Source organism: Halomonas sp. IOP_31 (assembly GCF_021151495.1).
Classification (GTDB): Bacteria; Pseudomonadota; Gammaproteobacteria; order Pseudomonadales; family Halomonadaceae; genus Modicisalibacter; species Modicisalibacter zincidurans.
Genome location: NZ_JAIRBP010000004.1, coordinates 1 through 56709 on the forward strand (window position 1 = coordinate 1; position 56709 = coordinate 56709).

Consider the following 56709-nt stretch of genomic DNA (forward strand, 5'->3'; position numbering starts at 1 on the left):
TTCATTGGTCGGACTGGCGACGAAAGCACCAGTACCGGGCTTGGCAGTGCCACTGTCGGCAGCAGCAAGCCCGGATGGCAATGCATGAACGATCACGGCTGTAGTTACGACTGTAGTACTAAGGAGCCAACCATGCGAGTCCTGAGCCTGCTGCTACTGCTGTGGAGCGTCCCGGCGCTGGCCTTCGAGCTGGAGGACTTGCAGGCGCGACTGGCGGCGACCCCCGACATCGCCGGACGTTTCGAGCAGACGCGCTATCTGGCCGATCTCGACACCGAGCTGGTCAGCCGCGGGCGCTTTCGCTACGAACGCGCTACGCGGGTGATATGGATCTTGGAAACCCCGGTCGACAAGCGCCTGGTGTTCACGCCGCAGGATGCCACGCACCTCGATGGGACGGGCAAGGATCGTCGCCGCCAGCAGGCCGCCGAGCTGCTGCTGAGCCTGCTCGACGGCGACTGGCGCGCGCTCGAGCAGCGCTTTCAGATCACCCTTGCCGGCGACGCTAAAGCCTGGCGCGTCGACCTGGTACCGCGCCAGCAGGCCGTTCGCCAACGTCTGGACAGCATTCAGCTCGCCGGCGGCCGCTATCTTCAAACGCTCCGCCTGCGCGCCGCCAACGACGACACGCTCAACGTGACCTTCAGCGACCAGCGCCCGCTCGACGCGGACAGGCCCCAGGACGGCGAGAGCGCGGATGGCGAGTGAGCCGCATCGCCGCCTGGCCTGGCTTTCTTCGCGCCGCCTGGCCTGGCTTTGGGCAGCCATCCTCGTCGGTTGCACGCTGCTGCTGGCCTGGCAGTTGCGCGACGGGCTGCCCAGCGACACCCGGCTCACCGCACTGCTGCCCGAGGATCGCCAGGCGCCGCTGATCGAGCGCGCCTCGGCGCAGCTCGGCCAGCCTTTCGAGAATCGCTTCGTGGTGCTGCTCGCCGCCGACGATCTGCCCAAGGCCAGCGCCGCGCTGGCCGAACGCTTGAGCCAGCTCCCCGATCTCGCCCGCCTCGACTGGCGGGACGTCGACCTCGCCGACGCCGACCCCGGCGAGACGTTGGGTGACTATCGCTATCGGTTGCTGACCCCGGCGCTCAAGGCGGCGATCGATGCCGACGGCGGCGCCACGCTGGTCGAGCCGGCCCTCGAGCGGCTGTTCTCGCCGCTCGGCTCGCCGCAGCCGATACGCGATCCGTTCGGCCTGCTCGCGCGCTGGCTGAACGTTCAGGACGACGCGCGCATCGAGGCCTGGCAGGGCCTGTTGACGGTGCGCGACGGCGCCGGCACGCGCCGCGCCCTGCTGGTCGGCCAACTGGCGGGCAGCCCCTACGCGCTGCCGACCCAGCAGGCCCTCGTCGCGCAGTTGGCGGCGTTCGAGCGCGCCCACCCCAAGGCCGAGCTGCTGCAATCGGGGCTGATCTTTCACGCCGCCGCCGGCGCCCGTCAGGCACGCAGCGAGATCTCGACCATCGGCCTTGGCGCCTTCGCCGGACTGATCGTGATCCTGCTGACGGTCTTTCGCTCGCCGCGCACGCTGGTGGCGCTGTTGCTGCCGCTGATCGGGGGACTGCTGTTCGCCCTGCCGCTGACCCTGGCGCTGTTCGGCCGGCTGCATCTGCTCACCCTGGCGTTCGGCGCCAGCCTGATCGGCGTGGCCATCGACTACGCCCTGCATCTGCAGAGCGACCGCGCAATCCGGGGAGCGAGCTTTCGGCTGCGTCCGCTGTTGCCGGGGCTCGCGCTGGGACTCGCCTCGAGCCTGGCGGCCTATCTTGCCCAGGCGCTGACGCCGCTGCCCGGGCTGCGCCAGATGGCGATTTTCGCGGCGCTCGGGCTGATCGGCGCCTGGCTGTGCGTGGTGCTGTGGCTGCCGCGGCTGCGCTTGCCGGCGCACCCCGCCACCGCGCGGCTGGCCGAGCGATTGTGGCGCGCCACCACGCCGCGCCAGCGGCTGTCGCCGTGGGTGGCGCTGATCGGCGTGGCATTGATGCTGGCGATCGTCGCCGGGCGCCTCGAATTCGACGACAGCCTGCGCCTGCTCAACCCCTCGTCGCCGCAGCGACTCGCCGAGGAGCGCCAGGTGCAAACGCTGCTGGGCAGCGATACCGGCAGCCACTACCTGCTGGTGCGCGCCGATGACGAGGCCGCCCTGCTCGAACGTCTGGCCGCGCTTGGCGACGCACTGGATGCGCGGATCGACGCCGGCCTGGCGATCGGCTACGACAACCTCGCCGAGCGCGTGCCCCCGCCGGCCGAGCAACAGGCCAACCTCGCGCGGGTACGCCGGCTCTACGGCGAACCGCTGGCCACGCTGGTCGAACGCGCCGGGCTGCCGCCGCAGACGCTGACCCGCGCCCGGGCCACCCTCGACGACGTGCCGGTGCTGCGCGTCGCCGACTGGCTGGCGATGCCCGCCGGCGAACGCGACCGCCGGCTGTGGCTGGGTCGCGTGGACGCTGCTGGTGGCGAACAAGCCGGCATGCTGGCGGCGACGTTGCTGCTGACCGGCGTCGACGCCCCCGACGAGGTCGCCGCGCTGCAGCAGTTAGCCGTCGGCGACGACGCGGTCAGCTACGTCGACCGTGTCGCCCGGCTGTCGGCGCTGCTCGGCGAGCTGCGTCGGCACATCGCCGGCTGGGTGGTCGCCGCGCTGGCGGGGCTCATGCTGGTGCTGGCCTGGCGCTATCGCCGCCGCGCCTGGCGGGTCGCCGCGCCGGCGCTGGGTGCGCTGCTCGGTGTGCTCACGTTGTTCGCGATCGCCGGCATACCGCTGAATCTGTTCAGCCAACTGGGTATGCTACTGGTATTGGGGATCGGCCTCGACGCCGGCATCTTCAGCGCCGAGCATGGCCGCCATCCGGCCACCTGGCTGGCGATCACGCTGTCGACGTTGACCAGCGTGCTGGCCTTCGGCCTGCTGGCCTTCAGCGCCACCCCGGCGCTGCATAACCTGGGCCTGACCTGCCTGATCGGCCTGACGCTGGTCTGGCTGCTGGTGCCCTGGGTCCGTTCGCCAGACATGACGACGCGACAGGAGAACGCATGACTAGTCAGCAAGCATTCGACGCTGATGTGATCGTGATCGGCGCCACGTCCGCGGCGGTGCGCTGAGATGCGCTATTCGCGACCGCTCGTCATTGCTGCGCTGCTGGCGCTGCTCGCTGGCTGTTCGCTGGCCCCGCCGCTGCCGCCCGCGCCCAGCCAGCCGGCGCTCGCCGAGCCGGCGACGCTCAAGCGCCAGCTGACCTTCGAGCGCGACGACGACCCCGAGCCGCAGACGCTGATCGCGCTGATCCGCCTCGACGGCAGCGAACTGCGCGCGGCGCTGCTGACCCCCTACGGCCAGCGCCTGGTGACGCTGGTCCAGGATGCCGACGGCAGTCGCTACGTCGCCGGCGACGTGCCGCTCGCCGAGATCGAGCAGCGCCTGCCGCCGGCCGACTGGCTGGCGGCGCGGCTGCAATGGTGCCTGTGGCCCGCCGCGGCGCTGCGCGAGGCGTTCGCCGGCACGCCATGGCGCTTGACGCTGAGCGAGCGCTCGCGGGAGATTCGCTACCGCGATCAGTTGATCGCCCGCATCAGCCCTGCCGACAGTCACGCCGGCACTCGCCAGCCGGTATTGCTCGACGATCGTCAGGGCCACTACCGTTTACGTATCATCCCGCTGAAGGATTCCCCATGAGCGACGCCGCGTTCCGCCGCGTACCCTGCCGACTCTCGCCGCCCGGCGTGGTGTGCAGTCTCGGCGATACCAATGAGCGCATCGCCGAGGCGCTGTTCAATGGCCGCCGCGGGCTCGCGGTCAGCGACGCCTTCACCCCGGGAAGACCGCTGCCGCTGGGCCGGGTCGCGACGCCACTGGCCGATACCCGCGCCTGGCCCGCCGAACATGTCAGTCGCAACAACCGGCTGCTGGCGCTGGCGCTGGAACGGCTCGGGGAACAGCTAGACGCAAGCCTCGAGGCGGGGCTGGCGCGCCATCCCCGCGAACGTATCGGCGTGGTGATCGGCACCAGCACCTCGGGGATCGGCGAGACCGAGGCGGCGCTGGCCACCGCCGGACGCTCGGCGCCGCTGCCCGACGACTTTCGCTACGCCCGCCAGGAGCTCGGCGCGCCGGCGCGCTTCGTCGCCGAACGGCTGGGAATCACCGGCCCGGTGTATGCGCTGTCCACCGCCTGCAGCTCGAGCGCCCGGGCGCTGGCCAGCGCCCGGCGGTTGCTGCTTTCCGGCGAGTGCGACGCGGTGATCGCCGGCGGCGCCGACAGCCTGTGCCGGCTGACCGTCAACGGCTTCGCCAGCCTCGAGGCGGTCAGCGAACGCCCCTGCCTGCCGTTTTCCGCGCATCGCGACGGCATCAATCTCGGCGAGGCGGCGGCGCTGTTCATGGTCACCGCCGAGCCCGGCGGCATCCAGCTCGCCGGCGTCGGCGAGAGCGCCGACGCCTACCATATCTCGGCGCCGCGCCCCGACGGCAGCGGCGCACTGGCGGCCATGCGCGGCGCGCTCGAACAGGCCGGCATCACGCCGCAGCAGGTCGATTATCTCAATCTGCACGGCACCGGCACGCTGCATAACGATCGCATGGAGGCGCTGGCGGTCAGCGCGCTGTTCGCCGCTTCGCCGCCGGCGAGTTCGACCAAGGCGCTGACCGGCCATACCCTGGGCGCCGCCGGCGCGCTGGAAGCGGCGTTCTGCTGGCTGGCGCTGGCGCATGGCCGATTGCCGCGCCACGTCTACGACGGCGTCTACGATCCCCAGCTGGCGCCGCTGGCGCTGGTCGATGACCCCATGCCCGCCCGGGCGCCGCGCCATGCACTGAGCAATTCCTTCGCCTTCGGCGGCAACAACGCCAGCCTGCTGTTGAGCCGGGAGGACTGAATGACTTACGCCTCGCCCCCCGACATCGCCCTCGCCCTGCCCCGACCCATCGCCGAGTATGTCCCCCACGCTGCGGGCATGTGCCTGCTCGACACGCTAATCGCTGCCGATGAACACGGCCTGACCGCCCGGCTCGCGCCGCGCGCCGACGATCTGTTCGCCGAGGCTGCAGGGGCGCCTGCCGCAGGAATGCCTGCCCAGGGCATCCCCGGCTGGGTGGGCATCGAGTGGCTGGCCCAGGCGGTCGCGGCCTGGGCCGGCTGGCAGGCCGCGCAACGCGGCGAGTCGTCGGCGATGGGTGTTCTGGTGGGCAGTCGGCATTACACCAGTTGCAGACCGCACTTTTCGATTGGCGTGACGTTCGAGGTGCGCATTGGCTGCGATTTCGTCGCCGCCAACGGCCTCGGTCAGTTCAGCGGCGAGATCCTGGCAGTGGATACTCCCGGCGCCGCGCCGCTGGCCGAGGGCCGGTTGACCATCTATCAGCCGCCCCAGGACGCCGCCCATGACCCGTGACAACGCCTCGCTCTCCACGACCGCCCGCGTCTCCGGCACGATCCTGGTGACCGGCTCGAGCCGTGGCATCGGCAGGGCGATCGCCCTGCGCCTGGCCCGCGACGGCTTCGACGTGGTGCTGCACTGCCGCAGCCGGATCGCGGAGGCTCAGGCGGTCGCCGAGGAGATTCGCGGGCTGGGCCGTCGAGCCCGCGTGCTGTGCTTCGACGTCACCGAGCGCGCCCAGGCGCGCGCCACTCTCGAAGCCGACATCGCCGAACACGGCGCCTACTACGGCGTGGTCTGCAACGCCGGCATCACCGCCGACGGCGCCTTCCCGGCGCTGACCGACGAGGCCTGGGACAGCGTGATCGACACCAGCCTCGACGGTTTCTACAACGTGGTGAAGCCGCTGGTGATGCCGATGATCCGCCGCCGCGCGCCGGGGCGCATCGTGGTGATGTCGTCGGTCTCGGGGCTGATCGGCAATCGCGGCCAGGTCAACTACAGCGCCGCCAAGGCCGGCCTGATCGGCGCGGTCAAAGCGCTCGCCGTGGAGCTCGCCAAGCGCCGCATCACCGTCAACTGCGTGGCGCCGGGGCTGATCGACAGCGACATGACCGCCGACGGCGACTTCGCCGAGGCGCGCCGGGCGATCCCCATGCAGCGCCTGGGCAGCGCCGACGAAGTGGCCGGCGCGGTGAGCTTCCTGTGCGGCCCCGATGCCGGTTACATCACCCGCCAGACGCTGGCCGTCAATGGCGGGCTGTGCTGACGCAGCTGTCCAGCGACGAGCGACATCGTCAAGTTATCGTCCGTGCAGCCGATAACAGCCAGAGATGAGGTGGGTTCCGCCTCGCCGGAGCCGGGAGCCGGGTGTGACAACACTGATCGTTTTCGTGGTAGTCGCCACGTTATTGCTGGGCGGGCTGGGCATCGTCGCCAGTGCGCCGAGCTGGCCGCTGGCGCCGGACACCCTGGCGCTATTCGGGGTCTATGGCCTGGCGCTGGTCGCCGCCATGGGCCTGGTCGTGCTGCTGGTGGTGATCGTCGCCCAGCAGCGTCACCAGCAGCAGACGCTGATCGAGAGTCTGGCCGGCCAGCAACGCCAGCAGCGCAGTCTCGAGACCGCCCAGTTGATGGAGCGCTTCGTCCATCAGGCCGAAATGCTGCTTGCCAAGGACAGCCTCGATCCCAACAAGCGCAGCGTGCAGCGTTGCCTGGGACTCGATGCGCTGCGTGGCAATAGCGGGCGCGGCGATCCCAACTACCACCGCCTGGCACGGCTCTTCGAATGGCTCGCCGATACCGCCGACGAAGCCCGCAACGACCCTGCGCAGTATCGCTTGATCGAGCCGATCCTGCGCCAGTACGCCGAGATCGCCGACCAGTTGTGCCGGGTCGGCGAAGTCCAGGCGGAACGCCTGGCACCCCTGCTGCAGTTCCAACCCTCGCCGCCGGCGATCGCCGACGAGAGCGCGCTGTAGACCCTGGCGCTCGCCCGGCGGCTCAGTACAGCCGGGTCTGCGGGGTCGGCTGGGTGTGTTCGGCCTTGATCGCCGACCTCGCCAAGCAATGCGTCGACGCCGTTATGGATGACCGCCCGGCTCATGCGGGTCTGGATATCGTGACGCTGAATCATGCTGTTGGCTCCTTGAATAGCGCGGGTACCGTCGGTTGGGCGTTCAACGTAGCAGCAGCAGCGGAATGTCGGCATTGCGCAGCATCGCCGTGGTGGTGCTGCCGACCAGCAACTGGCGGATTCGCGAATGACCGTAGGCGCCCATCACCAGCAGGTCGATGGCGTGCTCGTGCTGGTATTCGTGCAGGCTGGCTTCCACTTCGCCGGCGCGAATCGCCCCGTGGGCCTTGATCCCCGTGTCGTTGAGGATATCGAGCGCCCAGTCGAGCTGGGCCTGGATATCGGCGATATCCGCGCCGATCATCACCACATGGCAGGCCAGGCCCTTGAACAGCGGGCTATCGGCGATCATCTGCACGCCCTTGCGGGTGGTCTTGCTGCCATCGAAGGCGATCATCACCCGCTCGGGCGCGCGATAGCGCTCGGGCACCATCAGGATCGGCCGATGCATCGCCCGCACCACGCGCTCAAGATTCGAGCCCAGATGCTCACTGGCCCGGTGCGCCGACTCGCCGCGCTTGCCCAACACCAGCAGCCGGATGTCGCCGCTGAGTTCGCTCAGCGTCTCGACCAGCTCGCCGTTGCGCTGGCGGGTCTGGGGCTCGGCGACGCCTTCCTGCTGGGCGCGCTGACGGGCCTCGTCAAGCATCAGCCGGCCCTGCTGCTGGGCGACCTTGGCGCGCCGCTCGTCGAGCTGGGCAAGCTCGTCGAGCAGGTGTTCGCGACTGCCCAGGCCGATATTGCCGGACAGGTCGCCGGCCTGCGGTGGCGGATGGTTGTCCAGCACGTGCATGAACACCAATGGCGCAGCCAACCGCTGGCTGGCCCATACCGCGTAGTCGCAGACCGCCGGCGCATAGCCGGAACCGTCGATACAGGCCATGACTTGCTCGCTCATCGCGCGCGTCCTTCCTCTCTGTCCATTTACCTCGTTTCTAACTCATCCGGTGCGCCGTGAACAGCACCCGATACATCCCCGGGACGATCGGAGTCGGCTCACCAGCCTCTCGAGGGCATCCGTCCATGGCTATCCTGCGAAGCCCGGTCGCCTGTGGATCATGCATCGGCCCGGGGCAATCGCTACACAGCCGGATCTGGATCTCCTAGAATTTCGCCATGGCTTACCGTTTAGCCGTGGTCCTGTCGCGAGCGTACTGGAGAGTTCGATGAATCACCCCGAGATTGATGTCGAAAGCATCATTGCGAAGCTGCACAGCACCCGCGACAAGCTGCTCGAAGAGAGTGCCGATAGCACCGACTCGCGTGCCACGGTCATGCTCGACCAGACATCGGTGGGTCGTCTTTCGCGGATGGACGCCATGCAGGCCCAGGCAATGGCCAAGGCCGAAGAGCAAAGACGCCAAGTCACGTTGCGTAAAATCCAGTCTGCACTGGCGAGACTCGAGTCAGGCGAATTCGGCGAGTGCATCGACTGTGGCGAATGGATTTCATTGGCAAGATTGCAATGGGACCCGACCGTACTCAAGTGCATCGACTGCGCAGATTAAGGCCACGCACAGACGTGATTACGGCAAGCCGCTCTATTGCCGGCTGATGCCACGAGCAGCTTCCTGCAGGGGCTTCCAGGCCAGCAACCATCCGATAGCGACCATGGCGACCATCAACAACAATATCGTCGTGAACGCTATGCCGGCATCCAGCAGAAGGCCGAACACCGCAGGCGCCAGGCCTGACGAGAACACCATCCCCGCTGCAAAGACCGAGCGCAGCGTCGCCAGGTTCCTGCTTCCCCATATTTGAATGAGCAGGCTCGTTATAGTCGGCTCCTGCATGCCGGTGACCAGGCCCGACAAGAGCATGTAGGCAAAAATTCCATAGGCATTTTGAAGGCCGACGGCGATCAATAGACCCGCCATCAGCGGGAACAGATATAAACGCGCCATCATTGCCGCACCCAGCCTATCGACCAGACGCCCCGCGATCAGGGCGCCGCATACGCGCCCCGTTGCTGCCAGCGCAAAGCCCACGGCAAAGGCCGAGGGCGTCGCATCGAACTCTCCGACCAGGTCCGCTTGAAATACGAAAATTCCGGTGTTGACTATCCCGATCGACATCATCATCAAGCTGAGCCGCCAGAAGCGCATGTCACTCAAAGGCCGGGGAGACGAGTCGGTGTCGCTTTTATCTGTTTTAGGATGATGCTGATGGGATGGCGTTGGCCAAGTGTCAGTCAAGGTCAATACAGGCAGCCAGATAACCAGCAGTGTCGCCAGCATTACCCACCACACTTCCCTCCAGCCCATGACAAGCAAGGCCCCCGCAATGGCGGAGGGCAGTATCGCCTCGCCGATCGGCATCGCCAGGGTGACCAGTGCAAGCGCGCGGCCACGGGCCTGAGCGACCTGTTTGGCGACAACCGTCGTACCCAGGTGAGTGAACAAGCCCTGGCCACAAAACCGGACCAACCCGAGCCCGATAAGCGCCGTAATGGGCCATGACGTCAGCGTAAGAAGTAGAACCCCCAGCGTCATGGCCAGTACGATAAATGCTGCAAACAGGCGGGCGGGGACCCAGTCCAACGTAGGCCCGATAAAGAAGATCAAGAAACCGGAGATCAGCGTTACCGCTGAGTAGGCCATGCCGAACTGCCCGTTGGTCAGTGCAAAGGTTTCGGAAATGGCCGGTTGGAAGAATCCGACGACGAAGGTCTGTCCCAGGTTTCCCGAAAAGACCGCTATGAAGCAAAGCGCGAGAACTCCCGGATACTGCTTGACGACATCCTTGTAACTCATGATCGAAGCTCCCTGTTAGCGCGCTGCCTGCAGCCTGCTCCCAGAGCAGGCGCTTAGGGCCTTTCCGGACCGCCATCCGGTATTGCACCGCGAGAAGCCCCTTTCGATGGCGCCAGGTCCGATCAGCCGGAACCCCAGCGCCTGTCGAAGCCAGGCCAGGCGATCAACGGATGATCAGGACGGGGACGCTGGCATGGCGGATCATGTCGGTGGTGGTGCTACCCACCAGGCTGGCCCAGGCTGCGGCATCGCATACGGCAGGCGAGAAGCTGGAGCCATCGATACATGCCATTATCTCTCGCATTAGTAGTCGCTCCTTATTATCAGTGGCCGCTCATCAGCTTCTCGACGGCGTCCGGCTTGTCGTGGATGGCGAAGCGATCGACGATGGTCGCGCTGGCCTCGTTGAGGCCGATCACCTCGACGTCGGTGCCCTCGCGGCGGAACTTGATCACCACCTTGTCGAGCGCGCCGACCGCGGTGATATCCCAGAAGTGCGCATGGGTCAGATCGATGCTCACCCGCTCGACGGTTTCCTTGAAATCGAAGGCGTCGGTGAAACGATCCGCCGAGGTGAAGAACACCTGGCCGACCACGCGGTATTCACGGGTACGCCCGTCTTCGCTCATGGCATTGCCGATATACAGCACTCGGCCGACCTTGTTGGCGAAGAACAGCGAGGCCAGCAACACGCCGACGAACACTCCTATCGCCAGGTTATGGGTGACGACCACGACGATGACCGTGGCCACCATGACGATATTGGTGCTCATGGGGTGCTTCTTCAGATCGCGCAGCGATTCCCAGCTGAAGGTACCGATCGAGACCATGATCATCACCGCCACCAACGCGGCCATGGGAATCTGCGACACCCAGTCGCTGAGGAATACCACCAGCAGCAACAGGCCGACGCCGGCGATCAGCGTCGACAGCCGGGTGCGCCCGCCGGATTTGATGTTGATCACCGACTGGCCGATCATCGCGCAGCCGGCCATGCCGCCGAACAGCCCGGCGCCGATGTTGGCGATGCCCTGCCCCTTGCACTCGCGGTTCTTGTCGCTGGGCGTATCGGTCAGATCGTCGACGATGGTCGCGGTCATCATCGATTCGAGCAGGCCGACCACGGTCAGCATCACCGCGTAGGGGAAGATGATCGCCAACGTCTCGACGTTCAACGGCACGTCGGGCCACAGGAATATCGGCAACGTGTCGGGCAGCTCGCCCATGTCGCCGACGGTGCGAATGTCCATGCCGCTGACCAAGTAGACGAGGGTCAGCACCACGATGCAGATCAGCGGCGAGGGCACGGCCTTGCCGATCTTCGGCAGCAGCGGGAACAGGTAGATGATGCCCAGTCCGGCCGCGGTCATCGCATAGACATGCCAGGTGACGCCGGTCAGCTCGGGAATCTGAGCCAGAAAGATCAGGATCGCCAGGGCGTTGACGAAGCCGGTGACCACCGAGCGCGAGACGAAGCGCATCAGCTCGCCCAGATGCAGGTAGCCGGCGACGATCTGCAGCACGCCGGTGAGCAGCGTGGCGGCGAGCAGGTACTCGAGGCCATATTCGCGGACCAGGGTGACCATCAACAGCGCCATGGCGCCGGTGGCCGCCGAGATCATCCCCGGCCGGCCGCCGGCAAAGGCGGTGATCACGGCAATCGAGAAAGATGCATAGAGGCCGACCTTGGGGTCGACACCGGCAATGATTGAGAAGGCGATCGCCTCGGGGATCAGCGCCAGGGCGACGACGATGCCGGCCAGCGAGTCGTTCTTGATGTTGGAAAACCAGGTCTGTCGAAGGGAGCGAATCATTCTCGGTTCCGTTGTTGTCGGAGACGCAGCGCGCAGTCAACGCGGCCCTGAGCCGGCCGCTCCATGAATGGCGATGATCTCTGCACTGAGTGTCGGGCACAGCAAGACGGCGGCGAGCGGAGAATGCCCAAGGCACGCTCACGTCGCGGCGTGCCGGGCACGCGGGGAGGCAGGCGGTTCGCTAGGGTGGACTGCTCGCGGCACTCGAGGGCATGGCCGTGTCGATCCCGTGGTTGGTAGCCGGGTGTGTGCGTCAGCCGTCGAAAGGTTGCGACCTTGGTCTAAAGGCTATCGACGACAAGTGGCGGAGTCTAGCAGCTATCGCCAGCGGCTTCACCCCGCGCGGGGCCGCTTGCCGCGCGTTCGCGACGCCGGTCGAGCAGGCCCTTGGTCATCAGCGTGCCCACTACCAACGCGCCGCCGACGAAGGCCAGCGGCGCAGGCGTCTCACCGAGTAGCCACCACACCCATAGCGTGCCGGTGACGGTTTCCAGCAGCATCAGCAGGCTGACATCGGCCGCCGTCAGATACAGCGGCCCGCGCTGAATCAGCGTGAAGCCCAGCGGCAGCAGCACCAGGCAGAGCAGCGCCAGGTAGCCGGCCTGGGCCGCCGTGGGCACGACCACGGCGTCTCCGGCGGCCAGCCCTGCCAGCCACGCCGCAGCGGCGACCAGCAGCCCCGAGAGCACCAGCATCGGCGTCATGTCGACGCCGGGACGGGTGCGGCACAGCGTGAAGTTCGAGGCCATCGCCAACGCCGCCATCACCGCGAAGGCGTTGCCCAGCCAGGAGCCCGGCCCAGCGTTGGCCAGCACATCCGGAAGGACGGTAACGCCGCGCTCCTCGAGCGTGGCGTCGGCATTCGCGGTGATCGGCCCATTGGCGATTTCAAGAATGCTTTTGGCCCGCACCTGACCGACATTGGCGTCATCGATCTGGTTTTCCAGGGCGGCGAGCGAGCACCAGCACATCGACATCCAGCGCCAGCAGGTCGGCGTTGCTCATGCGCTCGACCCCGGATTCCTCGCACAGCGACGACTCGCAATAGACCATGCCCTTGAGCTCGCGGGTCGCGTGCTTGTGGCGGTAGATCCGCTCCAGCTCGAGCCGCGACAAGGCCTTGGGGTCGACGCACACGCCCCCTTTCGCCCCGCCAAAGGGCAGATCGAGGACGCTGCACTTGATCGCCATCCAGAAGCCGAGCGCGGTCACCTCGTCCGCGGTAACGTCTGGATGAAAGCGGACCCCCCCTTCGCCGGTCCCCGCGTATCGTCGTACTGCACACGCCAGCCCTGGAAGACCTGTAACGAGCCGTTGTCCATGCGTACGGGGATACTTACCTGCAGGGTCAGCGCAGGTTGCGCCAGCCGACGCCGCGTCTCCTCGGCAATATCGAGATCGCTGTAGATCGCCTCCAGGCGAGACTGTGCATCGCCCAGGGTCGTCCGTTCATCGCTCATCACTCGCTCCTTCGAGAGTGTCCGCCGCATCATGCACAGCGGCTGTCCTACCCAATCCTTGCTCTGTCTGCACAGGGTAGGCATATGCCCCTCTTCTCTCCAACGCAATGAATTACGGACCCGCACAAGAACCGGTCCGGCCCGATGGGTTTTGCTCCAGAGAAGAGCGACGCCTATCGTTGTTGTAAACACCTCGATGCCTTGGATGGAATGCCCATGAACGAAGCAGATCAGCAGCGCCTGGCCGCTGGCGAAGCCCTTCTCCCTTCCCTGACCGACATCACGCCGGACAAGGCCGATGCCCAGATTCGCGAGACCTATGAGTCTATACAGACGATACTGCGCGTGCCGTTCAACAATTTTCTCTTCCGTGCACTTGCCAATTGGCCGGATTATTTCGATGGCGCATGGCGCGCATTGGCGCCTGGCGTCGGCACGTACGCATTCGAAGAAGTCGCCGATGAGCTCAGGGCGGCAGCCATACTCGATCCACTCCCCACCGACACGGATTGGTCGGCGCTCGGGGCGCTGGAGGATATCCAACCGTTTACCGACAGCATCCACTACGTCCTGCCCAAGCTCGTACTGCTCGCGACCTGTCTCGACCTTGGGCTCGTTCCCGCTCCGCGTGATAGCGCCATCCTGCCACGCGCCGTAGCGCCCGGCACGCGGGCGCTCGCCATGCTGAGCGAGCAGGAGGCGCCGGCCGATGTAAAAGCGATCTTCGAGGATATAAAGGCTACTCATGCCCACCCGGGGGTCGCCAGTTATTATCGGGGGATCGCCCATTGGCCGGCGTTTCTTTCCACGGTCTGGCAGCAAGTGAAAGCACGCGTCGAATCGGACGATTACCGCGCGCGCAAGAAAGAGATCCTCACGCTTGCTCAACAAGCCGTCGAGCAGCGCCTCGATGCCCAACCGCTGGAAACCGTCACCGGCCTGCCCCGGCCCGATGAGGTCGGCAACATCGCCGCCGTGTTCCGCTATCGGTTCACGACAGACCTGCTACTCGACGTCGGCCTGATCCAGGGCATGCTGGGTGGCCGCCAGGCCGCCATGCGATCTCGCTTCAGTGTCCATCGCTGACCGGCCTCATTCATCTGCAGTGCGAGTTGACGGGTTCGGCTCTTCGACGCGCGTGAGCGACTGCGTCTCGATCGACTTGCGGTGCGAAAATCCTAGGCTTGGCGAGCGAGGATCTTCTCGACGACCTCTCGCATGTCGTCTCCCTTTATGTCCGGCTGGATCCCCACCGGGTTGAGCACCTTGCCCGGCCGCGCGACGAACGCCGTCTGGCAGCCGGCACTCGCCGCACCGGCGATGTCCCACGCGTGTGCCGCAACCATCGTCATCTCGGCCGTGGTGATGCCCAGGCGCTCCGCGACCATCCGGTAGGGTTCGGGGGCTGGCTTGTAGCGCTTTACCTCTTCCACCGCCATGATGGCGTCGAAGCAGTCCGTCAATCCGGCCGATGCCAGTTGCTGCTTCGCCGTGTCCAGGCTGCCGTTGGTCAAGGCGGTGAGGTGCAGGCCATGGTCGCGCAGCGATTGCAATGCCTGCAGCACGTCCGCATGGGGCGGCAGCGTCTTGAGTCCCTCCACCAGTTCCTGTCGCTGAGCGTCGGTCACGTGGATTCCCCGTCGCCGACCGGTCATGGTCAAGGCGCCTTGGACCAGCTCACCGAAGGGCTGGTAGCGGTCGATGACGGTTGCCGTAAGCCAGCTCTCTTCCAGGGTCAGAAACCACTCGACACGCGTACGAGCATCGCCGAACAGCCGCTCGAAGAAAGGATCGAGCGCCGCAACGTCGAGCAGCGTCTCGTTCACGTCGAATATGATATGCCGGGGCATGATGCCTCCTTTCCGCCCATGCGGTGTTGGCATGCGTTTGGCGAACCACTCACCGCAACGCAAATGGAACCACTGGTACAACTAGATCATTCGCCGCGTCCTGGCCAACCGGAATCGTCGTCACTGCTTCGAAGTGAGCGTCTGCGATCGGTGGCAAAAAGAGTTAAATTCATGCAAGAAACCGCCTCCAATGACAACTAGAGTGGAGGAACAGTTGAAGGAACAGCCAAGGAAAAAACGCATGGATGGAGCAACTTCAATCATCAATACCTACACGTCGGCGGCCATCGCATCGCGTACCTCGAGCAGGGCGCGGGCCCGCCGGTGCTTCTGCTGCATGGCATTCCGACGTCCAGCCTGCTCTGGCGCAACGTCATCCCGCCCCTGGCACGCACGCATCGCGTGATCGCGCCGGACCTGCTCAACTACGGCAAGTCCGACAAGCCCGACGATGCCAACGTCTCCATCGAAGCGCAGAGCCGGATGTGCTCTGGGGCGTCACGATCCCTTTCAGAAACCCGAGTACGCGGAGAAGCTCAAAGCGACGCTACCAATACACGCCTCGAATGGGTAGACGCCGCGCACTGGATTACCGAAGAACGCCCGGATGAGGTCGCGGAAATTCTGGGTCGTTTCCTGAAAGCGCGATAACGCCAGCATCCCCGGCCGTATGGCCCAAATGACGAAAAAAGTTACGGAAGAACAGGAAGGCAAGGATGTCGATCAACCAGACGCTGCGCAAAGCGGCAGGATGCGCCCTCGTCGGCGGAGTACCGCCGACTGTTCAATACCAATTTCTGGGGTGTCGTTTTCGGCTCGCCCGCCGCCCGCAAACATTTGCGGCAATACGGGGGCGCGATCATCGCGGTGGGTAGCGCCGCTTCCGAGTTCGCGCTTCCGGTTCAGGGCATGTACTCGGCGTCCAAGCATGCGATCAAAGGGTTCATCGATGCCTTTCGGCTCGAAACCGAGCAGGAGCGGGCACCCATCGCGGTGACGCTGATCAAGCCCGCCTCGATCGACACGCAGCTTCCCGATCATGCCGTCAACTATTAGGTCCTCAAGCCGGACACCTCTCACATGCTGCGATGGCGCGCAGCGCGCTGTTCGAGACTGGCTTTCTTTTCCTCGATCAGGCTGTCGGCCTTGCGCGGATTGTCGTGATTGGTTTTAACCAGATCAATGAAGTCATCCCCGCCACGGATCACATCGATAGCGTCGTTTTCGAGACCGGCCACCAGCGCGTCGGCGACCGCTTCGGGCGTCTCGTAGCCCGCTTTATCGCCGGAGTCGGCCGTCTCCATCATCGGCGTATCCGTGGCACTGGGGTAGACGGTCATGACGTGTACGCGCTCATCGGAGAGTTCCCGCCGCAGGGCCTCGCCAAACCGCGCAAGCCCGCCCTTGGTCGCGGCATAAGGCGCATAGAAAGGCATCCCGACCAGACCGATGGAAGACGAAACATTGACGATAACGGCCGCTTCACTCTGGCGCAGGCTGGGCAAGGCGGCGCGAATGAGCAGTATCGGTGCGATGAGATTGACTTCCACTTGCTTGCGTATATCGCCGGGCTCGATCGTTTCTAGCTCGCCCGCACTCACGCTCCCCGCGCTATTGACGATGCCATCCAAACCGCCGAAATGCGCAACGATCTGGCGCAGGGTGCTTTGCTGCCAGGTTTCGTCGCTGACGTCTCCGGCCAATACCAAGGCCTCGCCGCCGGCCTCTCGTACCAGGCGCGCCGTCTCTTCGAGGGGTTCCTTGCGTCGGCCCGATAGCGTCAACCGCGCGCCCTTGCGTGCCAGCGCCACGGCGGTGGCACGGCCGATGCCGCTACCGGCGCCCGTGACGAAAATCGATTTCCGAGTAATATGCATGATCAATCTCCTTGAAAGTTGGATGCCCTACCTGGCTTTTCATGCGCAGGTCAGCGGTCGCGGACAACTGCGCCTAACAAGGCAAGTTAGCCTAGACCTCGGTGATATCGCCAATCCAACTCAACGCCAGCCTGGCGAGCTGTACAACGCGGCTCCGCCCCACTGCTATTTTGATGAATAGGTTTGAAGGACAGGCCCCGCCCGGCCACTCGCGGCGGACCATCACGGACGACCACCAACACGGCTGGAATACCCATGAATGAGACTTCGCATGACCACACACTAGTACGCGTACTCGCGCGGGGCGACGTACTGGCGCTGGCCTTCGGCGCCATGATCGGCTGGGGCTGGATCGTGCTGACCGGCAACGCGATCCTCGATGGCGGCAGCCTCGGCGCCATCCTCGCCTTCATCCTCGGCGGCATCGCCGTGCTGCTGGTGGGGCTGACCTACGCCGAGCTGGCCGCGGCGATGCCCAAGGTCGGCGGCGAGCACGTCTACAGCTACCGCGCGCTGGGGCATTTCGCCTCCTTCCTGTGCACCTGGAGCATCGTGCTGGGCTACGTCAGCGTGGTGTCGTTCGAGGCGGTGGCGCTTCCCACCGTCTTCGAGCAGTTGCTGCCCGGCTACGATGTCGGCCTGTTGTGGACCGTCGCCGGCTGGGACGTCAAGGCCACCTGGGTGGCGGTGGGCGTGATCGGTTCGCTGGCGATGATGGCCATCAATTACCTCGGCATCAGCACGGCGGCGCTGGTCCAGAAGCTGGTCACCGGGCTGATCCTGGTCGTCGGGGTATTGTTCATAACCGGTGCGCTGTTCGCCGGGGACGGCGTCAACATGGCCCCGCTGTTCAATCACCAGGCCAGCGGCGGCTGGGCCGGCGGGATCATGGCGGTGCTGGTATTGGTGCCGTTCTTGTTCGTCGGCTTCGACGTGATTCCCCAGGCTGCGGAGGAGATCGACCTGCCGTTTCGCGATATCGGCAAGGTGCTGATCATCGCGGTGCTGATGGCGGTGGCCTGGTATTCGCTGATCATCCTCGGCACCAGCCTGATGCTCGACCACGAGGCGCTCACCACGAGTTCGCTGAGCGTGCCGGACGCCATGGCCGCGGTCTTCGCCAGTCCGTGGGGCAGCAAGCTGATGGTCCTGGCGGGCATTGCCGGGATCATCACCAGTTGGAACGCCTTCTACATCGGCGGTTCGCGGGCGATCTACGCGCTGGCTCACGCCGGCATGCTGCCCGCCTTCCTCGGCAAGCTGCACCCGATCTATAAAACGCCCACCAATGCCATCGTGATGATCGGCGCACTGTCGAGCATCGCCCCCTTCCTGGGCCGCCCGGCGATGGTCTGGCTGGTCGATGCCGGTGGGCTGGGCATCGTGATCGCCTATTTGTTCGTGGCGCTGTCGTTCATGGTGCTGCGCTCGCGCGAGCCGCAGATGGAGCGGCCGTTCCGGGTCGCCGGAGGCAAGCTGGTGGGCGGTCTCGCCGTGGTGCTGTCCTTCGCCATGGCCTGCCTGTACCTGCCCGGCAGCCCCTCGGCGCTGACCGCGGTCGAATGGCTGGTGTTCGGCGGCTGGATGGTCTTCGGGCTGGCCATGTACCTGTATGCCCTGCGCCGCTATGGTCGCGCCTACAGCGATGAGGCGATGCAGCGCGTCTATGGACGCTGACGCTCAGGCGCTGCAGGGTCATCGGTCGGGGGCGTGGCGTGCTCGCCGCGCATCGCGCGGAACGCCTCCATCACGTCCAGCGGCAACGGAAAGACGATCGTCGAGGCGTTCTTGGCGCTCATGTCGCTCATCGTCTGCAGGTAGCGCAACTGCAGCGCCGCCGGGTTGGCCGACATCACGTTGGCCGCCTCGAGCAGCTTCTGCGAGGCCTGCAGTTCGCCCTCGGCATGAATCACCTTGGCGCGCCGCTCGCGTTCGGCCTCGGCCTGACGGGCGATGGCGCGGATCATGCTCTCGTCAAGATCGACGTGCTTGATCTCGACGTTGACCACCTTGATTCCCCAGCTTTCGGTCTGCACGTCGAGGATCTCCTGGATGTCGTCGTTGAGCCGATCGCGCTCGGAGAGCATCTCGTCGAGATCGTGCTTGCCGAGCACCGAGCGCAGCGTGGTCTGGGCCAGCTGGCTGGTGGCGGTGGCGAAGTGCTCGACCTGGATGATCGCCTTCTCGGGATCGACGACGCGAAAGTACAGCACCGCGTTGACGCGCACGGTGACGTTGTCCTGGGAGATCACGTCCTGCTCGGGCACGTCGAGCGTGATCAGCCGCAGATCGACCACCTGCATCTTCTGGATCACCGGCACGATCAGGAACAGTCCCGGGCCCTTGACCGCCTGGAAACGCCCGAGGAAGAACACCACCCCGCGCTTGTACTCGGGGAGGATGCGAATCGATGCCGCGATCAGCAGGATCAACAGCACGATCGGCACAAGATAGTAAAGCATCATGTCGGACCTCCTGGTTTCGGCCGTGAAAGAGCATTCGATGCGGGTGTTTCCTGCGTGGATACGCCAGGCTCGGTAGTAACCTCGACGGTCAGCCCGTCGACCGCGACCACGCGCAACCGCTGGCCGGCACGCACCGGTCGATCGCTGCGCGCGTTCCAGCGCTCGCCACGCAACCGCACGTGGCCGCGCCCCTGTTCGGGCGTACCGAAAGCGTCCAGCGCGGTGGCCTCGGCGCCGATCAGCTCGCTCTGCCCGGCACGCGGAGGGCGGCGCCGCAGACGCATGAAGCGCAGCATCACCCACAGCATGAACCCCGAGGCGGCGAGCGCCACCCCTCCGATCAACGGCAGCGACACCGCCAGGTTGCGATCGTCCATCAGCATCACCGAGCCTGCCACGAAAGCGACGATACCGCCGATGCCCAGCACCCCGAAGCTGGGCATCATCGCCTCGCCGACGATCAGCGCCAGACCCAGCAGGATCAGCCCCAGCCCGGCGTAGTTGATCGGCAGCACCTGGAAGGCGAACAGCGCCAGCAGCAGGCTGATGCCGCCGACCACCCCGGGCACCAGCATGCCGGGATTGATCAGCTCGAAGACCAGGCCGTAGAAGCCCACGATCATCAGCAGGTAAGCGACGTTGGGATCGCTGATCACGCTCAGCAGCTTGGTGCGCCAGTCAGGATCGAAACGTTCGAGGGACAGCCCGGCGGTTTCCAGGCTGCGCGTGCCGTCGGCCATCACCACCTCACGGCCGTCGATGCGCTCCAGCAGTTCGGCAACGTCGCCGGCGATGACCTCGATGACGTTGGCATCGAGCGCCTCGCGGGCGGTCAGGTTGACGGCATCGCGCACCGCGCGTTCGGCCCACTCGGCATTGCGCCCCTGGCGCTCGGCAAGGCTGCGAATGTAGGCCACCGCGTCCTCGAGTACCTTGCGCTGCATGGCGGTGTCGCCGCGCCGCGGGCCTTCATCCTCAGCCTGGTTGCCGCTGGCATCGCCCTCGTCCGCGCTCTCATCGGGCTGTTCGCCGCCGCCGATACGCACCGGCGTCGCCGAGCCCAGATGGGTGGTCGGCGCCATCGCCGCGACATGGCTGGCATATACCAGATAGGTGCCGGCGCTGGCGGCACGCGCGCCTTCGGGGGCGACGTACACCGCCACCGGCACCGTTGATGCGAGCATCGCGCTGATCATGTCGCGCATCGCCACGGCCAGCCCGCCGGGCGTATCGAGGCGCAGTACCACCAGCGCCGCACCGTCGCGCTGGGCCTTTTCCAGGCCGCGCTGAAAGTAGTCACTGGTCGCCGGACCGACGCTGCCTTGCAGCGTCAATACCAGCGCATGGCGCTGGGTTTGGGACGGCTGCTGGGCGCTCGCCGCCCAGGCCAGCAGCATCGCGCCCAGCAGGCAGGTCAGCCAGAGCAGGCGGCGATAACGGCTGGAGTCCGGGTCTCGTGGCGACATGACTTCCCCGTGCAATCGAGTGATGCTGTGTTCAGACTAGCCCAGCGCGACCGTCATCAGCCAATCGGGCGCCGCAAGATCACTGGCGAGTGCGGGCCCGCTCGTAGAGCGCCGTCGGACCGTCTTCGTCGCTTTCCGTGGACTCGGCATCGCTCCGGGCAGCGCTCGTTTGGCCCGTGCCGCTGTCATTGCCGGCGTCCGAACCGTCTTCACCACCACCCCCGGCCACCTCGGAAAGCGTCTCGAGCGGCGAGGAAACCAGGTTCTCGAGCGCCTCGCGGATCGCCTGGCCGGCGACACTGCCGAAATCCACCGAACCGGGATTATCCAGCGGGAGACGCATGGGGATGTCGAGCTCGATGACGCCATCGTCGTTCTTCAGCACGCCGATCAATGTCTTGAGCGGCAGATCGGTGGCCGAGGCGTCGACCTCTTCGCCGAGTTGCAACTGACGCAGGACGAGATGGTTCTGCGCCTCTAACCGGCCCTGCTCGAGTCGATAATCGAGATCCAGCGTCGCCTGGCCCTGCTCGATCGCATAGCCGCCGAACGCGCGCAGATAAGGCGCAAAGGTTTTCAGGTCGAGGCGCTCGAAGTGCAGGTTGAGGCGGCCGCTCAAGGTATCGCCCAGCGGGTCGAAGGCACCCTCGATACGCAGCGGCGAGCCATCGGCCACCTGGCCCTTCAGCGACAGCTGGCCGTCGCCTTCCCGGCCGGAATTGATGTCACGCCACTCGCCGGTCAAGGCCGAGAAATCGATGGTGAACGGGCGCGGCAGGTGACGGTCGCTGAAAGCCACGGCGCCCTGCTCGATGGCCAGGGTGTCGATCGCGTAGCGCATGCCGGCGCCTCCCGAACCATCGTTCGGCGGTCGCCAGGCATCGAGATTGGTGTCGAGTTGCTCGTCGATGGTCACCCTGAGCCAGGGGGCCTCGAGCGTCACTCGCTTGGCGGTCAGCTCGGGCTGCGCACTGGCGAACGTCAGCCCCTCCACGGCGAAGCGCTCGGCGCGGGCGATGGGATCGCCGTCCTCGGGGTCGCGCATCTGGAGACCCTCGATTGCCCCGGCGCCGGAGACCCGCGTGCCGGCATCGCTGGCCCGGCCCGCACGCAGGCGAATCTGCGCGCCCAGCTCGCCCGCCGCCGGCTGGGCGCGAACCACGTGGGCCAGGTAGCCCGACAGCGTGGTCAGCGGCACCTGCTCGGCGCTCAGATCGACATCCAGCGTCCATGGCGAGAAGCCCATCTCGCCCTCGCCGTTGAGAGTGCCGCCGTTCCAGTCCGCCTGGCCGCTCAAGCCGAAGGGCCGCTGCGCGGTGTTGTCGTAGTCGCGGGCCTCGAGCTCGAGGCCCTTTAGAGTCAGCGTCAACGGCCGGTCTGGCCGCCGGTTGATCCAGTCCAGCCGGCCATCGCTGACGTTGAGCCGAGCGATACGTAGCTGCATCGATTCTTTATTGCCGCCGCTGCTGCCGCCGAACAGCTGGGCCAGGTTCCATTCGCCGCTCGAGCGCCAGATCAGTTGCAGCCTCGGCGCCTTAAGATCGATCCGTTCGAAACGCCAGCCTGCGGCGGTCAGCGAGTGCCAGTCGAGCGTCGCCACCACCCGGCGACTGGCGAACACCGGGGTATCGCCCTGGCCGGCAATGCTCAACCCCTCCAGCGTTACCCGCGAGCGCCACGGCGTGATGGCGACATCCTCGATATCCACCTGACGGCCGGTCTTGTCAGCCAGCATCCGGCTGAAACGCTGGTCGATATACGCCGGCAACACCCACAGCCAGACGACCAGCAACAGCGCCACGAGCGCCGCCAGCACGACCAGAACCACGCTGACGCGGCGTCTGACGAGCTTCAGCTTGCCCGGAACTCGAAGATTCATGAGCAGAACAGGTTCATTGACTGAATGCCGACGCCAGCTCGCCGAGATCGGCGACGGTCATGTCGGGTTCGCCGCCCCAGGGGTCGAACGGTGCCTCGGCGCTGCGCCGTACCCATACGGCACGCAGGCCGGCGTGCTTGGCGCCGATCACGTCGAAGGGATTGCTGGAGACCAGCCAGGTGTCGTGGGCGTCGGCTTCGATACGTTGATGAAGATGGGCGTAGACCGCCGGATCCGGCTTGAAGCGCTTGAGCTCCTCGACGCTGACGATATCGTCGAAACGATCGAGCACCCCGGCCTGATCAAGCAACTGGCTGACCGCCTGGCGGCTGCCATTGGAAAATGCCACTCGCTGCATCCTGAGTTGCCCGAGCCGTTCCAGCGCCGGCGCGACGTCGGCAAACGCCGGCAACTGGCCATAGGTAGCCATCAGCCGTTCCTTGTCGGTGTCGGACAGCCGTGTACCCAGCGCCCGGTCGACGAATTCCAGGGCCTCGCGGGTGCATTGCGAGAAATCGACGAAGGCACCCATCAGGCCGCGACGAAAAGCGTATTCGAGCTGCTTCTCGCGCCAGCGCTGCGAGAATTCGCCGGCACGCTCGCCGATCCGCCGGCTCAGTTCCTCGACCACGCCGTGGGTGTCGATCAAGGTACCGTAGACATCGAAAGCCAGTGCGCGCTTGCTCATGGGTCGTCCTTATCACGCTTGCCTGAATTGCTGGAGAATCTCCAATCTCTCTCAAACTGGTCGTTTTTTCGAGTCACGACAAGCCGATTGACCTGAAAGTCACTTGCACGAACACTTCTAGAGATTGTATAAAATCTACAACATTTTGGTCGCTCATTCATTCGGCCCTTGCCGCATGCGTCATGGACCCGCCAGAGCAGAGGAAAGCGTGCATGAAATGCATCCATGTCATCGATTCCCACACCGGAGGCGAACCGACGCGTCTGGTGATGGACGGCTTCCCGGCCCTGCCGGGCGAAACCCTGGTCGAAAAGCGCGACGCCTTGCGGGAATCCCATGACCACTGGCGTCGTGCCTGTCTGCTCGAGCCGCGTGGCAACGATGTTCTCGTCGGTGCGCTCTATTGCGAACCCGTTTCACCGGGCGCGACCTGCGGCGTGATCTTCTTCAACAACACTGGCTATCTGGGCATGTGCGGTCACGGCACGATCGGCCTGGTGGCATCGCTGCAGCATCTCGGCCTGATCCAGCCCGGCGATCACAGGATCGATACCCCCGTCGGACCGGTCAGCGCCACGCTGCACGAAGACGGCGCGGTGACGGTACGCAACGTCCCCGCCTACCGCTATCGCCAGCGCGTCCCGGTCGAGGTGCCCGGCTACGGCGTGGTGCATGGCGATATCGCCTGGGGCGGCAACTGGTTTTTTCTGGTCGGCGAGCATGACCAGACGGTGACGCTGGCCAACGAAGAAGCACTGACAGCCTTTACCTGGGCGATCCGCCAAGCGCTCGATACGCAGGCAATCAGCGGCGAGAACGGCGGCCACATCGACCACATAGAGCTGTTCGCCGATGACGTCGCCACCGACGCCGATACCATTACACCGGCCGACAGTCGCAACTTCGTACTCTGCCCGGGCAAGGCCTATGACCGTTCCCCCTGCGGCACCGGTACCAGCGCCAAGCTGGCCTGCCTGGCGGCGGACGGCAAGCTGGCCCCCGGCGAGACCTGGGTGCAGGCCGGCATCACCGGTAGCCGCTTCGAAGGACGCTACGAGTGGCGGGACGATCGAGTACTGCCCTCCATCACCGGCAACGCTTACGTCACCGCCGATGCCACGCTACTGATCGACGACAACGACCCGTTTGCCTGGGGCATCACCGCGTCATAGCAACGCTTCGAGACACTGTTCCGACCACAATACTCAGAGATTCCAGAGGACAACCATGAACCACTCCATCTTCTCCGGCTGTATTCCCGCCTTGATGACCCCGTGCACGGCCGACCGCGCACCGGATTACGATGCGCTGGTCGCCAAGGGGCGCGAGCTCGTCGATCTCGGCATGCGCGCCGTGGTCTACTGCGGCTCGATGGGCGACTGGCCGCTGCTCAGCGAAGCCGAGCGTCAGGAAGGGGTGACGAGGCTGGTCGCCGCCGGCGTGCCTACCATCGTCGGCACCGGCGCGGTCAACTCAAAAGAAGCGGTCTCTCACGCCACCCATGCCGCCAGGGTCGGCGCGCAAGGGCTGATGGTGATTCCCCGCGTGCTCTCCCGCGGCACCGCACCGGCCGCTCAGAAGGCGCACTTCGCGGCGATTCTGAACGCCGCCCCCGAGCTGCCGGCAGTGATCTACAACAGCCCGTACTACGGCTTCACCACCCGTGCCGAGCTGTTCTTCGAGTTGCGTCGCGAGCACCCGAATCTGATCGGTTTCAAGGAGTTCGGTGGCGCCGACGATCTGCGCTATGCGGCGGAGCACATTACCTCCCAGGACAACGATGTCAGCCTGATGATCGGCGTCGACACCCAGGTCGTCCACGGCTTCGTCAACTGCAACGCCACCGGCGCGATCACCGGGGTCGGCAACGCGCTGCCCCGGGAAGTACTGCAACTGATCGCGCTGAGCCAGAAAGCCGCCAAGGGCGACGTCGAGGCGCGACGCCTGGCCCACGAACTGGAATCCGCGCTGGCGGTGCTCTCCTCCTTCGATGAGGGGGTCGACCTGGTGCTCTATTACAAGCAACTGATGGTGCTCAATGGCGACAGCGCCTACGAGCTGCACTTCAACGAGAGCGATGCCTTGAGCGAAGCACAGCGGCGTTACGTCGAGACTCAGTACGCGCTGTTCCGCGAATGGTATGCGCAGTGGTCGGCCCAGACCAGCGCCGCCTGAAAAGTCGGCGTTCGATTTTTGGATTGGATACAATATCCGAAAATCAACGGGATATTCGCTAACCATGGCAACTTTCAAGACCCGAGCCCAGCACGTCGCGGACGACCTGCGCGAACGTATTCTCGGCGGCGAATTCAAGGGCGGCTCCCAGCTGCGACAGGACGCGCTGGCCAGAGATTACGACGTCAGCCGCATTCCCGTCAGGGAGGCACTGCTGACCCTGGAGTCCGAGGGGCTGGTGGAGTTCCACGCCCATCGCGGCGCGTTCACCACCGAGCTCTCCGTGGCCGCGATTCGCGAGCTGTTCGATCTGCGCATTCTGCTCGAGACATACGTACTGCGCTACGCGATCCCCAATCTGACGGCGGCGGATCTCGATCGTGCCGAAGGCATTCTTCGCCAATACGATGCAGCGCTCGATTCCGGCAGTCAGATCGACAACTGGAGCGACTACAACTGCGCGTTTCACCACGCCTTGTATGCCTCCTCCGCGCTGCCCGAAACCCTGGCCATGGTTGGTCAGTTGAACACCAAGGCGGGACGCTATATCCGCATGCAATTGCTCTATACCCGCGAGATCGAGAAGGCCGAACAGGAACACCGCGAGCTCTTGCAGCTGGCTCGGCAGGGCAACATCGACCAGGCCTGTCAGCTACTGGAAACTCATATCAAGGACGCCGCGGAAGGCATCGCGGCGGTGCTGGACAAGAGCCTGCGTAGCGCGTGAGCCATTACTCGTTCGTTATCGCCCTGGTCATGAGGTAGCGCATGTCGGACCCATCCCATTCGGCGTCGGCCGATATCGATATCGTCGTCGTCGGTGCCGGCCTCGTCGGCGTGACCAGCGCTCTGGCGCTGGCGCGTCAGGGGCACCGCGTACTGGTACTCGATACCCAGGAGCCGGGGCGCGGCGCCTCCTACGGCAATGCCGGCCATCTGGCCACCGAACAGGTCTTCCCGATCGCCGATGCGTCGATTCTGAAATCCCTGCCCGGCATGCTGATGGATCCGATGGGCCCGCTGCGGCTGGACTGGAAATATCTGCCCCGCGCGCTGCCGTGGCTGACGCAGCTGGTACTGAACCTGCGACCAGCACCGTTCCGCCAGAGTGTGGCCGGCATCCGCGCCCTCAACGAGCGCAGCCTGGCGGCGTGGCAACGCCTGCTGGCGTCGGTCGACAGCGTTCATCTGCTGAAAGTGGGTGGGTCGCTGCTGGTCTACGAAAAACCCGAGTCACGTCAGAAACTCGCAGCGCTCGAGTCGCGCATGCGCGAACAGCAGGTGCCGGTCGAGTGGTGGGAGCGCGAAACGATCCAGCGCGCGGCACCGCAGCTTTCGGAGGATCTGCTCGGCGGGTTGTTCTTTCCTGCCACAGGACATGTGCTGGATCCCTGGCGGGTTGTCACCACACTGGTGGAAGCGGCCCGCCGCCAGGGCGTGCGCTTCGCCCAGGAGACGGTGCGCTCGGCGCAAGTCGTCGAGTCCGGCGTTCGACTCGTCACCGACAGCCAACAGCTCGTGGCCCGCCAGGTGCTCATCGCCTGCGGCGCGCATTCGGCAGCGTTGACCGCCCAGCTCACCGGCAAGCGCGTGCCGCTGGATACCGAGCGCGGCTATCACCTGATGCTGCCTCGCGAACACAATCGGTTGCCCTTCGCGGTCACCTCGCTGGAACGCCGCTTCATCATGACGCCGATGGAAACCGGGCTCAGGCTCGCCGGTACCGTGGAATTCGCAGGACTGCACGCACCGCCCAACATGGCGCGGGCATGGCAGTTGCACCACCTGAGCCGAGGCCTGTTCAAGGCCGATCTCGACGTCGAGGGCGCCACGCCGTGGATGGGCTTTCGCCCCTCGCTGCCGGATTCGTTGCCGATCATCGATCATGTGTACGGCGGCCGCGTACTGCTGGCCTTCGGCCATCACCATCTGGGACTGACCCAGTCGGCGATCACCGCCGAGCTGATCGCCGATCTAGCCGGGCCAAGCGAGCATGGCGCGCCCGTCACGTCAATCGATCGAGAGAACCTGCCACCGCTCGAACCCTATCGACTCGCCCGCTTCGGTCAAGCGGGCAGTCGATATCGATAGTCGGTATCGACAGAAAGCATGGTGTCAGAACGTAACTTTCCATGGCAGGATGAAAAAACCGCATTCAACGCGGCCCAAGCTCGGAAGGGCGCAACGTCCGACCCCTTTGCAGTACGAACAAACAAGTAACAATAAGCGCTAAAGGGAGTAATCGCTGTATGGATAAATTTCTCAAATTGATGGCCTCCGCGGCCATCGTCAATCTCGCCACCGGCTCTCTTGCCATGGCGCAGGAAGACCCCATCACACTGGGCGTTCAGGTACCGACGACCGGCTCCGAAGCGACCTACGGCAAGGATATGTTCAATGCCATATCGCTGGCTGCCGACGAGATCAATGCCGACGGTGGGTTGCTGGGCGGCCGCCAGATTGAGCTGGTGACCGGCGATACCGCCTGTGATCCGCAGCAATCGGTCAACGCGGCCAGTCGCCTGGCGTCACAGGAAGTCGTCGGGGTGGTGGGCGGGTATTGCTCCGGCGCCACGCAGCCCACGCTCAAGATCTACGGTGACGCCAATATCCCGTTCGTGATCGTGGCGGCCAATTCGACGCAACTGATCCCGGCCAATCCGGGCAACGCGGTGATGATCAACTCGACGGGCAACGATCAGGCCAAGACCGCTCTCGACTTCTTTGAAGGCAAGGGCATCGAGAAGCTGGCCATCGTCAATCAAGGGGATGCCTATTCCCAGGACCTGGCCAACCTGACCCGCGATGCCTGGACCAAGGCAGGCCACACCGTCTCGGCCTTCGAATACGTCAACAAGGGCGAGCAGGACTTCTCCGCGCTGGTCAACAAGATTCGCGGCTCCGGTGCCGAGGCCGTATTCTGGACCGCCTATTATGCCGACGGTGGCCTGCTGATCCGCCAGCTGCGTCAGCGCGGTTTCCAGGGCACCATCGCCGTGGGCGATGGCTCCAACTCGCCGGAACTGTTCAATATCGCCGGCCAGGCCGCCGAGGGCGTGTTCGCCTTCTCCAACCCCACCGCCGACTTCCTGCCGGCCGCCCAGCAGTTCATCAGCGACTATCGGTCCACGTTCGATAACGCGCCGGGGCCGTATGCGCCACTCGCCTACGATGGCCTGCAGTTGATGGTCTGGGCCATCAACCAGGCCGGCTCGACAGACGCCGATGCCATCATCAAGGCGCTGAACAGTGCCGATGGCCAGGAGTGGCTGGCCGGCCCGATCTCCTTTACCCCGCAGCATACGCTGGCACGCAGTAACTTCGTGGTCCTCGAAGGTCAAGGCGGCAAGTGGACCCGCTACGAAAAATAACGGCTAGCTTTCCGGCTCGAGCTTTAGCTCGAGCCGGAGATGACGATACGCGTCGCGGAAAATGACGTTGCTGAAAATGACGTAGTGCAACCTGTTCGTCCGCCCTTTCCGCTGTCCAGAGATGCACGCTCATGACCTGGTACGATTCCTTTCTACAGCAGCTCGTTGACGGGCTGGTGCTGGGCTCTTTCTATGCCCTGGTGGCGCTCGGTTACACCATGGTGTTCGGAGTCATCAAACTGCTCAACTTCGCCCACGGCGATCTCTACATGACCGGTGCCTTCGTCGGCTTCGGCGGACTGTCGCTGGTTTCTGGATTTCTCGGCGCCGGCTGGCTCGGCATCTTCGTCGCCATGCTGCTGGCAATGCTGGCGGTCGGATGTCTCGGCGTGCTGATCGAGCGGGTGGCCTATCATCCCATGCTTGGCGCGCCGAGGCTGTCGATCCTGATTACCGCACTGGCCGTTTCGCTGGTGCTGCAGAACGCGGCACTGGCACTGACCGGCGGCCAGTACACCGCGTTTCGCACCGAGCTTGGGTTCGGCGGCTTGAACCTGGGGAACCTGTTTCTCTCCTACAACCAGATCGTGCTGGTCGCGACCGCCGCGGTATTGATGATCGCGCTCGAGCTGTTCGTCTCCAAGACGTTGTACGGGCGTGCCATGCGTGCGGTCTCCATCGACAAGGACATGTGCCGAATGATGGGAATCAACGTCTCCGCCGTCATTGCGGTGACGTTCTTCATCGGCTCTGGTCTGGCAGCGGCTGCCGGCACCATGGCGGGCGCGTACTACGGCAGCATCTGGTACTTCATGGGCTTTCTGATCGGGCTCAAGGCCTTCACTGCCGCAGTGATCGGGGGGATCGGCAGCATCACCGGGGCGATGCTCGGCGGCCTGATCCTGGGATTGCTGGAATCCTTCGGGACGCACATTCCCTTTATCGGCAGCGAGTGGAAAGACGTCTTCACTTTCTCGATCCTGATCCTGGTGCTGGTGTTCAAGCCCACCGGCCTGCTGGGCAAATCCGAAGTGGAGAGGATGTGACATGGACAAACATTCGCTATCCACGCCGTCGGATGCCGACGAGCCGCAGTCACGCAATCCGTTTCAACGCCTGTATGCGGCCTTCGAGTCGCCGGGACGACGGCGTGCGCTGCATGCGGTGATTCTCGTGATCCTGATTGTCACGCCGTGGATCTCGAGTCAGTACACCACGGTGATCCTGACTAACGCATTGCTCTACGTGGTGCTCTGTCTGGGACTGAATATCGTGGTCGGCTATGCCGGACTGCTCGATCTCGGCTACGCCGCTTTCTTTGCTGTCGGCGCTTACACCGCGGGCATTCTGACCCAGCAGTTCGGCGTCAATTTCTGGGCGGCGATTCCCTTCGCGCTGATGGCCGCAGCACTCGCCGGCGTGATTATCGGCGGGCCGACGTTACGCCTGCGCAGCGACTACCTGGCCATCGTGACGCTGGGCTTTGGCGAGATCGTGCGGTTTTCCGCGCGCAACCTGGAGATCACCGGCGGCGCCAGCGGTCTGTCACAGATTCCGGAGCCATCGCTGTTCGGTTGGTATATCGACAGCTCGATCGACTTCTACTATGTCTTCGCGGTGCTGGCGGTGCTGGCCTACATCGCCAGCCAGCGGCTGTTCGATTCCCGCCTGGGGCGAGCATGGCTCTATGTGCGCCACGACGAGGACGCCGCCGAGGCGATGGGAATCAATCGGGTCACAACCAAGCTGGCGGCGTATGTCATCGGCGCTATCTTCGGGGCGATTGGGGGCATCTTCTTCTCGGTCAATCTGGGTGCCATCTCGCCGGAGAGCTTCAGCTTCCAGCAGTCGGTACTGATTCTGCTGGCAGTGGTGCTTGGCGGCATGGGCAAGATACCCGGCGTCATATTGGGGGCGTTTATCGTGGTCCTCGGTCCTGAATTGCTGCGGGATTTCGGCACCTTGCGATTGTTGATATTCGCGGTGCTGTTGTTGCTGATCATGCTGTTCCGGCCGAGCGGTATCTGGCCCGAGAAGCGTTCCTAGGGGGAAGCGATGCTGCTGCAACTGAAACAGGTGTCGCTGAGCTTCGCCGGCAACACCGTACTGCATGATGTCAATTTCGGCGTCGACGCGGGCCGGATCCACAGCCTGATCGGCCCCAATGGCGCCGGCAAGACATCGATGTTCAACGTGATCACCGGCTTCTATCGCCCTCAGCAAGGCGAGATCACGCTGGATGGCGAGCCCATCGTCAAGCGCAAGCCACATGCCGTGACGCGCCTGGGTATCGCGCGCACGTTCCAGAACGTGCGACTGTTTCGCGAAATGTCGGTGCGCGAGAACGTCATGGCGGGACAGCACTGTCGCAGCCGAGCCGGTGCGCTGGCGGCCATCCTGCGACTGCCGAGCCAGCGCGCCGAGGAGCGCCGAATTCTCGAGACCAGCCTCGAGTGCCTCGATTTCGTGGGCCTGACGGGACATCAGGATCGGCTGGCGACCAATCTCGCCTACGGCCATCAGCGACGTGTCGAGATCGCCCGCGCTCTGGCCACCGAACCCAAGCTGTTGCTTCTCGACGAGCCGGCGGCGGGTCTCAACAGCGGCGAGAAGCAGGCGCTGATCGAACTGATCCGGCGCATCCGTGACGAACGCGGCGTGGCTGTACTGCTGATCGAACACGACATGGGGCTGGTGATGAATGTCTCCGAGCATATCAGCGTGCTCGATCACGGCAGCCTGATTGCCGAAGGCGATCCGCAAACGGTGCAGAACGACCCCAAGGTGATCGAGGCCTATCTCGGCCAGGACGACGAGGAGCTGGCGCTGTGACGGAAACCATCACTCAAACCGACCCGCCGGCCAGCGCCACACGGCCTGGCAAGGTGCGCCTGAGTATCCGCGACGTCGAAGCCTTCTACGGCAAGATTCAGGCCCTGCGAGGCGTGACGCTGGCCGTTCACGAGGGAGAAATCGTCACCCTGCTGGGCAGCAACGGCGCCGGCAAGTCGACCACGCTCAAGACCATCTCTGGGCTGGTGCGAGCACAGCGTGGCGACGTCCAGCTCGAGGGCGAATCGATCGCCAGGCTGGCCGCCCACGAAATCGCCCGCCGCGGGGTGGTTCACGTGCCGGAAGGCCGCCACATCCTGCGCGGCCTGACGGTCAAGGAAAACCTGGAGCTGGGCGCGTTCACGGTCAAGGACAATGCCCTACGTCGCCAGCGGCTCGACGAGGTCTACGCGCTGTTTCCAACCCTGCACGAACACCGTCATCAGGACGGCTCGCTGCTCTCCGGCGGCCAGCAGCAGATGCTGGCGATGGGGCGCGCCTTGATGCACGGCCCCAGCGTCATGCTGCTGGATGAGCCCTCGATGGGGCTGGCGCCGAAGCTCGTCACCGACATCATGCGCATCATCAAGCGCCTCAATGAAGCGGGGACCACCATCCTGCTGGTCGAACAGAATGCGCGGCTGGCGCTACGTCTGGCGCACTATGCCTACGTGATCGAAAACGGCGAGATCCGGATGCAGGGCGAGGCCGCCAGGATCCGGGAGGACGAGTCGATCGTGAAGGCCTATCTGGGCATGGGTGAATGACAAGACGCCGGTGGATAGGAACGTCAGCCCGCTCTTGAGCATCGGAGAAGCGTATGCAGACCACTCGTGTGATTCATAGCGTCAGTTGCCATGCCGAAGGCGAGGTAGGTGACGTCATCGTTGGCGGAGTGGCTCCGCCGCCCGGCGAGACGCTGTGGGAGCAGAGTCAACGAGCAGTTCGGCTTCCATCATCCCGCCAATCCCGACTGGCGGCACGTCTCATTCTGCCAGATTGCCGCACCGCTGACGCGCAAGGGCGATGCCTGGCTCGGGCGCAACACGGTGGTGATTCAGCCGGGCAAGCTCGATCGTTCTCCCACCGGTACCGGCTGTTCGGCGCGCATGGCGCTGCTGCACGCCCAGGGCAAGCTTCGAGTGGGCGAGACCTTCATTGGTGAATCGATCATCGATTCACGCTTTGTCTGCCGGCTCGACGGTACCACTCGCGTTGGCGACAAGGCAGCCGTGACGCCGCTGATCCGCGGGCGCGCGTTCATCACCGGCACCCATCAGCATACGCTCGACCCGCATGACCCCTGGCCCGCCGGCTACCGTATTGCCGATACCTGGCCGCGCATTGGCCGGTAAACACTTGCTGTGATCGATAGGGATGTCAGCGGCTCGTACGGCCGATCGAAGCCCGAACATGACAGCGCGTTCGCATCACCGCACAATGGAGAACGATTCGTTGACAGGCGCTGTCCGCATGCACGAACCCGCTCAAGGAGGTAACGAATTTCCCATGGCATTCAAGGTATACGTAGACGGACAGGAAGGCACCACCGGCCTGCGTCTGCTCGACTATCTCGAGGCGCGCGACGACATTGAGTTGCTGCGCATCGACCCTGCCAAGCGCAAGGACAGTACCGAGCGCGGCCGCCTGCTCAACGCCGCCGACGTGGCCTTGCTGTGCCTGCCCGATGCCGCCTCGCGCGAAGCGGTCGCGCTGCTGGACAATCCCGATACCTGCCTGATCGATGCCAGCACGGCGTTTCGCATCGCCGACGGCTGGACCTACGGCCTGCCGGAACTGGCCCCCGGCCAACGCGAGCGGATCCGCCAAAGCAAGCGCATCGCCAACCCCGGCTGCCACGCCAGCGCCTTCGTCATGCTGGTGCGCCCGCTGGTCGACGCCGGCCTGCTGCCCGCCGACTACCCGCTTTCGGCGTTCTCGCTGACCGGCTACAGCGGTGGCGGCAAGACGTTGATTCAGGAGTATCAGGCCGCCGAGGCCGGCCACCTGAGCGCACCGCGCCCCTATGCCATGAACATGACCCACAAGCACCTGCCGGAAATGCGCGTACATGGCGGGCTTGCGCTGTCGCCGGTGTTCAGCCCGGTGGTCGGGCCGTTTCTCAAGGGCCTGGCGGTGACCGTGCCGCTGCATGTCAGCCAACTCGCGCCGGGCGCCAGCGGCGCAATGATCCGCGAGGCGTACCTCGCACACTACGCCGGCGAGCGCTTCGTCAACGTCATGCCCTTGCAGGACGAGGCCAGCCTCGATCACGGCTTCTTCGACGTCCAGGGCGCCAACGATACCAACCGCGTCGACCTGTTCGTCTACGGTGGCGAGGAGCAGCTTGCGCTGGTCGCCCGCCTCGACAACCTCGGCAAGGGCGCCGCCGGCGCCGCGGTGCAGAGCATGAACATCCATCTGGGGCTCGACGAGGCCAGCGGTCTCGCGGTGCGCTGAACGGCTCGCACGAGCCCAGCGCCACAGCTTCAGCAGCTCGCCGTCCACCGGATCGTCAGCGGGCAGTTCCACCCCGCGAACGGCGGCTTGGCGGAATGTCGCATCGAAACCTCCTGCTCAATGAGACGATGGCTGAACCGGGCTCGATTCAGCTCAGCCGCGCGAGCGCGAAGCTGGCGATCGCGGTGTCCTGCACGCCGGTGCCGGTCAGGTCGCAGACGGTGATGCTGGCGTCCGAGACGCGCAGCCGCTGGCCCTCGGCGATCACCCGGCCCAGCTCGTAGACCTTGAACGGCGGCTGCCGCTGGCGCTGTTTATCGGCCCCGAAACCGGCCGAGTCGGCCCCGAAACCGGCTGAATTAGCCCCGAAACCGGCTGAATTGGCCACCAAGCCGGCCGCGCCGCGCCCGGAACCGGCCGAGGCGTTCTCGGCTTGCCGGGCAAACGCCTTGAGCTCGCCGTTGGTCTCGCTCTGGGCGCGGGTGTCGCAGACGAAGGCGTCGGCGCGGATCATCACCTCCTCGTCGAGTTCGCGCTTGTCGGGACTGTCCGAGCCCATGGCGGTGACGTGCACGCCGTCAGGCAGGTCCTGGGCGGTGAGGATCGGTTCGCGGGCCGGCGTCGCGGTGACGATGATGTCGGCCTGCTCGCAGGCGGCGCGAACCTCGTCGTGAACGTTGACGGAAAGCCCCAGCCCGCGCACGCGTTCGGCATAGGCCGCGGCCGATTCGCGGCTGCGCGCCCAGACGTCGACGGTGTCGATATCGCGGACCAGTTGCAGCGCGCGCACCTGAAGCTCGGCCTGCTCGCCGGCGCCGAGCACCGCCACCCGCCGGCTGTCCTCGCGGGACAGGTGCTTGCTGGCGAGGGCTCCGGCCAGCGCGGTGCGCACCGCGGTCAGATAGCCCTCGTCGAACAGTACCGCATCGACCAGCCCGGTCTTGGCGGAAAACACCATCATCAGCCCGTTGAGGCTCGGCAAGCCGATCTTGGGGTTGTCGAAGAAGCCGGGGCTGACCTTGATCGCGAAGCGCTCGCCGCCGCGGATATGCGCGGTCTTGACGTCCACCTCGCCGTTGGATTCCTCGATCGCCATGGAAAGGATCGGCGGCTGCACGACGTCGCCGCGGCCGAGCGCCGCGAAGGCGTTTTCCACCGCTTCCAGGGCGGCCGTGTCGATGCTGACCGCCGACTCGATGGCGTCGCGTTGATAGAGCTGCATGGCGGAGGTCCTTTGTGCTGACGAAGATCGAAGCGGAAACGCCGGCCGAATCGCCGGACGGTACTGGTAAAGCGCAGCAAGATTAACCGGATTTGGCAAGCGCCCGGGCGCGATCGAAGGTTTCCAGCGCCACGCCGTTGCCCGAGACGATCAGCGCCACGCGCTGGCCGCGAATCTCGATGGCGTGTTCGTCCAGCGCCGCCAGGCCCACCGCCGCCGCGCCCTCGACGAGCATCTTCTCGTCGGCCAGCATGGCGACCATGGCCCGGGCGATCGCCGCCTCGCTGGCCGGGTAATGATCGTCCATCACCTCGCCCACCAGCGCGAAGGTGCAGCGGTTGTCGAGCCCGATGCCGCCGCCCAGCGAGTCGCCCAGGCTCTCGACCTCGTCGACCTCCACCGGCCGGCCGGCCTGCAGGCTCTGCCACATGGCATCGCCCTGAGCGAGGCTGATCCCGGTGACCCGGGTGGCCGGGCGGATCGCCTTGAGCGCCGCGCCGATACCGCCCAGCAGACCGCCGCCGGAGAGCCCGACGAATACCCGGTCGAGCTCCGGCTGGTCCTCGAGCAATTCGACGCCGATGGTGCCCTGGCCGCTGGCGATCAACGGGTCGTCGAACGGCGGGACCAGCGTCATGCCCTGCTCGTCGACCAGCCGCGCGACCTCGCCGAACGCTTCGTCCTGGCTGTTGCCCACGCGCCGCACTTCGGCACCCAACGCCTCGATGGCGCGCGCCTTGTTGTCGGGCACCAGCCTCGACAAACAGATCACCGCCGGCACGCCGAGATTCGATGCCGCCAGCGCCACCGCGCGGCCATGATTGCCGGTCGATGCCGTGGTCACGCCGCGCGCCAGCGCATCCGGGCCCTTTTCCTGCATCAGCGTGCGGATCATGTGAGTCGCGCCGCGCAGCTTGAAGGCGCCGCTCGGCTGGTGGTTCTCCAGCTTGAGGAACACCTCGGCGTCGAAGCGCCGCGACAGCGCCTGGGATCGTATCAGCGGCGTGCGCACGACCTGGCCGACGAGATTGGCACGCGCGCGATAAATCGAGGCCAGCGTCACGCCATGGCTGGGTTGGGTCATGGTTTACCTCGCGAATTTCCATTCACCATAAACGATAGCGCCGCGAAAGCAGGACTTCCGCAGCGCTATCATCGCCACTTTATTTCAAGAATTTGAACGCCAGTGAGCGAAGGCCAGACAAGGCGAACAGTGACGAGTCAGCGGAGTTTACAAGTCGTAAATGAGCATGATGAGTCACTGTTCAACGCCGTATGACCGAGCGCAACAAGTTCAAACCTTGAAATCGCCCGAGCGGACGAGCTCATCGGTAACCCTGTCCACCGCACGCTTGGCGCGGGCGACGACCTCGTCGACCTCGTCGCGGGTGATCACCAGCGGCGGCGCGAAGCCGAGAATGTCGCCATGCGGCATGGCCCGGGCGATCAGGTCCTCCTCGACCGCCGCGGCGCTGACCCGCGGGCCGACCTTGAGCCCCGGCGCGAAGTGCGCGCGGTTGGCCTTGTCGGGCGAGAACTCCAGCGCCGCCAGCAGGCCGATGCCGCGCACCTCGCCGACCAGCGGATGCTCGGCGAAGGTCGCCTGCATCTGACGCTGCAGATAGGCGCCGGTCTCGGCGGCGTTCTGGGTCAACCCCTCGCGCTCGATGATCGCCAGGTTCGCCAGGCCCGCGGCGGCGCCCAACGGATGGCCGGAGTAGGTCCAGCCGTGGCCGATCGGGCCGAACTCGCCGGTGCCCTGCTCGAGCACTTGCCAGACCTTGTCGCCGACGATCACCCCGGACAGCGGCTGATAGGCGCTGGTCAGGCCCTTGGCGACGGTGATCAGGTCGGGGCGCATGCCGAAGTAGTGGCTGCCGAAATCGGTGCCGATGCGGCCGAAGCCGGTGACCACTTCGTCGGCGATCAACAGCACGTCGTACTTGGCCAGGACCTGCTGGATCTCGTCCCAGTAGCCTTCCGGCGGAGCGACGATGCCGCCGGTACCCAGCACCGGCTCGCCGATGAAGGCGGCCACGGTGTCCGGGCCTTCGGCGAGGATCATCGCCTCGAGCCTGGCCGCGCAGTCCTTGGCGAACTCGCGCTCGCTCATGCCCGCCTGGGCATCGCTGCGCCGGTAGTAGTACGGCGCCTCGGTGTGCAGGATGCCGGCGATCGGCAGGTCGAAATGATTGTGGAAGGTCGGCAGCCCGGTCAGCGAGCCCGAGGCGATGCCCGAGCCGTGATAGCCGCGGCTGCGCGCGATGACCTTCTTCTTCTGGGTGCGGCCGAGCACGTTGTTGTAATAGCGCACCAGCTTGAGCTGGGTCTCGTTGGCGTCACTGCCCGACATGCCGTAGTAGACCTTGGACATGCCCATGCCGGCGAGCTTCAAGATCTTCTCCGAAAGCTCGATCAGCGGCTCGTTCGAGGTGCCCACGTAGGTGTGGTAATAGGACAGCTCGAGGGCCTGCTGGTAGATCGCCTCGGCCATCTCGGTGCGCCCGTAGCCGATGTTGACGCAATACAGCCCGGCGAAGCCGTCGATCATCTCGCGGCCCTGCTTGTCGACAATCGAGATGCCCTTGCCGCCGGTAATCACGCGACCCGGCGCGTCGCCATGGGCGAAGTCGCGCAGGTGCGTCGAAGCATGAAAGGTGACCTTGCGGTCGCGATCGATCAGATCCTGATGGGTGCTCACGGCACGCTCCTCAAAATACAAGTGATTAGATTCGTTCTTATTCAGTGTGAAACTGAGCGAGCGATGGCCAGGTTAGGCGAGGCATTGGCGGGAAAGCGGAGTGGACTATTGTCCATGAGCATTTCACGTCAATGGCTCAACAACGCCTGGCCGAGCGCAGCCAGTTTCAATCAGCTTCCGGATAGTGTTCCCAATCCACCGATGCAGTAGTACTTGGTCTCGAGGAACTCCTCGATCCCCGCGGTGCCGCCCTCGCGGCCCAGGCCCGACTGCTTGACCCCGCCGAACGGGATCGGCGGCCCGGTCATCTTGACGGTGTTGACCGCGACCATGCCGTTCTTCAGCGCGCGCATGATCTTCCAGATGCGCCGCACGTCGTAGGTGTAGAGATACGCCGACAGCCCGTACTCGGTGTCGTTGGCCATCTCGATCACCTCGTCGTCGCTGCGATAGCGGGTGATGCCGGCCACCGGCGAGAAGTTCTCCTCGCGCCAGACCTGCATCTCGGCGGTCACTCCGGTGAGCAGCGTGGGCATGAAGAAGTTGCGCCCCGGCGCCTGGGACTGATCGCCGTGCACCAGCGTCGCGCCGCGGGACAGCGCGTCGTCGACGATCGCGGTGGCTTTCTCCACCGCCCGCTCGTGGATCAGCGGGCCGAGATCGACCTCGCTGTCCAGCCCGTTGCCCACCGTCAGCGCCTTCATGCGTTCGGCGAAGTGCGCGACGAAGGCGTCGTGGATGTCCTCGTGGACCAGGATGCGGTTGGCGGCCAGGCAATCCTGCCCGGCGGTCTGGAACTTCGCCGCCACCGCCGCCAGCGCGGCTTCCTTGGGGTCGACGTCAGGGCCGACGATGAACGGCGCGTTACCGCCGAGTTCCAGCGACACGCGCTTGACGGTGCTGGCCGACTGTTCGAGCAGCAGCCGCCCGACCGGCGTGGAGCCGGTGAACGACAGCGCCATGACCCGGGTGTCCTTGCACAGCACCTCGGAGACCGTCGGCGCATCGCCCAGCACCACGTTGAACACCCCGGCGGGGATGCCCGCGCGCTCGGCGAGCTCGGCCAGCGCCAGCGCGGTGAACGGCGTCTCGCCGGCCGGCTTGACCACCACCGGGCAGCCGGCGGCCAGCGCCGCGCCGGCCTTGCGGGTGATCATCGCCAGCGGAAAGTTCCACGGCGTGATCAGCGCGGCGACGCCGACCGGCTCCTTGAGGGTGCCCAGCGTCGAGTTGGGGATGTGGCTGGGAATCGTCTGGCCGAAGGTGCGCTTGCTCTCCTCGGCGAACCAGCGCACGAAGCTGGCGCCGTACTCGACCTCGCCGCGGGCGTCGGGCAGCGGCTTGCCCTGCTCGAGAGTCATCAGCGTCGCCAGGTCCTCGCGGTGGGCCTGCAGCAAGTCGTACCAAGTGAGCAGCCGGTCGCAGCGCTCATCGACGCGCAGCCCGCGCCAATGCACGAAGGCCCGGTCGGCGGCGTCGACGGCGCCGCGGATCTGCTCCGCCTCGAGCAGCGGGATATGGCCCAGCGTCTCACCGGTGGCCGGGTTGATCACGGCCTGTTCGCGCCCCGCGTCGCCGTGGGTCCACTTGCCGTCGATGTAGGCGTACTGGCGGAATAACCGCAGGTCGCTGAGTTTCATGGTCAGCCTCCCTGAAACGAACCTCAAATGACATGGCCGGGTATCGCTACCCGTCTGCCTGTCAGGCTAGAGGATTCGGCGCCAGGGGTGTTTCTGTTCGCCGCAGCGCCAAGGCGGTTTTTTTCTGCAAAGCGCGGCGTCAAAGCGGTTTTTTTCGGCGACGGTGCGATGCCGGCTCAGCCGCCGCCACTGAGCAGTTCCAGCCGGCGGCCGCGATGGCAGCAGATCAGGTTGAGTTCGCAGGCGCGAGCGACTTCCACCGCCAACGCCGAGGGCAACGCCAGGGTCGCCAGCGTGGCGATGCCCGCGCGCACGCTCTTCTGTACCAGTTCCAGGCTGCAGCGACTGGACAGCAGCACCGCGGCGGGCATGGCGCGAGCCGCGAGCCCCGCGCCGATCACCCGATCCAGCGCGTTGTGACGGCCGATATCCACGCCGCTGAAAATCACCTCGCCGTTTTCGTCCAGACCCAGCGCGGTGTGCAACCCGGCGCGCCCGCCCTGGCTGAGCGCCTCGAGACCCCGTTGCAGCGCATCCGCCGCCAGCGGCGGATGCGCCGGCAAGCGGGTCAGGCCGAACATCAGCTGCGCCTCTTCGGCTACCCCGCAGGCGCCGCAGCTGGATACCGAGGGCCCGCCGCGCTGCAAGCGTGCGGCGCGCTCGGCGATGCGCGGCGCCACCGACAGGCGCACGCTCAGGCCGTGGCGCAAGTGCGACAGCTCGATCGCCTCGACCTGGGCGGCGCGCTCGATCCAGCCGGCGGTGAAGGCATGGCCCAGCGCCAGCGGCTCGAGCGATTCGGGGCTCGCCAGCAAGGTGACCATGGCCGTGTCGTTGAGCGTCAGAGTGACCGGCTGTTCGGCGGGATCGCCGAAATCGCGCAATGGCCGGGCTCGCTGATCGTCGTAGCCATCGGCGGGCGGGCTGGCGTGAGTCGGTTGAGATGCAGGCATGCAGAACGCCCCGGTCAACGAGAGAGCATGGTATTTTGTAAACGCCCTCTCAGGATGGCCTCATGAGTCCTCTGCGTCGAGAGCTATCGGCGGCGCCTGATGCTTGACGGTCTTGGTGACGATGTAGGTGAAATAGCGCTCGATGCCCAGCTCCGAGGACAGCCAGTCATCGATCAGCCGTTGGTAGGCGTCGATGGAAGTCGCCTCGACCTTGACCAGGTAGTCGACGCCGCCGCCCACCGCCACGCATTCGGTGACCAGGGGCTCGCCGCGCATGGCGTTCTCGAAGCGCTGGAAACTCTCGGCGTTGTGCGCCTTGAGCTCGATCTGCATCCATACCGGGTTGCGCTTGACGACCGTCCGCGGGTTGATGCGTGCCGAGTAGCCTTCGATGACTCCGGCCGCTTCCAGCCGGCGCACCCGTTCCCAGCACGGGCTGACCGACAGGTTGATCGCCTCGGCCAGCCGCGATTTGGTAATGCGCCCGTCCGTGGCGAGGATTTCCAGGATCTTGAGATCGTAGCGGTCGAGCTTCATGCGGGTCCGTTGTCGAGGCCGCCGGCGGCGCCGACGGACGTTGAGCTGAATCAGGCGTCGAGGGAATCGACCACCTCGGCGATCACCGCGATGGTGTCGCCCATGTTGACCAGCGACGGGAAGCGCCGCGCCACCAGCACGCCGCTGCGCTTGGCATGGTATTCGACCGGTGCGGCGCCGGTGCGGGTCATGTCGTAGATGCGCGCGATCACCTCGCCCTCGCGAACCGTGTCGTTGAGCGCCAGAGTCAGTTCGAGCAGGCCGGTATGCTCGCTCTGCACATAGCAGGAGGCATCCGGCATGTCGACGTAGACCTGCGGCTTCTCGGGCAACTCCAGCTCGCCGTCGATCAGATCGTAATGGATCAGGAAATTGCGTATGCCGCGCTCGGCGATCGCCATGCGCTCGGGGTTGGTGGAGCCGCCGCCACCGAGTTCGGTGGCGACGAACACCTTGCCCTGGCTCTCCACCGCGGTGTCGAACAGCTTGGCGGCGTCGAGCTCGAACATCAGCATCGCGGTGGGCGCGCCGAACGCCTTGGCGCCCTCCACGGCCTGGCGCTGGAGCTGCTTGTCGTCGAGCTGATGCGAGGCGCCGAACGGGATGATGTCGAGGGTGCGCCCGCCGGAATGCAGGTCGAGCACCACGTCGACCAGCGGCACCAGGTAGCGGGTGAAGTAATCGGCGATCTGCTCGGTAACGCTGCCGTCGGGGTCGCCGGGAAAGCTGCGATTGAGATTGCCGCCGTCCATCGGCGAGGTGCGCCGGCCGACCTGGGCGGCGGGCACGTTCATCATCGGCACGATGATCACCCGGCCATGAACGTCGCCGGCCTTTAGCGAATTGGCGAGCTTGAGCAGCGCGGTGATGCCCTCGTACTCGTCGCCGTGATTGCCGCCGGTCAGCAGCGCGCTGGGGCCCTCGCCGTTGCCGACCACGGTGATCGGAATCATCACTGCGCCCCAGGCCGATTCGTCGGTGGAGATCGGCAGCTTGAGAAAGCCGTGCTGGACGCCGTCGGCCTCGAAGTCGACGGTTGCGGAGATGGGGCTGGGCCGCCTGCGTTGGCTCATGACTGTTGGCTCCTTCATTTGACGAACGGCTGGCGCGCCTTACTTGACGAATAGCTGGCGCGGAAAGTCGGCCAGCGGCTCGGCGCCGTTCTCGGTTATCAGGATACTCTCGGTGATCTCGAGACCCCAGTCGTCCATCCACATGCCGGGCATGAAATGGAAGGTCATGCCCGGTTCGAGGATCGTCTCGTCGGAAGGACGCAGGGACATGGTGCGCTCGCCCCAGTCCGGCGGATAGCTGATGCCGATGGGGTAGCCGCAGCGCGCACCGCCGCGGTCGAAGCCGTACTTGTCCATCGCCGCGCCCAGCGCCATGGCGATGTCGGCACAGCGATTGCCGGGCCTGGCGACCGCCAGGCCGTTCTCGATGCCCTCGAGCAGCGCCGATTCGCCACGCACGAACTCCTTGGGCGGCGTGCCCAGGAACACCGTGCGCGACAGTGGCGCATGGTAGCGCTTGTAGCAGCCGGCGATCTCGAAGAAGGTGCCCTCGCCCTTGCGAAACGGCGTGTCGTCCCAGGTCAGGTGCGGCGCGGCGGCGTCGGAGCCGGTCGGCAACAGCGGCACGATCGCCGGGTAGTCGCCGCCGAACACCGTGCCCTGACCGTCGGTCCAGCCCTCGGTGCCCACGCGATAGATCTCCGAGACCAGCTTGCTCTTGGCCAGGCCCGGCTCGATTACCTCGAGAATCCGCGAATGCATGCTCTCGACGATGCGCGCGGCAACCCGCATGTATTCGATCTCTTGCGGCGACTTGATCGCCCGACACCAGTTGACCAGCGCGTTGGCATCGGCAAAGCGCGCATGCGGCAATTCCTTGAGCAGGCTCTGATAGGCCTTCGCCGAGAAGTAGTAGTTGTCCATCTCCATGCCCACCACGCCGCGGTCCCAGCCACGCTCGGGCATGATCGACTGGGCCAGGTATTCCATGGGGTGCATGTCGGGATTCTGGACGTAGTAATCCGGGTAGTAGGTGATATTGTCGGGATCCAGCCAGCAGGTGCGCAGCGCGCCGTTGCTGTCCTGGCGTCGGCCGTACCACACCGGCTCGCCCTCCAGGCCGAGCAGCACGCATTGGTGCACATAGAACGACCAGCCGTCATAGCCGGTCAGCCAGGCCATGTTGGAGGGATCGCTGATGATCAAGACATCGATGCCCCGGCTGGCCATCGAGCTACGTACTTTCCACAGACGCTGAGCATATTCCTCACGCGTGAACGGCAGGGTCACCTGGATCATGGACCTCGTCCCAACACGAATCGCCAAATTCGGCCCTCGCCGCCATGCGGGAGGCCGAGCCGCTTGCCTGGACGCTTGGTAACAAGCCGACACCGAAATTGTCATGACTTGAGTTTGTTGAAAACATGACAATTACCTGCCAATGTCCTACGGCGATACTAGCACCAAGGCTGAGCCAGCCGTCAAAGGCTTTATTGAATCATGACAATTGACCTGACGCCGTACCTGTCGTCGCACGGCCCCAAGTACCTGGCCATCGCCCGGGCGCTGTCCGAGGCGATCCGCCACGGCGAGTTGACCCCGGGCACGCGCCTGCCGCCGCATCGCCAGCTCGCCGAGGCACTGGGGGTCAGCGTGCAGACGGTCTCGCGGGCCTATGCCCAGGCCGACAGGATGGGCCTGGTCCAGGCCCGGGTGGGTAGCGGCACCTGGATCAACACACTCGACGACAAGCGCGAGACGGAATACCTGCGCACCGGCGAAACGCGCCCCGAAGCGGCGCTGATCGACCTGTCGATCGCCCACCCGGTATGCCCGCCGACCCACCATCTGCGCTTTCGCGAGACGCTCGCCGAACTCGCCGAATCGGCTTCGCCCGAAGTGATTTCGGCCTGCCGACCGATCGCCGGACTGGTGTATCAGCGCGAGCGGGCCGGCCAGTGGCTGCGCGAGCGGCTCGGGGTACCCGGCGACACCGAGGAGCGCATTCTCTGCAACGGCGCCGCCCATGGCCTGATGGTGGCGATCACCACGGTGGTCCAGCACGGCGACGTGGTGCTCACCGAAGCGCTCAGCGATCACGGCCTGATCGCGCTGTCGCGGACCCTGGGCTTTCAGCTGCGCGGCGTGGCGGTCGATGCCGAAGGCGTCGTCCCCGGGGCGCTGGATACCGCCTGCCGCCGCTTCAAGCCAAGCGCCGTGTGCCTCACCCCGAGCCAGCTCAACCCCACCGGCGCGACCATGAGCGAGGCGCGCCGCGACGCCGTTGCCACGATACTCGAGCGCCACGGCATCTGGCTGATCGAGGACGACGTGCATGCGCTGCTCGAAGCACCGGGCCTCGCCCCGCTCACCGCCCGCCTGCCCGGGCAGAGCTTTCATGTCACCAGCCTGACCAAGGTCACCGTGCCGGGGTTGCGCGCCGGCTATCTGACGGTGCCGCGCGGCCAGCTCCATCATGCCCTGCCGCGCCTGCGCGCGACCAGTTGGATGGCCACGCCGCTGATCTTCGAGATCGCCGACCGCTGGTTGGCCGACGGCAGCGTCGAGGCGCTGGCCGCCCAGCAGCGCAGCCTGCTCGCCGAACGCCAGCGCCTGGCCGCGCGCCGCCTGCAGGGCCACGAGATCGCCGCACGGCCCTCGAGCCTGCACGTCTGGGTGACGCTGCCCGCCGCATGGCGTGCCGAGGAGCTGCGCCAACAGGCCGAACAGGAGGGCCTGGCGCTGACCGCCTCGCAGCCGTTCATGGTCGAGCAAACCCCGCCGCCGCGCCGCGTGCGCCTGAGCCTCGGCGCCGAACCCGATATCGAGCGCCTCGATCGTGGCCTCGAACTGGTCGCCCGCTTGCTCAACGAGGCGCCGCCACCCATGCTGGCAATGGTCTACTGATTCGCCGCGACAATCGCTCACAGACTGCTTGGAGAGGAGAGCCGATGCGCATACTAGTACATATCGACGACGCCGCCACCTGGCGCGACGCGCTGGCCCAACGCCTGCCCCACGCCGAGGTGATCACCAGCGAGCAGGCCGACGGCCAACCCCAACAGGCGGATTACCTGGCGGTCTGGAAGCCGCCCGCCGAACTGCTCGAGAGCCAGACCCGGCTCAAGGGCATCGTCAATCTCGGCGCCGGCGTCGATGCGCTGCTCAACAATCCGGGCCTGCCCCGCGACGTGCCGATCGTCAAGCTGCGCGATGCCGGCATGGCACCGCTGATGAGCGATTACGTGCGCTTCGGCGTGGTGTATTTTCAGCGCGACTTCGATCGTTACTTCGCCCAACAGACGCATGCCGTGTGGCACGAATCGCCGCTCGTCGACAAGGCCGACTGGCCGCTCGGGGTGCTCGGCCTGGGCGCCATCGGCGCGCATGTCGCCCAGGCGCTGGCCGAGGACGGCTTCCCGGTGCACGGCTGGAGCCGCTCGCCGAAAGCGCTCGACGGCGTCACCTGCCATCATGGCGACGCGGGCCTGGACGAGTTGCTCGGCACGGTGCGCACGTTGATCACGCTGCTGCCGGATACCGCCAGCACCCGCGGCATCGTCAACGCCCGCACGCTGGCGCTGATGGCCGATGGCGCCAGCCTGATCAACCCCGGCCGCGGCACGCTGATCGACGAGGGCGCGCTGCTCGCCGCGCTCGGCCCCGGCGACAAGGAAGGCCGGCTGCGCGGCGCGCTGCTCGACGCCTTCAGCGAGGAACCGCTGCCTCGCGACAACCCGCTATGGAGCCATCCGCGGGTGCGCATCACCCCGCACATGGCCGCGCCGACCCCGGTGCGCGACGCCGCCGACCAGGTCGCCGCGCTGATCACCGCGCTCGACAACGGCGGGGAGGTCGAGACCATCGATCCCGGCGCCGGCTATTGAGGCACCGTCGTGCGGCCCGAAGCGGGTCGCCGATATGATAAGGTGTCTGCCCCGCAAACACCCAGCAAGGCCGCCCGGAACATCCCATGAACGACAGCCTGACCGCGACGCAGCATTCCCGCGCGACGACCGCCCCGAGCGACGTCGCGCCGGCGATCGTCAGCGTTCGCAACCTGACCAAGACCTACGCCTCCGGCTACCAGGCGCTCAAGCCGATCGACCTGGAGATCCGCCGCGGCGAGATCTTCGCCCTGCTCGGCCCCAACGGCGCCGGCAAGACCACCCTGATCAGCATCATCTGCGGGCTGGTCAACCCCAGCGGCGGCACCGTGCTGGCCGACGGCCACGACATCGTCCGCGACTACCGCGCGGCCCGCGAGCGCATCGGCCTGGTGCCGCAGGAGCTGACCTCGGACGCCTTCGAAAGCGTATGGAACACCGTCAGCTTCAGCCGCGGGCTGTTCGGCAAGCCCGCCGATCCGGCGCATGTCGAGCGCGTGCTCAAGGACCTGGCGCTGTGGGACAAGCGCGACAACAAGCTGATCACCCTGTCGGGCGGCATGAAGCGCCGGGTGCTGATCGCCAAGGCGCTGTCCCACGAGCCGCAGATCCTGTTCCTCGACGAGCCCACCGCGGGGGTCGACGTGGAACTGCGCCGCGACATGTGGAACGTGGTGCGAGGCCTGCGCGAGGCCGGCGTGACGATCATCCTCACCACCCACTACATCGAGGAAGCCGAGGAGATGGCCGATCGCATCGGCGTGATCAACAAAGGCGAGATCATCCTGGTGCGCGACAAGCGCGAGCTGATGCGCCAATTGGGGCGCAAGCAGATGACTCTGCAGCTCCAGCAGCCGCTCGCGGCGCTTCCGCCCGCACTCGCCGGCTATCCGCTGGAACTCGCCGACGACGGCTTCGAGCTGGTCTACAGCTACGACTCCCAGCAGCAGCAGACCGGCATCACCGGCCTGCTCGACGCGGTCAGCGCGGCGGGCATCGAGATCAAGGACCTGCATACCCGGCAGAGTTCGCTGGAAGATATCTTCGTCAACCTGGTCAAGGAGCGCCAATGAACCTCACCGCGGTCCGCGCCATCTACCGCTTCGAGATGGCCCGCGCCCGGCGCACGCTGCTGCAGAGCATCGTCTCGCCGGTACTCTCGACCTCGCTGTACTTCGTGGTCTTCGGCGGGGCGATCGGCTCGCGCATCAGCGAGATCCAGGGTGTCAGCTACGGCGCGTTCATCGTGCCCGGGCTGATCATGCTGATGCTGCTCACCCAGAGCGTATCCAACGCCTCGTTCGCGATCTTCTTTCCCAAGTTCTCGGGGACCATCTACGAGCTGCTCTCGGCGCCCATCTCGCACTTCGAGATCGTGCTCGGCTACGTTGGCGCCGCCGCCACCAAGTCGGTCATCCTGGGGCTGCTGATCCTGGCCACGGCCAGCCTGTTCGTACCGCTGCAGATCGCCCATCCGCTATGGATGCTGCTGTTTCTGCTACTCACCGCGATGACCTTCAGCCTGCTGGGTTTCATCATCGGCATCTGGGCGGACAACTTCGAGAAGCTGCAACTGGTGCCGCTGCTGGTGATCACGCCGCTGACCTTCCTCGGCGGCACCTTCTATTCCATCGACATGCTGCCCGCCATCTGGCAGACGCTGACGCTGGCCAACCCGGTGGTCTACCTGGTCAGCGGCTTTCGCTGGAGCTTCTTCGGCATCAACGACGTCAGCCTCGCCGCCAGCCTGGGCATGATCCTGCTGTTTCTGGGCGTCTGCCTGGCCATCGTGGCGTGGATCTTTCGCACCGGCTATCGCATCCGGCCCTGAGCGTCGCCACCGCCATGCCCGACTCGATGCGCCATCGTCGATGCCCACCGCTCGCCCTGTGGCAGGCTCTGCTGAGCGCGGCCTGGCTGATCCTGGCGCCGTTGGCCGCCACGGCCGGGGCGGCGCAGCCGCCGGTCGCCTTCGAGGCCCGCTACCGGCTGACACTCGACGGCTGGCCGGACATGACCATCGCTCATCGCCTGAGCCGGCAGGGCGATCACTGGCAGAGCCGCATGCAGGCCGAACTCTCGATCGCCAGCGCTCGCGAGACGAGTCGTTTCCGGATGGTCGACGGCGACGCCGAGGCGCTGCTGTATACCAGCCGCTATAGCCTGATGGGCTTCGGCGAGCGCTTTCGCCTCGACGCCGACCAGCTCGCCACGCTGCCCGACCGCCAGACGGCGCTGTTCAGCCTGGCGCGCCGGGCGCCCGCTGCCGAGTGCCGCGGCAAGGCCGCCACGCCTTGCACGATCGGCTATCTGGACCACAAAGGCGGGCGGAAGGCCCTCGACTATCGGGTGCTGGGCCTCGACAGTCGCGCCACGCCGGCGGGTCGCTTTCCCGCCGTGACCGTCGAGGCCTGGTCGCCGGACAAGCCCGAACGGCGCCTGACGCTGACCTTCCATCGCGACGTACCGGGGCTGTTGCTGGGCATGAGCTACCGCCGCGATGGCGAGCGCCGTAGCCGTTTGAGCCTGGTTAGCGTTGCCATCGCGGACCATCAGCCGCGCTGATGGGGCATCAGCGATTGTCACCGCTGTCCGACCGGCCGCTCTGATAAGCTAGCCAGCTTCGCTTCGCGGGTGTTCGCCCGCACCTTCGACCGACAAGGAAGAACAGGCATGGTTTCTGGGCTGCTGATCATCCTGCTACCGCTGATCCTCGGCTATCTGGTGCCGGTGCGCCATGCCGGGCTGCAGGCGGCGATCAATCACGGCGTCAACGGCTCGATCTACGTGATCCTGGCGCTGATGGGCGTCAGCCTGACCGGGCTCGACGACCTGGCCGGCCAGCTCGGTCGCATGGGCGGTCAGGCGGCGACGCTGCTGGCGGTGATCGCGCCGATCAATCTGCTCGCGCTGTACGTGCTGTCGCGGCGCAGCCGGCTGCGCGCCGGCACTTCGCCGGTGGTCGAGGGCGCGCCGACCAGCAAGCTCGCCGCGATGCGCGGGTCGTTGATGCTGGCCGGAGTGGTGGTGCTGGGTATCGTCGTCGGCATCGTCTTCGGCCGGCTGGGCTGGGTGGCGGCACCGGCGCTCGCCGAGCGACTCGCCGAATGGGTGCTCTACGCGTTGCTCGCGCTGATCGGCTGTCAGCTGCGCAATTCCGGCATGCCGCTCAAGCAGATCCTGCTCAACCGCCATGGCCTGGCGATCGCCGTCACGGTCGCGGTCAGCTCGCTGGCCGCCGGGCTGCTCGCCGCGCCGCTGCTGGAACTGCGCTGGAGCGAGGGGCTGGCGCTGGCCTCGGGCTTCGGCTGGTATTCGCTGTCGGGGATTCTGGTCGGCGATCGGCTGGGGCCGGTGCTCGGCGGGGTGGCGTTCTTCAACGACCTGGCCCGCGAGTTGATCGCCTTTCTGCTGATTCCGCTGGTGATCCGGCGCTGGGCACCGCTGGCCATCGGCTTCGGCGGGGCGACGTCGATGGATTTCACGCTGCCGGTGATCCAGCAGCACGGCGGGGTCGCCTGCGTGCCGACCGCCGTGGTCAGCGGGTTCATCCTGTCGCTGCTGTCGCCGCCGCTGACGCTGTTCTTCCTGTCGCTGTAACCCGCCAGGCTGGCGCAATCGCCCGCGGCCCGCTCAGGTTGCACCGGGCTTGCAGATTGCTTGACGACTGCCTGCCGCGCACAGGGCGACGATACGCTTTCACCGATCCGACACGAGCTCACCATGGTGCATCGCGCGATCCCTTCTCGCTCCGCTTGCCGCCTTCTCGGCCGCCACCGGGCAGCGCCCCGGGACGAGCTGCGCGTGTTCGCCTGAATATGCCGGACACAATAAAAACCGCCCATCAGGCTTGCCTGATGGGCGGTTATATCAGCCGAAGCTGTAGTTCATTCGGCCCTGATAAATGGCCGCTTCGTCACACTCTAGATCATACCTCAGGCGCGACAGGTCAAGCCAACAGCTTAGAAGCTGTAGACGGCACCCACGGCGATGCCGTCGTTTTCGTCTTCTTCCCTGTCGTACCAGGCACCTTCGATAAAGGTGTACATGGCCGGAGAGATGTTGTAAGTGGCACCCAGGACAATTTCATTGCGGGAATCGTCGTCGTTGACGGCCTCCCAAGCGTCACCGCCGCTTAAGTCAACGTACTGGTAGGCTGCGTAGACATCACCGTAGCCATAGCCGTAGCGGGAACCCAGGCCAAAGCGGTTCTCGTCGGGCAGGTAGTCATCGTCACCCGACTCGTAACGCTCGTACTTGAGAGCCACCTGGAGCTGCTCCATGGTGTATTCGGCGGTAATACCGTACTGGTCGCCGGCATCGAAGTCCTCGCCAGCTTCCGGTCCAGTGTCGTAGATGTCGCCAGTGATCTCGCCGTCGTAGTTGTCGAGGCTGTCGTAGACACCCGCGACAGAGAAGGCGCCCATGGTGTACTTGGCACCGCCGAAGAACGCGGCATTCCCGTCGCTGTCGACGTTCTCGGCTTCGGCGTCACCCTTGTACTGAGCGCCCACGGCGAACTGCAGACCCCCGAAGACGGGCGACATGTACTGGATCTTGTCGCCTTCGCGGTCGGTGTCGGTGTTCTGGGTGTTGACGCCATCGTCGCCGGAGACCGGGCTGTCGGTGACATCGAAGAATTCGTTGTTGGTGACCGGATCCTGGACCCAGTCGTCGATCAGCGTATCCCAGGAACCGACACGGGCGTCACCGAAGTTGCCCTGCAGGCCCATGTAGACCTGGTCGCTGCGGGAAATGCCATCTTGCTGGTCGCTACCTTTCGCTTCGTCGGCGTTGAACTCCCACTCGGCCTTGAAGTAGCCGGTCAAGCCCGGGTTGATGACATGCTGGCCTTTAACGCCGAAGGTCGAGCCGTTATCGAAGATTTCATCTTCGGAGTTGCCTTCGGCATTGTTGACGGATTTGTAGGCAGTCTGCAGGTTGCCGTAGATGTCCAGCTGAGTACCGTCCTGGTTATAGACAGTGGCAGCCTGGGCAGCGGAGGCACCCAGGGCACCGGCAATAGCAGTCACTAAGAGCGTCTTTTTCATCACGATAGTTCCTTAACTAGCTTACTGTTCGATCGTTGTTTGCAACCGGCTTGCCAGGCACGCCCCTGAGATTCTGGTGTGAAGCGCTCTTGCCTTAGCGAAGCCTTGTTATTATCCAATGCTCGCAGAGGAACCTTATACTGGGCTCTGGCGGAACGCAACAAGAAAAAAACACTGTTTTTAATCTCGCCACGTCAACCCACTTGACGGCCATGTTCACCCTGAGCACTGCCGATACCGAATACACCGGCACCGCGTCACGCAATGACCCTAGCGCCCTTCTATGACCGCCAAGTGACAAACGCGAACGCTGTTCATGATGATCAGCCATCCCACTGATTGCAAGACGCCTAATAAAGTAACTATTCGGCGCTTTCCAACGGCTGGTTAACGTAAGCCGACGAATTAGTGGTTCTTACTGCTTGCCATGCTTGGCCAACAGATCACCCAGTTTGCGATCGAGCCGGGCGCTGGGATCCTGGCGCCCCTCCCGCTGTACCGCCTTGTCGCGCTTACGTTGTTGGGACTGTAGCGCCTCCAGCTTCTTGTGCGCATGGCGCGCCTCGCCCGGCGTGACGGTGCCGGCCGGTTCGCCAGCCAGGTCGACGCGTTCGGCGCCGGCCCGCACGGCCTTGAGATAGCGCGGCAAATTGACGTAACAGGCCAGCGCACGACGCACCAGCTTGTCGGGCCAGGGCTCGTTGGCGACCAGATCCTCATGGATACCGACTTTCAACGGCCGTGTGTGCCCCTTGAAGAAAGTATCGGTATAACGCCGATACCATTCATCGAGCAGCGCCTGCGGCGAGGGTGCCTCGACGGTCGCCAGGCTACTCTGGGAGCCTTGTTCCTCTGTGAGCGTACCGGCGGTTTCCCGCTCGGCCTCGGTAGTAGCTTCGGTCGCCGTCGCAGGCAACGCCACCCGGCGCGGCAATGGGTAGCCGCGCTCGGCATTGGTCGTTTGGGCAGGCGACTCAGTGTCGCTGGGCTGCGCGGCAGGCCCGGCCCGATTCGCCAGCGAATGGCGAAGTTGTTGGTTCTCGCTCTCCAGGCTGGCTAGTCGTTGCCGCAGGCTGGCAATCTCCTGCCGCTCATGCCGGACATGCTGCTCCAGGGAATCGAATAGCGCGACTACGCGTTGCGTCATCAAGGGCAACCTCCATTGCTTTCGTATAGCTAGCGTCAGCGTTTAGCCAGCTTCAGCCTGCGCCGGAAATTCAGCCATTCTTGTTATCGTTCGGTCGCGTTGCCATGCCGTACGGCGAGAAGGCCAACGCCATCCATGCCGTCCCATCTCAGCGGCGATGATAAACGACGAAATCATAAGCAGGACGGCCCTGTCGGCCGCTTTCCTCGCCCGGTATGCGCTGTTCTTCGTACCAGGCTTGCCGATCGATGGCCGGAAAGCGTGCATCACCATCAATCTCGACATCGACTTCGGTCAGGTAGAGTCGCGATGCCCGCGGCATTGCCTGAGCGTAGATCTCGCCACCGCCCATGACCATGATCTCCTCGACACCGTCGATGATCGCCTGATCGTCGGCCAATGCCAAGGCGGCGTCCAGATCATGACAGACGCGCACGCCCTCGGCCTCGAAACCGGCATCGCGGGTGACGACGATGTTCAGTCGGCCGGGCAGCGCACGGCCGATCGAGGCGAACGTCCTGCGGCCCATCACCAGCGGTTTGCTCTGGGTCATGCGCTTGAAGAACTTGAGATCTTCGGGCAGGTACCAGGGCAGCTGGTCGTCGATGCCGATCACGCCATTGCGCGACACCGCGGCGATCATCGCCACCGGCACCCGCGATTCTTCGAGTATTGCGTCGCTCATACCGCCACCTGCGCCTTGATAGGCGGATGCGGGTCGTAGCCTTCGATGGCGATATCCTCGAAGCGAAACGCGAACACATCGTCGATCGCGGGGTTGAGGATCAGCGTCGGCCGCGCACGCGGCGTGCGGGTGAGCTGCAGCTCGGCCTGCTCGATATGATTGAGATACAGGTGGGCGTCGCCGAGGGTATGCACGAATTCGCCGGGCGCCAGATCGCAGACCTGGGCGATCATCTGCGTCAACAGTGCATAACTGGCGATATTGAACGGCACGCCGAGAAAGACATCGGCGCTGCGCTGATAAAGCTGGCAGGACAACCGACCCTCGGCGACATAGAACTGGAACAGGGCGTGACACGGCGGCAGCGCCATCTCGTCGACCAGCGCCGGATTCCAGGCGCTGACGATCAACCGCCGCGAATCGGGATTGCGGCGGATCTGCTCGACGAGCTTGGCGATCTGATCGACATGGCCGCCATCGGGGCGTGGCCAGCTACGCCATTGATAACCGTAGACCGGGCCCAGGTCGCCGTTGTCATCGGCCCACTCGTCCCAGATACGCACGCCGTTGTCACGCAGGTAGGCGATATTGGTGTCGCCGCGCAAAAACCACAGCAGCTCGTGGATGATCGAGCGCAGATGCAACTTCTTGGTGGTCACCAGCGGAAAGCCGTCGGCCAGGTCGAAGCGCATCTGGTGACCAAAGACGCTCTGCGTGCCGACACCGGTGCGGTCGGCTTTCTTGACGCCGGTGTCGAGTACCCGGCGCATCAATTCAAGGTAGGGCTGCATAACTCGCCTGTCGCAGAATCAGGATGTCGCTTCGCGCGCCTCGAGCTTGTCGCCGTCCACCGGCTGGCTCCGTGCCCAGGCCAACAGCGCCAGGCCGGCCAGGATCATCGGCAGGGACAGCAGCATGCCCATGGTCAGCCAGTCGAAGGCGATGAAGCCGAGTTGCGGGTCCGGCCGGCGAACGAACTCGACGGCGAAACGGAAGATGCCGTAAAGCACCAGGAACAGGCCGGAAATCATACCGCGACGACGCGGCGTGCGCGACACCGTCCACAGGATGGCAAACAATACCACACCCTCGAGGGCGAACTCATAGAGCGACGAGGGGTGGCGCGGTTGACTGCCCCCCGGAAAGACCATTGCCCAGGGCAGGTCGCTGACGCGTCCCGGCAGTTCGGCATTGATGAAGTTGCCGATGCGGCCCGCGCCCAGGCCGATCGGCACCAGCGGAGCAATGAAATCGGTCGTCTGGAAGAATCCCAGGCGATGCTTGCGGGCAAACAGCAGTGTCGCGATCAACACGCCGATCAGACCGCCGTGAAAGCTCATGCCGCCATCCCAGACCTGAAACAGCCATAGCGGATCGGCCAACAGACGTTCGAAGCCGTAGAACAGCACGTAACCGATGCGCCCGCCCAGCACCACCCCCAGCGCGCCGTAGAACAGCATGTCACCGATATCGTCGGGCTTCAGTCCCAAGCGCGCCGCCCGCAACCGCCCCAGCCACCAGGCAGCGATGAATCCGACCACGTACATCAGGCCATACCAGTAGACTTTTACTGGTCCCAAGGCGATGGCCACCGGGTCGATCTGCGGATAGTCGAGCATGTCGTCTCCTAGTGTTTGGTCCAAAAAAGTCGCAAGTAAATGAATCAAGATACTATCGAAGGAGCGATCATGCCGGGCAGCCAGCGTTGCACCACGTCGATCAGCGCCTGGGGGCGATAGGGCTTGGCCAGATAGTCATCCATGCCAGCGGCAAAGAAGCGTGCGCGATCGGTCGCGCTGGTGTTGGCGGTCAGCGCCACCATCACGCTGCGCCCGCCCCGCACGCTTTCCCGCTGACGCCAGCGCCGGGTGGTCTCGATGCCGTCCAGCGACGGCATGTAGATATCCATGAAGACCAGCGCGTAACTATGCTCCATCGCCAAGTCGAGGGCCTCCTCGCCGCTGCGCGCAGTGTCGACCAACAGGCCTTGATCGGTCAGTACCCGTCGCGCCAGGGCGGTATTGACCGGGCCGTCGTCGACGATCAATACCCGCTTGCCCGAGGCGGTGCTGTCCGCGCGTCCGGCCTGACCCGCCTCGTCGGCCTCGGTTTCGGCGACACGCTCGAGCAGCGAGACAAGCCCCGCGAGGCGTTCGCCCAGCGATGAGCCGCTTTCGGCGTCGGCAGGCGTTACCTCGAGGCTTTCGAGCTCGCGACGAAGCTGGCCGAGATAGCGCGACTTGAGCTTCGATTCCTGCCGGGCACGATCGCGCTCCTGCCGGAGATGGTAAAGCTGATGGTGCGACTCGCTGTCGTCGTGCAACAGCCCCAACGCCTGGCCCCGCGCAGCCAGGCGACGATCGATGCGGAACGCATGGCGCCCCCCGTGGGCGTCGCTGAGTACGGCGTAGTCGGCGGACTCGCCAAGAAAGGGCTCGCTGGCATCCAGCGCATCGATCGACACGTCCTGCAGGTCGCGGCGCGAGCGCCCAAGACGCTGAACCAGACGATCGTTGACCGTCACCAGCCGGTTGCCGCCAGCCAGGAAGGCGGCTTGCGGCAAGGACTCGAGCAGGTCCTCGATACGACTCTCGGCCTGTCGCTGCGGCAGGCTCTCCTCCAGCACCTTTATCACCGCATCGAGATCCGGCGGCAGAGGCTCGGGCACATCGGACTCGCGCACCAGCTGGCTGAGCCGGACCGCGGCCTGAAAGCGCTCGAGCCGCTGACGCTGGCGGGCACCGCGCCAGCCCAACAGGGCGAAGACCAGACTGCCTGACAGCCAGATCATCACCAGGGCATCGCGAATCTCGGCATTGAAGCGCTGGCCAACCAGCACCGCCACCAGCAGGCAGGTAAATGTCAGGCCGGCCTCGAGACCCCACAGCCACGCCGACAGCCTCGGCGGCCCGCCGCTCGGCATGTCAGGCCGGGCTGGCCGTTTACCTTCGGAGATGTCCTGCATCCCAACCCCTGTCATCGACAATCGCCAGAGTGTACGCTCAGCGTCCGTAACCTGTCATGCCGCGCTTTGCCCTCGTCCTTGAGACAATGCCATGTGTCTGATCGTTCTCGACTGGCGCCCCGGTAGCGCCGCCCCCTTGCGCCTTGCCGCCAATCGCGACGAGCGCCATGACCGCCCCGCCGCCCCCCTGGCACGCTGGCGCGATTGTCCCGCGATCCTCGGCGGTCGCGACCTCGAGGCCGGCGGCAGTTGGCTGGCCGCGCACTCAGGCGGCCGCGTGGCCGCGATCACCAATGTTCGCGCCCCCGGCTTCAAGGCCGGCGCGGCCGGGCCGAGCCGCGGTCATCTGGTTCATCAGGCGCTTGTCGAAGCCGAGCTCGGCGCCTGGCTGGAGCGGCTTGCCAGCCAGGCGGCGCAGGCGTATGCCGGCTTCAATCTGCTGGCATGCGACGGCGAGACGCTCTGGCATCTCCACCATGGCCCCCTTGACACCCGGCTGGCGCAGGTGAAACCCGGTCTGCACGGTCTTTCCAACGCCAGTCTCGATACGCCCTGGCCCAAGCTGACCCAGGCCCGTGAGCACCTGGCCAGGCTGCTCGACGATCCCCGCCGCAACTTTCTGGACGACGCCTGGACGCTGTTGAGCGATGCGCGGCAAGCCGACGATGAGAGCCTTCCGGACACCGGCGTGGGGTTGACGCTGGAGCGCCAGCTCTCGGCCGCATTCATCCTCGGCCAGGACTATGGCACGCGTGCCAGCACGCTGCTCGAATGGCGGGCGCACGGCGAGATCGTCATCGCCGAGC

General features: G+C 65.4%; 54 protein-coding genes and 3 pseudogenes (1 of these 57 only partly in view). 31 read left to right on the forward strand and 26 right to left on the reverse strand.

All coding sequences use genetic code 11. From position 1 onward, the window contains the following. Window positions 1-132 precede the first annotated feature (132 nt). From K7I12_RS03510 to K7I12_RS03540, 7 genes are all read left to right on the forward strand, one after another. On the forward strand, window positions 133-708 hold the full coding sequence (locus K7I12_RS03510) for a LolA family protein (RefSeq protein ID WP_231663032.1): 576 nt from the start codon (window positions 133-135) through the stop codon (window positions 706-708). Next, window positions 698-3040, forward strand: coding sequence for an MMPL family transporter (locus tag K7I12_RS03515; RefSeq protein WP_231663033.1), 2343 nt, complete (start codon window positions 698-700; stop codon window positions 3038-3040). Before K7I12_RS03510 ends, K7I12_RS03515 begins: the two co-directional genes overlap by 11 nt. Window positions 3041-3106: 66 nt before the next feature. Further along, window positions 3107-3676 (forward strand): DUF3261 domain-containing protein, encoded by a 570-nt coding sequence (locus tag K7I12_RS03520; RefSeq protein WP_231663034.1) that lies wholly within the window; start codon window positions 3107-3109, stop codon window positions 3674-3676. After that, window positions 3673-4875, forward strand: a complete 1203-nt coding sequence (locus K7I12_RS03525; protein ID WP_231663035.1) for a beta-ketoacyl-ACP synthase — start codon at window positions 3673-3675, stop codon at window positions 4873-4875. The genes K7I12_RS03520 and K7I12_RS03525 overlap by 4 nt, the downstream gene beginning before the upstream one ends. Then, the gene (locus K7I12_RS03530) at window positions 4876-5391 is read left to right on the forward strand and encodes an ApeP family dehydratase (RefSeq protein ID WP_231663036.1); all 516 of its coding nucleotides are present in this window, start codon (window positions 4876-4878) and stop codon (window positions 5389-5391) included. It abuts the gene before it with no gap. Further along, the gene (gene fabG / locus K7I12_RS03535) at window positions 5381-6145 is read left to right on the forward strand and encodes a 3-oxoacyl-ACP reductase FabG (protein ID WP_051907341.1); all 765 of its coding nucleotides are present in this window, start codon (window positions 5381-5383) and stop codon (window positions 6143-6145) included. The genes K7I12_RS03530 and fabG overlap by 11 nt, the downstream gene beginning before the upstream one ends. A gap of 103 nt (window positions 6146-6248) precedes the next feature. Continuing rightward, window positions 6249-6857 (forward strand): hypothetical protein, encoded by a 609-nt coding sequence (locus tag K7I12_RS03540; RefSeq protein ID WP_231663037.1) that lies wholly within the window; start codon window positions 6249-6251, stop codon window positions 6855-6857. Between the two features lie 198 nt (window positions 6858-7055). On the opposite strand, the gene K7I12_RS03545 is transcribed toward K7I12_RS03540, so the two are convergent. Continuing rightward, a complete protein-coding gene (locus K7I12_RS03545; protein ID WP_031382708.1) occupies window positions 7056-7910 on the reverse strand; it encodes a universal stress protein in 855 nt (284 codons plus the stop codon). Window positions 7911-8178: 268 nt separating this feature from the next. Between K7I12_RS03545 and K7I12_RS03550 the strand changes: the two genes are divergently transcribed. Next, a complete protein-coding gene (locus tag K7I12_RS03550) occupies window positions 8179-8520 on the forward strand; it encodes a TraR/DksA family transcriptional regulator (protein ID WP_231663038.1) in 342 nt (113 codons plus the stop codon). Between the two features lie 33 nt (window positions 8521-8553). Here the strand turns inward: K7I12_RS03550 and K7I12_RS03555 are convergent, their stop codons facing one another. From K7I12_RS03555 to K7I12_RS17640, 5 genes and pseudogenes are all read right to left on the reverse strand, one after another. Beyond that, entirely contained in the window at window positions 8554-9765 is a 1212-nt protein-coding gene (locus K7I12_RS03555) for an MFS transporter (protein ID WP_231663039.1), read from the reverse strand. A 163-nt stretch (window positions 9766-9928) separates the two neighbouring features. Beyond that, window positions 9929-10069 (reverse strand): hypothetical protein, encoded by a 141-nt coding sequence (locus tag K7I12_RS03560; protein ID WP_160171082.1) that lies wholly within the window; start codon window positions 10067-10069, stop codon window positions 9929-9931. Between the two features lie 19 nt (window positions 10070-10088). Continuing rightward, a complete protein-coding gene (locus K7I12_RS03565) occupies window positions 10089-11579 on the reverse strand; it encodes a SulP family inorganic anion transporter (protein ID WP_031382705.1) in 1491 nt (496 codons plus the stop codon). A 311-nt stretch (window positions 11580-11890) separates the two neighbouring features. Then, on the reverse strand, window positions 11891-12550 hold the full coding sequence (locus K7I12_RS17455; protein ID WP_051907340.1) for a DMT family transporter: 660 nt from the start codon (window positions 12548-12550) through the stop codon (window positions 11891-11893). Next, window positions 12507-13123 (reverse strand): annotated as a pseudogene (locus tag K7I12_RS17640) (Glu/Leu/Phe/Val dehydrogenase dimerization domain-containing protein). Before K7I12_RS17640 ends, K7I12_RS17455 begins: the two are co-directional and overlap by 44 nt. 132 nt (window positions 13124-13255) lie before the next feature. Between K7I12_RS17640 and K7I12_RS03575 the strand changes: the two are divergent. Further along, window positions 13256-14125 carry a halocarboxylic acid dehydrogenase DehI family protein gene (locus K7I12_RS03575; RefSeq protein ID WP_031382701.1) on the forward strand — a complete coding sequence of 290 codons (870 nt, stop codon included), beginning with the start codon at window positions 13256-13258 and terminating at the stop codon, window positions 14123-14125. 92 nt (window positions 14126-14217) lie between these two features. Here K7I12_RS03575 and K7I12_RS03580 read toward each other — a convergent pair whose 3' ends face one another. Then, window positions 14218-14889 carry a haloacid dehalogenase type II gene (locus K7I12_RS03580; RefSeq protein WP_231663041.1) on the reverse strand — a complete coding sequence of 224 codons (672 nt, stop codon included), beginning with the start codon at window positions 14887-14889 and terminating at the stop codon, window positions 14218-14220. 324 nt (window positions 14890-15213) lie between these two features. On the opposite strand from K7I12_RS03580, the gene K7I12_RS03585 reads away from it, so the two are divergent. Together K7I12_RS03585 and K7I12_RS03590 are read left to right on the forward strand one after the other, a co-directional pair. Next, complete coding sequence (locus K7I12_RS03585) at window positions 15214-15540, forward strand: alpha/beta fold hydrolase (RefSeq protein WP_031382699.1); 327 nt, start codon at window positions 15214-15216, stop codon at window positions 15538-15540. A gap of 120 nt (window positions 15541-15660) precedes the next feature. Further along, window positions 15661-15945: pseudogene (locus tag K7I12_RS03590) on the forward strand (SDR family NAD(P)-dependent oxidoreductase); the annotation flags it as partial. A gap of 20 nt (window positions 15946-15965) precedes the next feature. Here the strand turns inward: K7I12_RS03590 and K7I12_RS03595 are convergent. Further along, the gene (locus K7I12_RS03595) at window positions 15966-16766 is read right to left on the reverse strand and encodes an SDR family NAD(P)-dependent oxidoreductase (RefSeq protein ID WP_031382697.1); all 801 of its coding nucleotides are present in this window, start codon (window positions 16764-16766) and stop codon (window positions 15966-15968) included. A gap of 255 nt (window positions 16767-17021) precedes the next feature. Between K7I12_RS03595 and K7I12_RS03600 the strand changes: the two genes are divergently transcribed. Further along, window positions 17022-18443 (forward strand): APC family permease, encoded by a 1422-nt coding sequence (locus tag K7I12_RS03600; RefSeq protein ID WP_231663042.1) that lies wholly within the window; start codon window positions 17022-17024, stop codon window positions 18441-18443. Here K7I12_RS03600 and K7I12_RS03605 read toward each other — a convergent pair. From K7I12_RS03605 to K7I12_RS03620, 4 genes are all read right to left on the reverse strand, one after another. Then, the gene (locus tag K7I12_RS03605; protein WP_231663043.1) at window positions 18431-19231 is read right to left on the reverse strand and encodes a slipin family protein; all 801 of its coding nucleotides are present in this window, start codon (window positions 19229-19231) and stop codon (window positions 18431-18433) included. The genes K7I12_RS03600 and K7I12_RS03605 overlap by 13 nt on opposite strands. Then, on the reverse strand, window positions 19228-20697 hold the full coding sequence (locus tag K7I12_RS03610) for an NfeD family protein (RefSeq protein ID WP_231663044.1): 1470 nt from the start codon (window positions 20695-20697) through the stop codon (window positions 19228-19230). Before K7I12_RS03610 ends, K7I12_RS03605 begins: the two co-directional genes overlap by 4 nt. Before the next feature lie 79 nt (window positions 20698-20776). Then, window positions 20777-22576, reverse strand: coding sequence for a DUF748 domain-containing protein (locus K7I12_RS03615; protein ID WP_231663047.1), 1800 nt, complete (start codon window positions 22574-22576; stop codon window positions 20777-20779). Window positions 22577-22589: 13 nt separating this feature from the next. After that, window positions 22590-23264, reverse strand: coding sequence for a haloacid dehalogenase type II (locus tag K7I12_RS03620; protein WP_031382692.1), 675 nt, complete (start codon window positions 23262-23264; stop codon window positions 22590-22592). 212 nt (window positions 23265-23476) lie between these two features. On the opposite strand from K7I12_RS03620, the gene K7I12_RS03625 reads away from it, so the two are divergent. From K7I12_RS03625 to argC, 12 genes and pseudogenes are all read left to right on the forward strand, one after another. Then, window positions 23477-24436 carry a 4-hydroxyproline epimerase gene (locus K7I12_RS03625; protein ID WP_031382691.1) on the forward strand — a complete coding sequence of 320 codons (960 nt, stop codon included), beginning with the start codon at window positions 23477-23479 and terminating at the stop codon, window positions 24434-24436. A gap of 55 nt (window positions 24437-24491) precedes the next feature. Further along, complete coding sequence (locus K7I12_RS03630) at window positions 24492-25439, forward strand: dihydrodipicolinate synthase family protein (protein WP_031382690.1); 948 nt, start codon at window positions 24492-24494, stop codon at window positions 25437-25439. Window positions 25440-25503: 64 nt separating this feature from the next. Further along, on the forward strand, window positions 25504-26166 hold the full coding sequence (locus K7I12_RS03635) for a GntR family transcriptional regulator (RefSeq protein ID WP_031382689.1): 663 nt from the start codon (window positions 25504-25506) through the stop codon (window positions 26164-26166). A gap of 41 nt (window positions 26167-26207) precedes the next feature. Further along, window positions 26208-27530 (forward strand): NAD(P)/FAD-dependent oxidoreductase, encoded by a 1323-nt coding sequence (locus K7I12_RS03640; RefSeq protein ID WP_231663049.1) that lies wholly within the window; start codon window positions 26208-26210, stop codon window positions 27528-27530. Window positions 27531-27688: 158 nt separating this feature from the next. Further along, window positions 27689-28810, forward strand: a complete 1122-nt coding sequence (locus K7I12_RS03645; RefSeq protein ID WP_031382687.1) for a branched-chain amino acid ABC transporter substrate-binding protein — start codon at window positions 27689-27691, stop codon at window positions 28808-28810. A gap of 131 nt (window positions 28811-28941) precedes the next feature. After that, window positions 28942-29856 carry a branched-chain amino acid ABC transporter permease gene (locus K7I12_RS03650; protein WP_031382686.1) on the forward strand — a complete coding sequence of 305 codons (915 nt, stop codon included), beginning with the start codon at window positions 28942-28944 and terminating at the stop codon, window positions 29854-29856. A gap of 1 nt (window position 29857) precedes the next feature. Continuing rightward, entirely contained in the window at window positions 29858-30856 is a 999-nt protein-coding gene (locus K7I12_RS03655) for a branched-chain amino acid ABC transporter permease (RefSeq protein ID WP_084173293.1), read from the forward strand. Window positions 30857-30865: 9 nt separating this feature from the next. Continuing rightward, window positions 30866-31642, forward strand: coding sequence for an ABC transporter ATP-binding protein (locus K7I12_RS03660; protein ID WP_231663051.1), 777 nt, complete (start codon window positions 30866-30868; stop codon window positions 31640-31642). Next, window positions 31639-32409, forward strand: coding sequence for an ABC transporter ATP-binding protein (locus K7I12_RS03665; RefSeq protein ID WP_231663052.1), 771 nt, complete (start codon window positions 31639-31641; stop codon window positions 32407-32409). Before K7I12_RS03660 ends, K7I12_RS03665 begins: the two co-directional genes overlap by 4 nt. 53 nt (window positions 32410-32462) lie before the next feature. Beyond that, window positions 32463-32529 (forward strand): annotated as a pseudogene (locus tag K7I12_RS17645) (hypothetical protein); the annotation flags it as partial. Continuing rightward, window positions 32518-32997 carry a proline racemase family protein gene (locus K7I12_RS03670; protein WP_331460571.1) on the forward strand — a complete coding sequence of 160 codons (480 nt, stop codon included), beginning with the start codon at window positions 32518-32520 and terminating at the stop codon, window positions 32995-32997. The pseudogene K7I12_RS17645 and the gene K7I12_RS03670, both read left to right, overlap by 12 nt. A 154-nt stretch (window positions 32998-33151) precedes the next feature. Beyond that, window positions 33152-34102, forward strand: a complete 951-nt coding sequence (argC, locus tag K7I12_RS03675; protein ID WP_231663053.1) for an N-acetyl-gamma-glutamyl-phosphate reductase — start codon at window positions 33152-33154, stop codon at window positions 34100-34102. Window positions 34103-34250: 148 nt separating this feature from the next. Here the strand turns inward: argC and K7I12_RS03680 are convergent, their stop codons facing one another. The 8 genes from K7I12_RS03680 to doeA form a co-directional block, all read right to left on the reverse strand. Then, the gene (locus K7I12_RS03680; RefSeq protein WP_231663054.1) at window positions 34251-35324 is read right to left on the reverse strand and encodes an ornithine cyclodeaminase family protein; all 1074 of its coding nucleotides are present in this window, start codon (window positions 35322-35324) and stop codon (window positions 34251-34253) included. 82 nt (window positions 35325-35406) lie between these two features. After that, window positions 35407-36408 (reverse strand): hydroxyectoine utilization dehydratase EutB, encoded by a 1002-nt coding sequence (eutB, locus tag K7I12_RS03685; RefSeq protein ID WP_231663056.1) that lies wholly within the window; start codon window positions 36406-36408, stop codon window positions 35407-35409. 210 nt (window positions 36409-36618) lie between these two features. Beyond that, window positions 36619-38025: an aminotransferase gene (locus tag K7I12_RS03690; protein ID WP_231663059.1), complete on the reverse strand. Its 1407-nt coding sequence runs from the start codon at window positions 38023-38025 to the stop codon at window positions 36619-36621. Between the two features lie 170 nt (window positions 38026-38195). Further along, complete coding sequence (locus K7I12_RS03695; protein WP_231663062.1) at window positions 38196-39665, reverse strand: NAD-dependent succinate-semialdehyde dehydrogenase; 1470 nt, start codon at window positions 39663-39665, stop codon at window positions 38196-38198. 176 nt (window positions 39666-39841) lie between these two features. Next, window positions 39842-40618, reverse strand: coding sequence for a formate dehydrogenase accessory sulfurtransferase FdhD (locus K7I12_RS03700; protein ID WP_231663063.1), 777 nt, complete (start codon window positions 40616-40618; stop codon window positions 39842-39844). Between the two features lie 60 nt (window positions 40619-40678). Further along, on the reverse strand, window positions 40679-41155 hold the full coding sequence (locus K7I12_RS03705; RefSeq protein ID WP_031382675.1) for an Lrp/AsnC family transcriptional regulator: 477 nt from the start codon (window positions 41153-41155) through the stop codon (window positions 40679-40681). A 50-nt stretch (window positions 41156-41205) separates the two neighbouring features. Beyond that, window positions 41206-42228: a N(2)-acetyl-L-2,4-diaminobutanoate deacetylase DoeB gene (doeB, locus tag K7I12_RS03710; RefSeq protein ID WP_231663066.1), complete on the reverse strand. Its 1023-nt coding sequence runs from the start codon at window positions 42226-42228 to the stop codon at window positions 41206-41208. 39 nt (window positions 42229-42267) lie between these two features. After that, window positions 42268-43467 carry an ectoine hydrolase DoeA gene (gene doeA / locus K7I12_RS03715; protein ID WP_231663069.1) on the reverse strand — a complete coding sequence of 400 codons (1200 nt, stop codon included), beginning with the start codon at window positions 43465-43467 and terminating at the stop codon, window positions 42268-42270. A 201-nt stretch (window positions 43468-43668) separates the two neighbouring features. Here doeA and ehuR point away from each other — a divergent pair, with 201 nt between their 5' ends. The 6 genes from ehuR (at window position 43669) to K7I12_RS03745 (ending at window position 49655) form a co-directional block, all read left to right on the forward strand. Then, window positions 43669-45075, forward strand: coding sequence for a MocR-like ectoine utilization transcription factor EhuR (ehuR, locus tag K7I12_RS03720; protein ID WP_031382672.1), 1407 nt, complete (start codon window positions 43669-43671; stop codon window positions 45073-45075). A gap of 44 nt (window positions 45076-45119) precedes the next feature. Beyond that, window positions 45120-46055, forward strand: a complete 936-nt coding sequence (locus tag K7I12_RS03725) for a 2-hydroxyacid dehydrogenase (RefSeq protein WP_031382671.1) — start codon at window positions 45120-45122, stop codon at window positions 46053-46055. 86 nt (window positions 46056-46141) lie between these two features. Next, window positions 46142-47128 carry an ABC transporter ATP-binding protein gene (locus tag K7I12_RS03730; RefSeq protein WP_084173290.1) on the forward strand — a complete coding sequence of 329 codons (987 nt, stop codon included), beginning with the start codon at window positions 46142-46144 and terminating at the stop codon, window positions 47126-47128. Then, window positions 47125-47886, forward strand: coding sequence for an ABC transporter permease (locus K7I12_RS03735; protein ID WP_031382669.1), 762 nt, complete (start codon window positions 47125-47127; stop codon window positions 47884-47886). Before K7I12_RS03730 ends, K7I12_RS03735 begins: the two co-directional genes overlap by 4 nt. Next, window positions 47850-48620 carry a hypothetical protein gene (locus K7I12_RS03740; RefSeq protein ID WP_231663070.1) on the forward strand — a complete coding sequence of 257 codons (771 nt, stop codon included), beginning with the start codon at window positions 47850-47852 and terminating at the stop codon, window positions 48618-48620. The genes K7I12_RS03735 and K7I12_RS03740 overlap by 37 nt, the downstream gene beginning before the upstream one ends. A 108-nt stretch (window positions 48621-48728) precedes the next feature. Further along, window positions 48729-49655, forward strand: coding sequence for a lysine exporter LysO family protein (locus K7I12_RS03745; protein ID WP_231663071.1), 927 nt, complete (start codon window positions 48729-48731; stop codon window positions 49653-49655). A gap of 362 nt (window positions 49656-50017) precedes the next feature. On the opposite strand, the gene K7I12_RS03750 is transcribed toward K7I12_RS03745, so the two are convergent. The 6 genes from K7I12_RS03750 to K7I12_RS03775 all read right to left on the reverse strand — a co-directional run bounded on the left by K7I12_RS03750 (window position 50018) and on the right by K7I12_RS03775 (window position 55903). Further along, window positions 50018-51106 carry a porin gene (locus K7I12_RS03750; RefSeq protein ID WP_231663072.1) on the reverse strand — a complete coding sequence of 363 codons (1089 nt, stop codon included), beginning with the start codon at window positions 51104-51106 and terminating at the stop codon, window positions 50018-50020. A 415-nt stretch (window positions 51107-51521) separates the two neighbouring features. Further along, window positions 51522-52253 (reverse strand): ProQ/FINO family protein, encoded by a 732-nt coding sequence (locus tag K7I12_RS03755; protein WP_231663073.1) that lies wholly within the window; start codon window positions 52251-52253, stop codon window positions 51522-51524. 148 nt (window positions 52254-52401) lie between these two features. Beyond that, window positions 52402-52938, reverse strand: coding sequence for a dihydrofolate reductase (locus K7I12_RS03760; RefSeq protein ID WP_231663074.1), 537 nt, complete (start codon window positions 52936-52938; stop codon window positions 52402-52404). After that, window positions 52935-53729 (reverse strand): thymidylate synthase, encoded by a 795-nt coding sequence (locus K7I12_RS03765; RefSeq protein WP_231663075.1) that lies wholly within the window; start codon window positions 53727-53729, stop codon window positions 52935-52937. Before K7I12_RS03765 ends, K7I12_RS03760 begins: the two co-directional genes overlap by 4 nt. An 18-nt stretch (window positions 53730-53747) precedes the next feature. Continuing rightward, entirely contained in the window at window positions 53748-54557 is an 810-nt protein-coding gene (gene lgt, locus K7I12_RS03770) for a prolipoprotein diacylglyceryl transferase (RefSeq protein ID WP_231663076.1), read from the reverse strand. Between the two features lie 44 nt (window positions 54558-54601). Next, window positions 54602-55903 carry a response regulator gene (locus K7I12_RS03775; RefSeq protein WP_231663078.1) on the reverse strand — a complete coding sequence of 434 codons (1302 nt, stop codon included), beginning with the start codon at window positions 55901-55903 and terminating at the stop codon, window positions 54602-54604. 91 nt (window positions 55904-55994) lie between these two features. Between K7I12_RS03775 and K7I12_RS03780 the strand changes: the two genes are divergently transcribed. Then, window positions 55995-56709, forward strand: partial view of an NRDE family protein gene (locus K7I12_RS03780; protein ID WP_031382659.1) — the 5' portion only. The gene runs 71 nt beyond the window's last position; only the first 715 of its 786 coding nucleotides appear in the window; its start codon is at window positions 55995-55997; the stop codon falls past the right edge of the window.

Coding starts and splice junctions, on each gene's coding strand:
- K7I12_RS03510 (WP_231663032.1), top strand. CDS start 133: ATGCGAGTCCTGAGCCTGCTGCTACTGCTGTGGAGCGTCCCGGCGCTG.
- K7I12_RS03515 (WP_231663033.1), top strand. CDS start 698: ATGGCGAGTGAGCCGCATCGCCGCCTGGCCTGGCTTTCTTCGCGCCGC.
- K7I12_RS03520 (WP_231663034.1), top strand. CDS start 3,107: ATGCGCTATTCGCGACCGCTCGTCATTGCTGCGCTGCTGGCGCTGCTC.
- K7I12_RS03525 (WP_231663035.1), top strand. CDS start 3,673: ATGAGCGACGCCGCGTTCCGCCGCGTACCCTGCCGACTCTCGCCGCCC.
- K7I12_RS03530 (WP_231663036.1), top strand. CDS start 4,876: ATGACTTACGCCTCGCCCCCCGACATCGCCCTCGCCCTGCCCCGACCC.
- fabG (WP_051907341.1), top strand. CDS start 5,381: ATGACCCGTGACAACGCCTCGCTCTCCACGACCGCCCGCGTCTCCGGC.
- K7I12_RS03545 (WP_031382708.1), bottom strand. CDS start 7,910: ATGAGCGAGCAAGTCATGGCCTGTATCGACGGTTCCGGCTATGCGCCG.
- K7I12_RS03550 (WP_231663038.1), top strand. CDS start 8,179: ATGAATCACCCCGAGATTGATGTCGAAAGCATCATTGCGAAGCTGCAC.
- K7I12_RS03555 (WP_231663039.1), bottom strand. CDS start 9,765: ATGAGTTACAAGGATGTCGTCAAGCAGTATCCGGGAGTTCTCGCGCTT.
- K7I12_RS03560 (WP_160171082.1), bottom strand. CDS start 10,069: ATGCGAGAGATAATGGCATGTATCGATGGCTCCAGCTTCTCGCCTGCC.
- K7I12_RS03565 (WP_031382705.1), bottom strand. CDS start 11,579: ATGATTCGCTCCCTTCGACAGACCTGGTTTTCCAACATCAAGAACGAC.
- K7I12_RS17455 (WP_051907340.1), bottom strand. CDS start 12,550: ATGTGCTGGTGCTCGCTCGCCGCCCTGGAAAACCAGATCGATGACGCC.
- K7I12_RS03575 (WP_031382701.1), top strand. CDS start 13,256: ATGAACGAAGCAGATCAGCAGCGCCTGGCCGCTGGCGAAGCCCTTCTC.
- K7I12_RS03580 (WP_231663041.1), bottom strand. CDS start 14,889: ATGCCCCGGCATATCATATTCGACGTGAACGAGACGCTGCTCGACGTT.
- K7I12_RS03595 (WP_031382697.1), bottom strand. CDS start 16,766: ATGCATATTACTCGGAAATCGATTTTCGTCACGGGCGCCGGTAGCGGC.
- K7I12_RS03600 (WP_231663042.1), top strand. CDS start 17,022: ATGAATGAGACTTCGCATGACCACACACTAGTACGCGTACTCGCGCGG.
- K7I12_RS03605 (WP_231663043.1), bottom strand. CDS start 19,231: ATGATGCTTTACTATCTTGTGCCGATCGTGCTGTTGATCCTGCTGATC.
- K7I12_RS03610 (WP_231663044.1), bottom strand. CDS start 20,697: ATGTCGCCACGAGACCCGGACTCCAGCCGTTATCGCCGCCTGCTCTGG.
- K7I12_RS03615 (WP_231663047.1), bottom strand. CDS start 22,576: ATGAATCTTCGAGTTCCGGGCAAGCTGAAGCTCGTCAGACGCCGCGTC.
- K7I12_RS03620 (WP_031382692.1), bottom strand. CDS start 23,264: ATGAGCAAGCGCGCACTGGCTTTCGATGTCTACGGTACCTTGATCGAC.
- K7I12_RS03625 (WP_031382691.1), top strand. CDS start 23,477: ATGAAATGCATCCATGTCATCGATTCCCACACCGGAGGCGAACCGACG.
- K7I12_RS03630 (WP_031382690.1), top strand. CDS start 24,492: ATGAACCACTCCATCTTCTCCGGCTGTATTCCCGCCTTGATGACCCCG.
- K7I12_RS03635 (WP_031382689.1), top strand. CDS start 25,504: ATGGCAACTTTCAAGACCCGAGCCCAGCACGTCGCGGACGACCTGCGC.
- K7I12_RS03640 (WP_231663049.1), top strand. CDS start 26,208: ATGTCGGACCCATCCCATTCGGCGTCGGCCGATATCGATATCGTCGTC.
- K7I12_RS03645 (WP_031382687.1), top strand. CDS start 27,689: ATGGATAAATTTCTCAAATTGATGGCCTCCGCGGCCATCGTCAATCTC.
- K7I12_RS03650 (WP_031382686.1), top strand. CDS start 28,942: ATGACCTGGTACGATTCCTTTCTACAGCAGCTCGTTGACGGGCTGGTG.
- K7I12_RS03655 (WP_084173293.1), top strand. CDS start 29,858: ATGGACAAACATTCGCTATCCACGCCGTCGGATGCCGACGAGCCGCAG.
- K7I12_RS03660 (WP_231663051.1), top strand. CDS start 30,866: ATGCTGCTGCAACTGAAACAGGTGTCGCTGAGCTTCGCCGGCAACACC.
- argC (WP_231663053.1), top strand. CDS start 33,152: ATGGCATTCAAGGTATACGTAGACGGACAGGAAGGCACCACCGGCCTG.
- K7I12_RS03680 (WP_231663054.1), bottom strand. CDS start 35,324: ATGCAGCTCTATCAACGCGACGCCATCGAGTCGGCGGTCAGCATCGAC.
- eutB (WP_231663056.1), bottom strand. CDS start 36,408: ATGACCCAACCCAGCCATGGCGTGACGCTGGCCTCGATTTATCGCGCG.
- K7I12_RS03695 (WP_231663062.1), bottom strand. CDS start 39,665: ATGAAACTCAGCGACCTGCGGTTATTCCGCCAGTACGCCTACATCGAC.
- K7I12_RS03700 (WP_231663063.1), bottom strand. CDS start 40,618: ATGCCTGCATCTCAACCGACTCACGCCAGCCCGCCCGCCGATGGCTAC.
- K7I12_RS03705 (WP_031382675.1), bottom strand. CDS start 41,155: ATGAAGCTCGACCGCTACGATCTCAAGATCCTGGAAATCCTCGCCACG.
- doeB (WP_231663066.1), bottom strand. CDS start 42,228: ATGAGCCAACGCAGGCGGCCCAGCCCCATCTCCGCAACCGTCGACTTC.
- doeA (WP_231663069.1), bottom strand. CDS start 43,467: ATGATCCAGGTGACCCTGCCGTTCACGCGTGAGGAATATGCTCAGCGT.
- ehuR (WP_031382672.1), top strand. CDS start 43,669: ATGACAATTGACCTGACGCCGTACCTGTCGTCGCACGGCCCCAAGTAC.
- K7I12_RS03725 (WP_031382671.1), top strand. CDS start 45,120: ATGCGCATACTAGTACATATCGACGACGCCGCCACCTGGCGCGACGCG.
- K7I12_RS03730 (WP_084173290.1), top strand. CDS start 46,142: ATGAACGACAGCCTGACCGCGACGCAGCATTCCCGCGCGACGACCGCC.
- K7I12_RS03735 (WP_031382669.1), top strand. CDS start 47,125: ATGAACCTCACCGCGGTCCGCGCCATCTACCGCTTCGAGATGGCCCGC.
- K7I12_RS03745 (WP_231663071.1), top strand. CDS start 48,729: ATGGTTTCTGGGCTGCTGATCATCCTGCTACCGCTGATCCTCGGCTAT.
- K7I12_RS03750 (WP_231663072.1), bottom strand. CDS start 51,106: ATGAAAAAGACGCTCTTAGTGACTGCTATTGCCGGTGCCCTGGGTGCC.
- K7I12_RS03755 (WP_231663073.1), bottom strand. CDS start 52,253: ATGACGCAACGCGTAGTCGCGCTATTCGATTCCCTGGAGCAGCATGTC.
- K7I12_RS03760 (WP_231663074.1), bottom strand. CDS start 52,938: ATGAGCGACGCAATACTCGAAGAATCGCGGGTGCCGGTGGCGATGATC.
- K7I12_RS03765 (WP_231663075.1), bottom strand. CDS start 53,729: ATGCAGCCCTACCTTGAATTGATGCGCCGGGTACTCGACACCGGCGTC.
- lgt (WP_231663076.1), bottom strand. CDS start 54,557: ATGCTCGACTATCCGCAGATCGACCCGGTGGCCATCGCCTTGGGACCA.
- K7I12_RS03775 (WP_231663078.1), bottom strand. CDS start 55,903: ATGCAGGACATCTCCGAAGGTAAACGGCCAGCCCGGCCTGACATGCCG.